This window comes from Streptomyces luteolus (genome assembly GCF_029968015.1).
GTDB lineage: Bacteria > Actinomycetota > Actinomycetes > Streptomycetales > Streptomycetaceae > Streptomyces > Streptomyces luteolus.
The window spans coordinates 1-55,181 of record NZ_JASCIS010000013.1; the positions used below are offsets into that span (position 1 = coordinate 1).

53 protein-coding genes and 1 pseudogene (1 of these 54 running past the window's edge) are annotated in these 55,181 nt (G+C 71.3%); 21 read left to right on the forward strand and 33 right to left on the reverse strand.

The features are described 5' to 3' along the window. A pseudogene (locus QIT00_RS14740) lies at nucleotides 1–564 on the reverse strand (RNA-guided endonuclease TnpB family protein); the annotation flags it as partial. Nucleotides 565–746: 182 nt separating this feature from the next. On the opposite strand from QIT00_RS14740, the gene QIT00_RS14745 reads away from it, so the two are divergent. Further along, on the forward strand, nucleotides 747–1,085 hold the full coding sequence (locus tag QIT00_RS14745) for a hypothetical protein (RefSeq protein ID WP_282535694.1): 339 nt from the start codon (nucleotides 747–749) through the stop codon (nucleotides 1,083–1,085). Nucleotides 1,086–1,092: 7 nt separating this feature from the next. On the opposite strand, the gene QIT00_RS14750 is transcribed toward QIT00_RS14745, so the two are convergent. Then, on the reverse strand, nucleotides 1,093–1,671 hold the full coding sequence (locus QIT00_RS14750) for a hypothetical protein (protein ID WP_282535695.1): 579 nt from the start codon (nucleotides 1,669–1,671) through the stop codon (nucleotides 1,093–1,095). A gap of 50 nt (nucleotides 1,672–1,721) precedes the next feature. Further along, nucleotides 1,722–3,050 carry an APC family permease gene (locus QIT00_RS14755; RefSeq protein WP_282535696.1) on the reverse strand — a complete coding sequence of 443 codons (1,329 nt, stop codon included), beginning with the start codon at nucleotides 3,048–3,050 and terminating at the stop codon, nucleotides 1,722–1,724. Between the two features lie 110 nt (nucleotides 3,051–3,160). Here QIT00_RS14755 and QIT00_RS14760 point away from each other — a divergent pair, with 110 nt between their 5' ends. Further along, the gene (locus QIT00_RS14760; RefSeq protein WP_282535697.1) at nucleotides 3,161–3,625 is read left to right on the forward strand and encodes an Lrp/AsnC family transcriptional regulator; all 465 of its coding nucleotides are present in this window, start codon (nucleotides 3,161–3,163) and stop codon (nucleotides 3,623–3,625) included. A gap of 29 nt (nucleotides 3,626–3,654) precedes the next feature. On the opposite strand, the gene QIT00_RS14765 is transcribed toward QIT00_RS14760, so the two are convergent. The 4 genes from QIT00_RS14765 to QIT00_RS14780 form a co-directional block, all read right to left on the reverse strand. Next, a complete protein-coding gene (locus QIT00_RS14765) occupies nucleotides 3,655–3,996 on the reverse strand; it encodes a hypothetical protein (RefSeq protein ID WP_282535698.1) in 342 nt (113 codons plus the stop codon). Between the two features lie 299 nt (nucleotides 3,997–4,295). Further along, nucleotides 4,296–4,433 carry a hypothetical protein gene (locus QIT00_RS14770; RefSeq protein ID WP_282535699.1) on the reverse strand — a complete coding sequence of 46 codons (138 nt, stop codon included), beginning with the start codon at nucleotides 4,431–4,433 and terminating at the stop codon, nucleotides 4,296–4,298. Nucleotides 4,434–4,523: 90 nt separating this feature from the next. Further along, complete coding sequence (locus tag QIT00_RS14775; protein WP_282535871.1) at nucleotides 4,524–5,723, reverse strand: methyltransferase domain-containing protein; 1,200 nt, start codon at nucleotides 5,721–5,723, stop codon at nucleotides 4,524–4,526. Beyond that, on the reverse strand, nucleotides 5,723–5,860 hold the full coding sequence (locus QIT00_RS14780) for a hypothetical protein (protein WP_282516554.1): 138 nt from the start codon (nucleotides 5,858–5,860) through the stop codon (nucleotides 5,723–5,725). The genes QIT00_RS14775 and QIT00_RS14780 overlap by 1 nt, the downstream gene beginning before the upstream one ends. 147 nt (nucleotides 5,861–6,007) lie before the next feature. On the opposite strand from QIT00_RS14780, the gene QIT00_RS14785 reads away from it, so the two are divergent. Further along, nucleotides 6,008–7,183: a helix-turn-helix domain-containing protein gene (locus QIT00_RS14785; RefSeq protein WP_282535700.1), complete on the forward strand. Its 1,176-nt coding sequence runs from the start codon at nucleotides 6,008–6,010 to the stop codon at nucleotides 7,181–7,183. Between the two features lie 50 nt (nucleotides 7,184–7,233). Here QIT00_RS14785 and QIT00_RS14790 read toward each other — a convergent pair whose 3' ends face one another. Next, complete coding sequence (locus QIT00_RS14790; RefSeq protein ID WP_282535701.1) at nucleotides 7,234–7,959, reverse strand: nucleotidyltransferase domain-containing protein; 726 nt, start codon at nucleotides 7,957–7,959, stop codon at nucleotides 7,234–7,236. Between the two features lie 316 nt (nucleotides 7,960–8,275). Beyond that, complete coding sequence (locus tag QIT00_RS14795; RefSeq protein WP_282535872.1) at nucleotides 8,276–8,851, reverse strand: XRE family transcriptional regulator; 576 nt, start codon at nucleotides 8,849–8,851, stop codon at nucleotides 8,276–8,278. A gap of 308 nt (nucleotides 8,852–9,159) precedes the next feature. On the opposite strand from QIT00_RS14795, the gene QIT00_RS14800 reads away from it, so the two are divergent. Together QIT00_RS14800 and QIT00_RS14805 are read left to right on the forward strand one after the other, a co-directional pair. Then, nucleotides 9,160–9,408 (forward strand): hypothetical protein, encoded by a 249-nt coding sequence (locus QIT00_RS14800; RefSeq protein WP_282535702.1) that lies wholly within the window; start codon nucleotides 9,160–9,162, stop codon nucleotides 9,406–9,408. Between the two features lie 110 nt (nucleotides 9,409–9,518). Continuing rightward, nucleotides 9,519–9,659: a hypothetical protein gene (locus QIT00_RS14805; protein ID WP_282535703.1), complete on the forward strand. Its 141-nt coding sequence runs from the start codon at nucleotides 9,519–9,521 to the stop codon at nucleotides 9,657–9,659. Here the strand turns inward: QIT00_RS14805 and QIT00_RS14810 are convergent. From QIT00_RS14810 to QIT00_RS14850, 9 genes are all read right to left on the reverse strand, one after another. After that, complete coding sequence (locus QIT00_RS14810; RefSeq protein ID WP_282535704.1) at nucleotides 9,656–10,468, reverse strand: FkbM family methyltransferase; 813 nt, start codon at nucleotides 10,466–10,468, stop codon at nucleotides 9,656–9,658. The two genes, QIT00_RS14805 and QIT00_RS14810, sit on opposite strands and share 4 nt — an antisense overlap. Then, nucleotides 10,465–10,788: a Trm112 family protein gene (locus QIT00_RS14815; RefSeq protein ID WP_282535705.1), complete on the reverse strand. Its 324-nt coding sequence runs from the start codon at nucleotides 10,786–10,788 to the stop codon at nucleotides 10,465–10,467. Before QIT00_RS14815 ends, QIT00_RS14810 begins: the two co-directional genes overlap by 4 nt. Further along, nucleotides 10,788–11,711, reverse strand: a complete 924-nt coding sequence (locus QIT00_RS14820; RefSeq protein WP_282535706.1) for a hypothetical protein — start codon at nucleotides 11,709–11,711, stop codon at nucleotides 10,788–10,790. The genes QIT00_RS14815 and QIT00_RS14820 overlap by 1 nt, the downstream gene beginning before the upstream one ends. A gap of 1 nt (nucleotide 11,712) precedes the next feature. After that, entirely contained in the window at nucleotides 11,713–12,441 is a 729-nt protein-coding gene (locus QIT00_RS14825) for a class I SAM-dependent methyltransferase (protein WP_282535707.1), read from the reverse strand. Further along, on the reverse strand, nucleotides 12,438–13,748 hold the full coding sequence (locus QIT00_RS14830; RefSeq protein ID WP_282535708.1) for a condensation protein: 1,311 nt from the start codon (nucleotides 13,746–13,748) through the stop codon (nucleotides 12,438–12,440). The genes QIT00_RS14825 and QIT00_RS14830 overlap by 4 nt, the downstream gene beginning before the upstream one ends. Next, a complete protein-coding gene (locus QIT00_RS14835; RefSeq protein WP_282535709.1) occupies nucleotides 13,745–18,160 on the reverse strand; it encodes an alpha-(1->3)-arabinofuranosyltransferase domain-containing protein in 4,416 nt (1,471 codons plus the stop codon). The genes QIT00_RS14830 and QIT00_RS14835 overlap by 4 nt, the downstream gene beginning before the upstream one ends. Continuing rightward, nucleotides 18,157–18,879: a class I SAM-dependent methyltransferase gene (locus QIT00_RS14840; protein WP_282535710.1), complete on the reverse strand. Its 723-nt coding sequence runs from the start codon at nucleotides 18,877–18,879 to the stop codon at nucleotides 18,157–18,159. The genes QIT00_RS14835 and QIT00_RS14840 overlap by 4 nt, the downstream gene beginning before the upstream one ends. 86 nt (nucleotides 18,880–18,965) lie before the next feature. Beyond that, a complete protein-coding gene (locus QIT00_RS14845) occupies nucleotides 18,966–20,138 on the reverse strand; it encodes a glycosyltransferase family 4 protein (protein ID WP_282535711.1) in 1,173 nt (390 codons plus the stop codon). A 374-nt stretch (nucleotides 20,139–20,512) separates the two neighbouring features. After that, the gene (locus QIT00_RS14850; protein WP_282535712.1) at nucleotides 20,513–21,472 is read right to left on the reverse strand and encodes a DUF3068 domain-containing protein; all 960 of its coding nucleotides are present in this window, start codon (nucleotides 21,470–21,472) and stop codon (nucleotides 20,513–20,515) included. 295 nt (nucleotides 21,473–21,767) lie between these two features. Between QIT00_RS14850 and QIT00_RS14855 the strand changes: the two genes are divergently transcribed. The 3 genes from QIT00_RS14855 (at nucleotide 21,768) to QIT00_RS14865 (ending at nucleotide 23,939) form a co-directional block, all read left to right on the forward strand. Then, nucleotides 21,768–21,920, forward strand: coding sequence for a hypothetical protein (locus tag QIT00_RS14855; RefSeq protein ID WP_282535713.1), 153 nt, complete (start codon nucleotides 21,768–21,770; stop codon nucleotides 21,918–21,920). A gap of 5 nt (nucleotides 21,921–21,925) precedes the next feature. Further along, entirely contained in the window at nucleotides 21,926–23,185 is a 1,260-nt protein-coding gene (locus QIT00_RS14860; RefSeq protein ID WP_282535714.1) for a helix-turn-helix domain-containing protein, read from the forward strand. Nucleotides 23,186–23,273: 88 nt separating this feature from the next. Then, on the forward strand, nucleotides 23,274–23,939 hold the full coding sequence (locus QIT00_RS14865) for an SCO2400 family protein (RefSeq protein ID WP_282535715.1): 666 nt from the start codon (nucleotides 23,274–23,276) through the stop codon (nucleotides 23,937–23,939). A gap of 70 nt (nucleotides 23,940–24,009) precedes the next feature. Here QIT00_RS14865 and QIT00_RS14870 read toward each other — a convergent pair whose 3' ends face one another. Next, nucleotides 24,010–24,447: a MarR family winged helix-turn-helix transcriptional regulator gene (locus QIT00_RS14870; RefSeq protein WP_282535716.1), complete on the reverse strand. Its 438-nt coding sequence runs from the start codon at nucleotides 24,445–24,447 to the stop codon at nucleotides 24,010–24,012. Between the two features lie 129 nt (nucleotides 24,448–24,576). On the opposite strand from QIT00_RS14870, the gene QIT00_RS14875 reads away from it, so the two are divergent. Together QIT00_RS14875 and QIT00_RS14880 are read left to right on the forward strand one after the other, a co-directional pair. Continuing rightward, nucleotides 24,577–25,596: an NADP-dependent oxidoreductase gene (locus QIT00_RS14875; RefSeq protein WP_282535717.1), complete on the forward strand. Its 1,020-nt coding sequence runs from the start codon at nucleotides 24,577–24,579 to the stop codon at nucleotides 25,594–25,596. Between the two features lie 71 nt (nucleotides 25,597–25,667). Beyond that, the gene (locus tag QIT00_RS14880; RefSeq protein ID WP_282535718.1) at nucleotides 25,668–26,093 is read left to right on the forward strand and encodes an organic hydroperoxide resistance protein; all 426 of its coding nucleotides are present in this window, start codon (nucleotides 25,668–25,670) and stop codon (nucleotides 26,091–26,093) included. 86 nt (nucleotides 26,094–26,179) lie between these two features. Here the strand turns inward: QIT00_RS14880 and QIT00_RS14885 are convergent, their stop codons facing one another. Continuing rightward, nucleotides 26,180–28,537: a M14 family zinc carboxypeptidase gene (locus QIT00_RS14885; protein ID WP_282535719.1), complete on the reverse strand. Its 2,358-nt coding sequence runs from the start codon at nucleotides 28,535–28,537 to the stop codon at nucleotides 26,180–26,182. A gap of 157 nt (nucleotides 28,538–28,694) precedes the next feature. Between QIT00_RS14885 and QIT00_RS14890 the strand changes: the two genes are divergently transcribed. Beyond that, on the forward strand, nucleotides 28,695–29,618 hold the full coding sequence (locus QIT00_RS14890) for an EI24 domain-containing protein (RefSeq protein ID WP_282535873.1): 924 nt from the start codon (nucleotides 28,695–28,697) through the stop codon (nucleotides 29,616–29,618). A gap of 22 nt (nucleotides 29,619–29,640) precedes the next feature. Here QIT00_RS14890 and QIT00_RS14895 read toward each other — a convergent pair whose 3' ends face one another. Beyond that, entirely contained in the window at nucleotides 29,641–30,942 is a 1,302-nt protein-coding gene (locus QIT00_RS14895; RefSeq protein ID WP_282535720.1) for a pyroglutamyl peptidase, read from the reverse strand. 60 nt (nucleotides 30,943–31,002) lie between these two features. Continuing rightward, nucleotides 31,003–31,581 (reverse strand): TetR/AcrR family transcriptional regulator, encoded by a 579-nt coding sequence (locus QIT00_RS14900; protein WP_282535721.1) that lies wholly within the window; start codon nucleotides 31,579–31,581, stop codon nucleotides 31,003–31,005. A gap of 198 nt (nucleotides 31,582–31,779) precedes the next feature. On the opposite strand from QIT00_RS14900, the gene QIT00_RS14905 reads away from it, so the two are divergent. After that, complete coding sequence (locus QIT00_RS14905; RefSeq protein WP_282535722.1) at nucleotides 31,780–34,257, forward strand: glycoside hydrolase family 3 protein; 2,478 nt, start codon at nucleotides 31,780–31,782, stop codon at nucleotides 34,255–34,257. A 95-nt stretch (nucleotides 34,258–34,352) separates the two neighbouring features. Here QIT00_RS14905 and QIT00_RS14910 read toward each other — a convergent pair whose 3' ends face one another. Next, nucleotides 34,353–35,267 carry an SGNH/GDSL hydrolase family protein gene (locus QIT00_RS14910; protein ID WP_408909779.1) on the reverse strand — a complete coding sequence of 305 codons (915 nt, stop codon included), beginning with the start codon at nucleotides 35,265–35,267 and terminating at the stop codon, nucleotides 34,353–34,355. 322 nt (nucleotides 35,268–35,589) lie between these two features. Between QIT00_RS14910 and QIT00_RS14915 the strand changes: the two genes are divergently transcribed. Next, nucleotides 35,590–36,084: a DUF3145 domain-containing protein gene (locus tag QIT00_RS14915; protein ID WP_282535724.1), complete on the forward strand. Its 495-nt coding sequence runs from the start codon at nucleotides 35,590–35,592 to the stop codon at nucleotides 36,082–36,084. 116 nt (nucleotides 36,085–36,200) lie between these two features. Here the strand turns inward: QIT00_RS14915 and fabF are convergent, their stop codons facing one another. From fabF to QIT00_RS14940, 5 genes are all read right to left on the reverse strand, one after another. Continuing rightward, entirely contained in the window at nucleotides 36,201–37,466 is a 1,266-nt protein-coding gene (fabF, locus tag QIT00_RS14920) for a beta-ketoacyl-ACP synthase II (protein WP_282535725.1), read from the reverse strand. A 71-nt stretch (nucleotides 37,467–37,537) separates the two neighbouring features. Beyond that, nucleotides 37,538–37,786, reverse strand: a complete 249-nt coding sequence (locus QIT00_RS14925) for an acyl carrier protein (protein ID WP_282535726.1) — start codon at nucleotides 37,784–37,786, stop codon at nucleotides 37,538–37,540. Between the two features lie 91 nt (nucleotides 37,787–37,877). Continuing rightward, nucleotides 37,878–38,909 carry a ketoacyl-ACP synthase III gene (locus QIT00_RS14930; protein ID WP_282535727.1) on the reverse strand — a complete coding sequence of 344 codons (1,032 nt, stop codon included), beginning with the start codon at nucleotides 38,907–38,909 and terminating at the stop codon, nucleotides 37,878–37,880. A gap of 17 nt (nucleotides 38,910–38,926) precedes the next feature. Then, nucleotides 38,927–39,859 carry an ACP S-malonyltransferase gene (locus tag QIT00_RS14935; RefSeq protein ID WP_282535728.1) on the reverse strand — a complete coding sequence of 311 codons (933 nt, stop codon included), beginning with the start codon at nucleotides 39,857–39,859 and terminating at the stop codon, nucleotides 38,927–38,929. Between the two features lie 89 nt (nucleotides 39,860–39,948). Then, nucleotides 39,949–41,148 (reverse strand): PucR family transcriptional regulator, encoded by a 1,200-nt coding sequence (locus QIT00_RS14940; RefSeq protein WP_282535729.1) that lies wholly within the window; start codon nucleotides 41,146–41,148, stop codon nucleotides 39,949–39,951. A gap of 151 nt (nucleotides 41,149–41,299) precedes the next feature. On the opposite strand from QIT00_RS14940, the gene QIT00_RS14945 reads away from it, so the two are divergent. After that, a complete protein-coding gene (locus QIT00_RS14945; RefSeq protein ID WP_282535730.1) occupies nucleotides 41,300–41,977 on the forward strand; it encodes a pirin family protein in 678 nt (225 codons plus the stop codon). An 8-nt stretch (nucleotides 41,978–41,985) separates the two neighbouring features. On the opposite strand, the gene QIT00_RS14950 is transcribed toward QIT00_RS14945, so the two are convergent. The 5 genes from QIT00_RS14950 to mtnA all read right to left on the reverse strand — a co-directional run bounded on the left by QIT00_RS14950 (nucleotide 41,986) and on the right by mtnA (nucleotide 46,447). Continuing rightward, nucleotides 41,986–42,804: a serine hydrolase domain-containing protein gene (locus QIT00_RS14950; RefSeq protein WP_282535731.1), complete on the reverse strand. Its 819-nt coding sequence runs from the start codon at nucleotides 42,802–42,804 to the stop codon at nucleotides 41,986–41,988. Nucleotides 42,805–42,889: 85 nt separating this feature from the next. After that, entirely contained in the window at nucleotides 42,890–43,600 is a 711-nt protein-coding gene (gene mtnC, locus QIT00_RS14955) for an acireductone synthase (RefSeq protein WP_282535732.1), read from the reverse strand. Next, the gene (locus QIT00_RS14960) at nucleotides 43,597–44,175 is read right to left on the reverse strand and encodes a 1,2-dihydroxy-3-keto-5-methylthiopentene dioxygenase (protein WP_282535733.1); all 579 of its coding nucleotides are present in this window, start codon (nucleotides 44,173–44,175) and stop codon (nucleotides 43,597–43,599) included. Before QIT00_RS14960 ends, mtnC begins: the two co-directional genes overlap by 4 nt. Beyond that, nucleotides 44,172–44,852: a methylthioribulose 1-phosphate dehydratase gene (gene mtnB, locus QIT00_RS14965; protein WP_282535734.1), complete on the reverse strand. Its 681-nt coding sequence runs from the start codon at nucleotides 44,850–44,852 to the stop codon at nucleotides 44,172–44,174. Before mtnB ends, QIT00_RS14960 begins: the two co-directional genes overlap by 4 nt. Then, nucleotides 44,852–46,447, reverse strand: a complete 1,596-nt coding sequence (gene mtnA, locus QIT00_RS14970; RefSeq protein WP_282535735.1) for an S-methyl-5-thioribose-1-phosphate isomerase — start codon at nucleotides 46,445–46,447, stop codon at nucleotides 44,852–44,854. Before mtnA ends, mtnB begins: the two co-directional genes overlap by 1 nt. Nucleotides 46,448–46,927: 480 nt before the next feature. Between mtnA and QIT00_RS14975 the strand changes: the two genes are divergently transcribed. From QIT00_RS14975 to QIT00_RS15005, 7 genes are all read left to right on the forward strand, one after another. Then, entirely contained in the window at nucleotides 46,928–47,944 is a 1,017-nt protein-coding gene (locus QIT00_RS14975; protein WP_282535736.1) for a C-terminal binding protein, read from the forward strand. A gap of 66 nt (nucleotides 47,945–48,010) precedes the next feature. Further along, nucleotides 48,011–49,186, forward strand: a complete 1,176-nt coding sequence (locus tag QIT00_RS14980; protein ID WP_282535737.1) for a KamA family radical SAM protein — start codon at nucleotides 48,011–48,013, stop codon at nucleotides 49,184–49,186. Continuing rightward, nucleotides 49,183–50,388 (forward strand): alanine racemase, encoded by a 1,206-nt coding sequence (gene alr / locus QIT00_RS14985; protein ID WP_282535738.1) that lies wholly within the window; start codon nucleotides 49,183–49,185, stop codon nucleotides 50,386–50,388. The genes QIT00_RS14980 and alr overlap by 4 nt, the downstream gene beginning before the upstream one ends. A gap of 454 nt (nucleotides 50,389–50,842) precedes the next feature. Next, complete coding sequence (locus QIT00_RS14990; protein WP_282535739.1) at nucleotides 50,843–51,955, forward strand: iron-containing redox enzyme family protein; 1,113 nt, start codon at nucleotides 50,843–50,845, stop codon at nucleotides 51,953–51,955. A 35-nt stretch (nucleotides 51,956–51,990) separates the two neighbouring features. Continuing rightward, complete coding sequence (locus QIT00_RS14995; protein WP_282535740.1) at nucleotides 51,991–53,040, forward strand: aminotransferase class I/II-fold pyridoxal phosphate-dependent enzyme; 1,050 nt, start codon at nucleotides 51,991–51,993, stop codon at nucleotides 53,038–53,040. Nucleotides 53,041–53,089: 49 nt separating this feature from the next. Then, on the forward strand, nucleotides 53,090–54,325 hold the full coding sequence (metK, locus tag QIT00_RS15000; protein ID WP_282535741.1) for a methionine adenosyltransferase: 1,236 nt from the start codon (nucleotides 53,090–53,092) through the stop codon (nucleotides 54,323–54,325). Nucleotides 54,326–54,519: 194 nt separating this feature from the next. Next, a protein-coding gene (locus QIT00_RS15005) for a glutamate-cysteine ligase family protein (RefSeq protein WP_282535742.1) crosses the window boundary here: on the forward strand, nucleotides 54,520–55,181 show its 5' portion. The gene runs 709 nt beyond the window's last position; only the first 662 of its 1,371 coding nucleotides appear in the window; its start codon is at nucleotides 54,520–54,522; the stop codon falls past the right edge of the window.

Sequence of the window (55,181 nt, forward strand, 5' to 3'; positions counted from 1 at the left end):
AGCCGTGGTCACGAACGAGGCATACCAGTGCCCGACGCTGTCCCGGTACACGCGCACGCTGGACGGCGGCCCGGGCAGCTCCCGCGACCACACCGGCCGCACCACGATCCCGCCCGCCAGATGCAAGCGACCGTCCTTCAGCCGGAAGCCGCGCTTCGTGTAGTTCAGCGTCGGCTCCGCTTCGTGCTTCTTCTTGAAACGGGGCATCCCGGCCCGCTGCCGCACCGGCAACCGGCCGTCGATGTCCTTCAACGCTTTGGCGCGGGACTTGCCGAAGTCACGGATGAGCTGCTGCTGAGGAACCGACGCACCCTCACGCAGCCACGGCATGCTCCTGCGGGCCTCGGTCAGCATCCGGTCCAGCCGGGCCGGACCACACGCCAGCCTCTCACCGCTCGCCCTCGCAGCCTGGTACACGGCCTTCGACTTCGCCACGCACTCATTCCAGACCCAACGGCACCGGTCCCACTCGGCCTCCAGCGCACGCCGCGCCGAACGCGACAGGCGCAGACGATACGTATACCGAGCACACCCGGCACCATCCGCCTTCGCCCCCACCGTCATACACATCAACCTACCTGGAAGGGCCGACAGTTGGGCCCCATCGGCCCTTGCCGTGCTCCTCCTCACGGGCGCCGACGGTGGACGCCGAATCGCCCTGGCGGCGATTCAACTCTCCCTGCCCTGCTCCGCAGGTGTCCGATTCCTCCCCGCCCCAAAGGACGGGGCATCCTCGGAGTAATCCGGTGAAGCACGGCGGCGGCACCGGCAAGGTCGCCCACTGGGCCTCGCTCGCCGGCCCCAACCACGGCACGAGCACCGCCTGGGCCTGCGCCGCCTGGTCGCAGGCCTGCCGCGACATGACGCCGGGCAGCTACGTCCAGGACGGCCTCGCGGAGGGCGACGAGACACCCGGCGACGTCGAGTACGCCACCTGGTGGTCGGAGTGCGACGAGGTGATCAACCCCCGCGACAGCGTCCTCCTCGACGGCGCCACCAACAACCCGGCGGGCTGCCTGGCCCACAACGACCTGCTGGGTGACGAGGGGGTGTCTCAGGGCGTACGGGACTTCGTCGCCTCGTAACACCTCGCTAGGTCCGGGCCACCCGCTGCAACAACCCCCACGTGAACTCGGCCACCAGCGGCGGCCGTTCACCGTCCTCCTCCTCCGGTACGGAGAGGCGCAGACCCCAGCGGGTCGGTGCCGAGCCCTCCAGCGGGCGGGCCGGAGGGAAGGCGCGGGCCGCCTCGTCGACCGTGCAGGACCAGGGGGTGAGGTCGGCCAGGGTGCGCAGCGGCGGTGCGGGGGTGCCGGGGGCGCGGATCAGCCACTCGTTCCACACCGCGCCCGTCGGGGCGAGCAGCACCTCGAACCGCAGCTCGGGCCAGAGCGGCACCGGCCAGAGCAGCGCCTCGCACTCCAGGTCGCCGATGGTGCGGTGCAGCTTCTCCGGCGTACCGAGCACCGACCGGTACCGGGACGCGCCGGACCGGCCACCGCGCGGCGAGCGCACCATCGCCTGCCACCGCCGGTTGGCCTCCCGCATCCCGGCCGCGGACGCCCCGAGCTCCCGCCGCGCGTCCTCGACAAGACCGGGGTTGTGGTCGGCCATGCGGCGGAGCAGGACGAGCTGGAAGTCGAGGGGGCCGAAGGGGGCGGACTCGGGCATGCCCCCATCGTCGCCGACGACGCCCCATGCAGGTGTGGAGACTGCCCAGGTCATACGGCGACGTCGTCCTGTTGGTGGTCGGGAACTGACGCCCGGTGGCTTACGGCTGGAGAGGTTCCTCTGGTGGCTCCGGCGGGACGGAAGAGGAAGGCGGCTGCTGCCAGAGCGGCAGGCAGGAGGAGGTACGCGCCACAGAAGACGAGCACTGCTGCGACCATGCAGCAGCTCGCGGCCGCGGCGGTCCGCAGGGCCGGCTGGTCGCGCAGTAGCACGGTCGCAGAGGCCAACCCCGCGAGGGTGACCGAGGCGAGGCAGGCCGACGTGGCTTGCAGCAACGTCTCCAGGTCGACGAGTCCGCCGGCCGCGGCCCCTGTGGTCGCTGCTGCGGCGAGGGTGACCGTGGTCAGGCTACGCCGGGGGGCGCCGCTCTCCGCGGCGACCCTCTCCGCGAAGACGCGGGGCAGAGCGCGCTCACGAGCCAGGGTCCCGCCCAACCGGGCGGCCCCCGCGAGATAGGCGTTGACCGCGCCGAAGGTCAGCAGCAGTGCGGCGGCCGCCGCGACGGGGCGGGCTGTCGCCCCGATCCCCTGCTCCAGGAGCAGGGTGAGGGGCGCGGTGGTGGTTCCGGCCCGGGTGCCGAGGACACCGATGGTGACGAGGGCGAGGCCCAGATAGAGAACGGTCACGATGCCCCAGGCCAGCAGCGTGGCCCGCGGCAGATCGCGCGCGGGGGCGGAGAACTCCGCCGAGAGGTGGCTGACCGCCTCCCAACCTGCGAAGGCGAAGAAGAGAATGCTCGCCGCGGTTCCGACGGCGGACCAGCCGTGCGGCAGGAACGGGCTGAAGTGCGCGAGCTGAACCTGGGGGCCCGTCACGGCGACCGTGGCGGCGAGGAGTACGGAGAGCAGTCCCACCATGAGCAGTTGCAGCCGCCCCGACAGGCGTATGCCGGTGAGGTTGGCCCCGTGGGCAGCGACCAGGATCAGCAGCGCCACCACCGGAGCGGCGTGCGTCCCCCATCCCATCGCCGTGGCCGTGTACGCACCGCCGATGAGCGCTGCCGCGGACACCCCCAGAGGGACGGCCCAGTAGAACCACCAGCCCACCGTTCTGCCGAGCCAGGGGCCGAAGGTCCTTCGGGTGAAGGCAGTTCGGACGAAGGCCGAGACGCCGCCGCCGTCCGGATGCCGGGCGCCCAGTGCCGCGAACACCAGGGCGACCGGCAGACTCACCATGACCAGGGCCAGCCAGGCGAGCACCGACCCCGGCCCCGCTGCTGCCGCAGCCGTCGACGTCAGGGTCAACGCCCCTGGCCCCAGGACCGCGCCGACGCACAGCGCCGCGCCTGTCCCCGCTTGCAGACCACTCTGATGCACCATCTTGCTCCCTCTGACGATGAGTTCGGCTGAGTGAGCTGATCCTGGAACGTCCGGGAGCCCAAGAGGGAAGAGGCTGAAGAGAGTTCGGTGGTGGAGGGAGAATGGCGAGCATGGACGAACTTGATTCGCAGATAGTGGAGCATCTTCAGCGCGAAGCACGGATCACCAACCGAGACCTCGCTCACAGGCTCGGCATCGCTCCCTCGACCTGCCTGGAGCGCACCCGCGCCCTGCGTAACCGCGGGGTGATCACGGGCTTCCATGCCGCCGTCGACCTGCGCTCCATGGGACGTCCCGTGCAGGCGTTGCTCTCCATCCAGGTCCGCCCGCTGAGCAGGGATGTCATCGAGGGCTTCAAGACCTATGTGAGCGCCCTGCCCGAGGTGCTTTCGGTGTTCGTCGTCGCCGGCAGCGACGACTTCCTGGTGCATGTCGCCGTCCCTGACGTCGACCAGCTGCACACCTTCCTGATGGACCGTTTCAGCCAGCGCCGGGAGATCGTCAACTTCCGCAGCTCGGTGATCTACCAGCATGTCGCGAACCAGGTCATCAGCCCGCTCGACGGCGTGGAGTGAGCGGCACTGCCAGCAGCCGGTTCTCCACTTCAGTGGTTAGTGCCTCCCCTCAGATGCGGTGCCGTTCCGCCCCGATCCACGTGGACGTTGGTGATCCCGGGGAGCGCGTCGAGGTTCCGCGCGATCACGGTCGGGTCGTGGTCCCGACAGCCCAAGTTCTCGGCGGCGCGCAGGAAGAGCATGGCGTCGTGCCCGTCGGGAAAGAGGGTGTGGTCCACGCTCTCGACCGTCGCGATGAGGTACATCGGTGCGTCGGCCGAGTCGAAGTGGATGCTGGTACCCGGTGCCGGGCTCCAGGGATGTGTCCACTCCCATTCGAAGGAGAGGTCAGGGCTGGTCCGGCCACGGTCGAGGAGAAGGAATACCGACACGATCACAGGGACTCCGTGGGTCGTCGGGCGGCAGCCGTACGCAGGTGCGGCGCCCTTGAGGTGGGTGTGCGGACGGCCGAGAGCGGGGCCATGCGCAGCCCGGCATGGCGCAGGCCGAAAGACCAGCCGAAACGCCATGCCGGGAACCGAGTCAGCAGTGGTTCAGAAGGGCGCGGTGGCGGCGCTGAATGAAGCCGAGAGGAGCGTCACCACAACGGATGCCCAGATGATGAATGCGAGGACGGCGCCGATCAGGGTTCCGTCGTGCGTGGCCTTCCACCCCCGCAGTCGTCGCCTGCTCACCGGCGTCCGTTGCCGATCTTCACCGTGTCCTCGTTGATCTTCTTGACCTTGTCGCGTAGGTCGCTCGGATCACCCTTCGGACTCTTCTTGACGAGGGGTACAGGTGGAATGCCAAGCTGGCCGAGATCGCTCATGAGAACTCCGTTGTCTGAGTTGATCTCTTGGACCTGGCCCGCCTGCGTCGTTCTTTGCCGGGACCGCGCAGGCGGGGCAGGGCGTGCTTGCTAGTCGGCGTGCGCCGCTCGAACCGGCACAGGATTTTCCGGGCTGTCGAGCCAAACCCGCTGATTGGGCGTGTACTTGGAGCCGCCCCGGGTGGTGAGCCCGAAGCGTTCGAAGCCGGGGCGACCTTGCTTCTCCCACCACAGCCACGACACTTCGAGCTCGTCCCACAGGCTTCGGGGCCCTTGCTGCACCACCCCGTACGAGCCCCGCCCGTCCGAGTAGTCGGCCGTCGCCCAGCTGGTGATGCCGGTGTCGAAGAGCCACAACCGGTAGCTGCGCCCTTCGAGTTGCTGCACACGGCAGAAGAGGTCGGGGACCTGGACTCCGATCGCGAACATATGGATCCAGTCGCCCACGCCGTCAGGCGAAACGGATGTCGAGGAGCGGCGTCCGCCCCCGGGCCAGTCCGCCATGTCCACGTACTTGTTCGTGGCGGGGAGGGTCCTTCTCTGGTCACGCATCGACATGAAGGCAGACGAGCGGACGAAGCTTCCGCTGCCGACGCCGCGCTCGTCGATCGTGAGCCTGACGACAGCCTCCCCGCCGTAGACCGGGCCCCACGGAGCGACGATCACGCCGCTCGGGCGGCACTGGGCAATCCACTGGGAGGGGATGTATCGGGCCGAGCACGTGGCGATCACCCTGTCGAACGCGCTCTGCCCGGGGTACCCCTCCGCACCGTCACCCGTACGGATACGTGGCGCGTACCCCGCGCAGCGAAGGCGTTCCTCTGCCTCTCTCGCAAGTCCGCCATCGATCTCAACGCTGAACACCTGCTTGTCGCCAAGGCGATGACACAGCAGGGCCGTGTTCCAACCGTTGCCGGTCCCGATCTCCAGGACCCTGTTGCCGGGTTGAGTATCCAGGGCGCCCAGCATCGAGAAGACCATCGTGGGCATGCTGCTTGAGGAGGAAGCGATACGCCCCGGCGTCGACCCGTCGTACGTACCGTCGTCCCACTGTGTCGTGATCGGCACGTCGGAGTGGACGACGTCCCACCACAGTTCGGGCTCCTCGGATCGCAGAACACGCCGACCCTGGTGGTTTCCTCCCGCTCGGCCCGGCCAGATGGCGTCGGGGACGAACGCGTCCCTGGGAACCGCTTGGTAGGCCGCTAACCAATCGGACGACAGCGCCCCCGACCGCAACAAGTGTCTGCCGACTGCTTCAGGGGAGCCGGAGGGTGTGTTCTGGTTCATCACTTGCCGTCCGCGGGGCCCTGACCGTCGTTGGTGTTGCCCCCTTCGTCCGAACCTCCGCCCCCGTGCTTGTTGCCGGAGTCGCTGTCATCCTGAGGGTTGCCGCCCGTTGCCCTGAGCGCCCACCAAGTCTCCATAGTCGTACCTCCTGGTCGTCGTGGAGTTGCTGCCAGTAACCAGGAAACTGCTCAGAAGCAAGATCAGTTGGCACAAGAGTTGCACAACCACTATGAGTCAAGCGGGAGTTGGTGTTGTCCGTCCACTCGAACTGGAACAGTGCCTTCATGGAGAACACGCCTGCCGCTGGTGAGAACATCGCCGTGTTGCGCAAGGTCCGGGGCGTGGGCCAAGCGAAGCTCGCGCGGGAAGCGAAGATCTCGATCTCATACCTGACGAAGATCGAGACAGGGCTGCGTCCGGCAACACCACCTGTGGTTGCCGCCATTGCCAAGGCGCTTCATGTCACGACCGCGCGCATCTACGGCCAGCCGTTTCTCGGCCCGTCCGAACAGGCCGACCTGCTCAACGACCTTCGCGGAGCGGTCCGCCGCCACACGCTTCCCAAAGAAGACACCCCGCCGAGCGGCGAGTTGGCCGCCAGCTTGAACAAGGCGGCCCAGCTTCGCGCTGACACCCGCTACCTCGAACTCCTCCGGATACTTCCCTCGCTCCTGGGGCAAGCGACGGCGACAGCCCTGGACGCAGGCGGGGACGCCGTTGCGTGGAGCCAGGTCGCGGACGTGTACGGATGCGCGTACGCCGTCGCCCATCGCCTGGGGCAGCCCGACCTCGCCGACATGATCGTGTCCCGCCAGGCATGGGCGGCCCAGCAGACGTGGAACCCCACGGCGGAGGCAGCGACCGCCTGGAACGAGGCCGGGACGTTCCAGTCTGCCGGGCAGTACGACGACGGTCTCGCGATCATCGAACGAGCGATCTCGAAGTACGAGTCGGCCGGCGGCAACGGTCCGGAGTATGTGGTCGCGCTCGGCTCCCTGCACCTGCGAGGCGTTGTCCTGGCCTCGCGCCACAGGGACAAGGGCGCAACGATGGACCACTTGCGCCGTGCTCGGACCCTCTCGGGGCAGATCGACGGTGACGTGCTCCAGCACAACCTCACCTTCGGCGCGGGAAACACGGCCCTCTACGAACTGGCCGCCCACATTGAACTCGACCAGCCGAACAAGGCCACCGAGATGTCGGATCCCTTGATGCAGGAGCCGCCGTCGGGGTTGAAGCCCAACAGGGTCGGGCGGCTGTTCATCGACGTAGCCCGGGCTCGGCTGGCGATGAAAGACCTGGGCGGTGCAGAGGAGGCTTTGAAGAAGGCATTCGCCGTCTCGCCGCAGATGGCGGAGATCCACCCGATGAGCCGAGAGGTGCTGTGCGTGCTGTTCGTTATGCACCAGCGTGGCAGGCCGGATCTCATGGCCATGGCCAGGCGGACAGGGCTTGTCTGACTGGACCCTCGACTGGTCCCCAACGCCCTTCGTCGGACGAGAAACGGACCTCAAGCGTGCCAACGTTGGGTGTACCCCTCCCGCAGCGGTCCGCCGAGAACGTCGAGTACCTGCTGAGCGGCGGCCGTCAACAAAGCGGGGTCCGCCTGCTCGGCCATGGCCCGGTGACCGTCCAGCAGAGCCTTTCCGTGTACCGGGTCAGCGGCCAGCAACCGGCGGGGCAGCCACTTTCCGATGCCTGTCCAGGCGCCATGGTGGGAGAGGAGGAGGTCTGCGGCCTTGCGCAAAGTGAAGTCTGCCAGGGCGAGTTGTTCGTATCGGTCGGCCGGTGAGGCGTCGGCCAGGTCGTCCATGAAGCAGGTGAGGACGTAGCGATCGCGGTCCCGCTCCGCGGGGGTGAGCGGCGGAGGACCGGCCGCCAGCACCGCTTGTGCCTGGTCACGGGTACGGGAGACATGGCCGTGGGTATCGGCCAAGGTCAAGCCCTGGTCGTAGATGAACAGGATCGTGCCCCGGCGCAGGGCCCGGTCCCTCTCGAAGTGTGCAGGTACGTCCGCGAGGGTGTGCAGGAAGAGCTCGACCAGGCGGCCGTCGTGGCGTACGACCTCGCGGCGGCTGGTGTCCCAGTCGGGGAGGAGGATCGCCACGTCCAAGTCGCTGGTCGGGGTGGCGCGGCCTTGGGCGGCCGAGCCTCCGAGGACTGAGCCCAGCGCGTGCGGGAAACGGTCCTTGAGCAGGTCCCGAGCTTGGGCTACCGGAGTTGCTCGATCGTTCATGGGCGGCATCGTGCCAGTCGTGACGACTGCTCGCGGAAGGAACGGACCCGGTAGCCAATGGGCATGCTGTCCATCGTCGCGTACGGTCGGCTCCCGAGGGCCTTGACCAGGACTGTGCTTCCCGGACAGGTGAAGGAACCGTGTGCCCGTAGGCTGCTCCCGAAGTGGTTCGGGCTTACGGACTCGTGGTGTCCAACATGCTTAGTGGCGAACTGATGGGGGACTCAGCACTTCGAAGCCCAACGGGGCTTGGTCGTTGTGTCAGGCCCGTGCGCCGACGAGCGCTCGCTGACGTAGTCCCGCTGGTGCCCGCGGCCTAGACCGGTCGGCCACGGCTCCACAGTTCTTCGGAGGATTCCGCAAAGCGGTCGAACATGCCGCCTGCTTCAGCCCTGCGCAGGTGCAGCAGTGGGGAGTCGTGGCCCACCAGGCGCGCCAGATGGGGCGTCACCAGGGCGTCATTGTCGAAGCGGAACGTCGAAAGCGAAACGTGATTGACGGCGTCTTCAGGGGCGCTGAACCGCACCTCGACGTTATCCAGTGGGCCGAGTCGTGCCAGTTCGTCCAGCGTCATACGGATACGGGTGGAGACGGTCAGCGCCACGGCTTCGATGGCTTCCCGGTCTCGCGTGGTCTGAGACTCCGGGTCGCCGAGCAGAACGCGGATACGGCAGCCGCCTGCGGCTTTCTCGCGAAGTGTGTCGTTGAAGTGCGGCTGTTGAGTCCAGAAGAAGTAGTTCGTGTAGCCCGCAAGGAAAGTATCCGATTTGGCGCCGGCTACCAGCTCGCCCCACAGCGTAGAGGGGGCTGCCGACCGATACGGGTACGTCCGGATGATCTCCCGATCCGCTCCCGTCTTGATGCGGTCGGTCACCGCTTGAGGCCACAACATCTCTTCGTCCACTCCCAGTGCCCTTGCGGCGTCTATGCGGCTCTGGCGGTGCGGCTGGGACTCATCGTCCAGCCAACGTTTCACCGTTTTCGGGGAAACCCCGATTCTCAGAGCTAGGCGCTGAGGAGTCATCCGGGCTTCCGTCATAGCCGACTCTAGTCGCTCATTCAAGACAGCCCCCGTGGACACTTTGGACATCGTCAGCTTAGCGGGTGTCCATCCCAACTGTCCGTAGATAGCGGGCACTTGTGGCCCTTTTGCCGGGCCAGCATTCCTCAACATGGACAGCGAGCGAGAGGGGCAGCGCGATGCGCCACCAACTGAACGACGTGGTCATGGACGTGGAGCGCTGCCTGGTCGGGCAGGTCAAGGGCTACGAAAGCGAGGGAGGCGAAGTGATGTTGGAGCGCCCGAGCGGAGCCCGCTGGTTCCAACTGGCCGTGCGCGTGCGGACGGCAAGCCCTGCGGAGGCCGCGACGCTGAGCGTTCGCACTTCGCTGCAGACCGTCAGCAAGCGAGGCGCCGCCGAAAGCCTGCGTGGAAAGACGGCACGTTAGCCGGGGCGGTGCTGGGCGTCATTGTCTGGGCGTCCGTTGTCGCTGTCCTGGTCGCTGCTCTGGCAGACCCCAAGAAACCCTGAGCGCTTGACTGAATTCAGGTGCTGAAGGTGACCGAGAACCCACCCAGGGCGGTGACTCCTTGCCCGGAACACTCCGCCCGTGCGGAGCGGTGGCAGGCTCACCGAGCCATCGCCACCGCGCTGGCCGCCGAGGGCGGCACCGCCTGGCCGGGGAGTGCCGACGACTAGCGGGACCGTGCCCCCAACTCGCGTACCGCCCCCGGCCGTAGCCCGCCCGCCAGGAACAGCACCGAGTTCACATACCGCGGCCCCCGGAACGGCAGCACCCGCCGAAGCAGGCCCCGTCGTACGACGTGGGCCGTGTTCGCCTGGTGGGTGGTGAGGTCGAAGGTGTCCAGGGGGACCCAGGAGCGGGTCGGCAGGACCCAGCCTCGGTAGCCGTGGGCGGCGAGGAGGTCGACCACCGGGGCCGTGGGCTGAATGCGGGCCTCCAGCTCGACCAGCAGGGCCGGGTGGTCGCGGTCGAGGAGTTCGGCGGCGCCGCGCAGGACGGGGAGTTCGTTGCCGTCCACGTCGATCTTCACGAAGTCGACGCGGCCCGTCTCGCGCAGGCCGAGGCCGTCCAGGGGCAGGCACGGCACGTCCAGGGCGCGGGCGTGGATGTCCCGGCGGACCAGGGAGGACACGCCCCGGTCGCCGCGTGCGGCCCGGTCGTCGTGCGGGAGCCAGAGGTGGGCCGTGCCCGAGTGGTCCGTTGCCGCCGCCTGGACCACCCGCACGTTGTCGGGCGTCGCCGCGTCCAGGGCGCGGGCAAGATGCGGTACCGGCTCCACGGCGATCACCCGGCGGGCGCGCCCGGCGAGCCGACGCGACCAGGGGCCGTACCAGCCGCCGACGTCGAGGACCGTGTCGCAGTCGGCGGGGCAGAAGTCGGCGAGCCGGGCCAGCTCGGGCTCGAAGCGCGGGTACACGGCGGCCGCGAGGGCGCCGACGAGGCGGGCCGGGAGGAGCGGGCCGATGCGGGCGGCGACCGTCATGACGAATCGCCCCCCTCCCCGTCGCCCGCGACCGGCACCGCCGCGGCTTCCTCCGCGATCCGCTTCAGGAGCCGCTCGTGCTCCTCGTCCGTGACCTGTTCGCCGGAGGAGGGCAGCAGTTGCGGGATGCCGTCGATCAGCGGGTAGCGGCGGCGCAGCCGCGGGTTGTAGAGGACCTCGTCGGCTACGGGGGACTCCTCCGGTACGAGGGACTCCTCCGGTACGAGGGTCTCCTCCGCTGCGAGCAGGTGCAGCAGGTGCAGCGGGCCCTTGTCGAGGGGGCAGGCGAGGATCTTCAGCAGCGGGTCGTCGGGGGTCATCAGGGTGTCAACTCCTTGGTGGAGGAGGGGTTCTGGGGAGGGTCGGGCTGGGCGTCGTGGCGGGGCAGGGCGAGCAGGACCGTGACCGCGAGCAGCGTGCCCACGAGCCGCAGCGCGAGCCGCACCGGGTCGTCGGGCAGCGTCTCGCCGAACGCGAGCGTCCCGAGCACCGCCGTGAACAGGCACGTCACCGTCGTGCACACCGGCACGATCAGCGAGGCCCGCGAACGCTGCAGCGCGGCCTGCGACATCACCAGGCCGAACGGGAACGTGATCAGGAGCAGATACGGATACGGGGACGTCAGCAGCGCGTGCACGGCAGCGCCGAGGTCCGTGGTCGTCAGATGGCTGGAGACCCCCTTGATGGCGAGCGAACTCACGCCGTAGAGCAGGCCCACCGCCACCCCGTACTCGGCGCCGTTGGTCGGCAGCCGGTGCAGCCGCCGGGCGCGCCGCTCGGCCGCCGCGTACAGCCACACGCCGAGCGCGAGGGACGGCACGCAGACCAGGAGCACCAGGGAGGCCGGGGCGTGCAGGCTGACGCGGTCGGCGCCCTCCTTCAGGGAGAGGACGACCATCAGCAGGGCCACCAGGATCGCGCCCAGCGCGTACTTCTCCCGGCCGGAGGTCTGTTCGCCGAGCAGGAGGGAGGAGAACAGGACGAGCAGGACCAGGCCCGAGACGAACAGGCCCTGCGCGGCCGCGATGGGCAGGGTCCGGTAGACCGCCAACTGGGCGGCGAAGCCCGCGAGCAGGGCGAGCGCGCCGCCGATCCACAGCGGGCTGCCGAGGACGTGCCGGAGCAGCGCCAGCGGCCGCCGCGTGGACAGCGACGGCAGCCTGCCGAGGGCCCGCTTCTCCAGGACGAAACCGAGGCTGGAGAGCGCGTTCGCGAGCAGGGCCGAGGCGACACCCCACCACATGTCAGGTCCTGACGGCGTGGACGAGCAGGATCGACGCGACGCCCGGCCGGGCGCAGGCGAGCCGGTCGAGCGCCCGCAGCGGCCGCGGCACCCCGTGGAACGGCGCGCCCGCCATCCGTACGACCCGGAAGCCCGAGGCGGTGAGGAACTCCCGCAGGGCACGTGCCGTGTAGAGCCGGAGGTGGCCGACCACCTCGGTGCCGGGTCTGCCGTGGATGCCGCGCAGGCTCACCTCGGAGAACACCGGCTGCACCCCGGCGAGCAGCAGCGCGCGGTTGTACCAGGCGGCCAGGTTCGGCGTGGACAGCATCAGGTGCCCGCCCGGCCTCAGCACCCGGCGCAGCTCGTCCATCGCGCTGTCCGGGTCGACGAGATGCTCGACGACCTCGCTGAACAGCACCGCGTCCGCGCTGCCCGACGCCAACGGGAGCCCGCCGTCGGTGAGTTCGCCGCGTACGACGTCCGTCATGTGGGTGCGGGCGCGGCGCAGCGCGTCCTGGGACCAGTCCACGCCGATCACCCGGTGCCCGGCGAGCAGCGGGGCCGCCGTGCGGGCCGCGGTGCCGTCGCCGCAGCCCACGTCCAGGACCACGGCGGGGGCGGCGCGGGCCGGGCCGAGCGCGTCGGCGAGCATCCGGGCCTGGCGCAGGCTGCGGGCGTCCCCGGAGGCGACCGGCACGGCCGGGTCCTCGTAGAAGTCGCGGAGCCCGGCGGGCAGGGTGCCGGTCACGGGCCGACCCCCTCGTCTGTCTCGGTGGCGTGCAGGTACCGCTCGAACAGGTCCCGCAGCCGCGCCCCGTCCGCCGGGCCGAGCAGCGTCCGCGACCAGCGCAGGGCGAGGTGCAGGCGTCCGGCGGTGGACGCGGTCGTCACGGTCAGGCCGCGCGGCAGCCGGGCCGGGGCGGAGAACCACACGGCCTCCGCCCGGCCCGCGTCCCCGAAGTCCAGGGCGTACGGGACGCGGCCGATGTTGCTGAGCAGCGTCGTCGACGTCCACGGCCCGGCCGCCCGGCGCAGCCCCCGCGTCAGCGCGGCCCGTACGCCCACGGGCAGCACGGGCGCGGTGAGCAGCGCCGCGCCGTGGCCGAGCTGCGGACGGTCCAGGGCTTTGAGGGCGCGGGTGCGGAGGGATGTCGTGCGCAGCAGGTCCCGGATGCGGTCCTCGCCCAACTCGGCTGCCGCGAAGGGGACTTCGACCAGTCGGGTGCCGTTGCCGATGGGCATCGACGCGTCCCTCGGGCGGTCGTCCACGGGCATCGTGATCCGCATCGGCCGGGGCGCCCGGCCACGCTCCCGGTTCCAGTGCGCGATCATCAGCGCCGTCGCCACCATCAGCTGGTCGTTGACGGTGTACGGGGCGTCCTTCGGCCGCTTCGGCACGGGCAGTTCGGCGACGAGCATGCCGTTGCCGGGCCGGGGCTCGGGGCTGCGGCCGGGTGCGACGTGGGCCGGCCGCGCGAGCCCGCCCGGCATGTCTACGGGCGGCACGGCCTCGTCCGCGCGCACCGGTGGAGCGGCTGGCGCGTTGTCCCGGCCGCCGTACAGCTCGGCGGCCGTGGCGAGCACCCGCAGGCAGGCCGGGCCGTCGAGCGCGGTGTGGTTGATGACCAGGAACAGCACGCAGCCGTCCGGCCGTTCGGGGTCCCGTACGACTTCGAGGCGGACCGGGGGCGAGGCGTCCAGGGGCGGCGCCTCGGCCAGGGCGCGGCGCCGGGCCCGCTCCAGAGCGTCCGGCCCTGGCTCCGGGACGGAGACCACCGGCAGGTCCGGCCCGGCGGTCAACTCCCAGGTGTAGCGCCGCCGGTACCAGGGCCCGGGCGCCTCCCGCATCAGAATCCGCGGATGGCGCCCGAGCGCCTCGGTGAACGCCCGGGTCAGCCGCTCCGGGTCGACGCGCCCCGGCAGGTGCACCTCGATGTGGACGGTCTCCGGCTCCTCGTCCTGCAGGCAGTGCCGGGCGATCTCGTCCACCACGGGGAACGGCAGCCGCCGCATCTCCGCGTGCCGGTGCGGTACGGGACGGTCGAGCGCGGTCATCGTCCCTCCCCGGACTCGGGTGCGGGCTCGGGAGGCGTGGCCCGCAGACGTGGCTTGCGGGGCACGATCCGGGCGGCCGTGGGCGGGTCGGCCTGTGCGGAGGCGGGGCCGCGGGCGGAGAGCGTGGGCCCTGCCGTGGGCGTGCCCATCGCCGGTGTGGCCGGGTCGGGGCGGTGCCGTTGGGGCAGGGGCGGCGGCGCGGGCATGGACGTCGTGTCCGGTGGCTCCGAGGGCGTCTCCCGTCCGTCGCTCCGATGCCGCCCGCCCCGCTCCCGTACGGACACGAGTGCCGCGAACAGGCCGGTCAGAGCGAGGAGTTGGGCCGTCGGCGAGAAGGCGCCCACGCCCGCCACCGGGGCCGAACCCGTGTCGAGCGCGGCCGTGACGCCCGCCGCCGCCATCGCCAGGAACGAGATCGGCACGAGCAGCGCGTGCCGCCACCACGCGACCAGGGCGAGCACCGGCACGAGGACCGCGAACGGCCCGGCGATCGCCACGCCCACCAGGGTCAGCACGACCGTGCCGAGCAGCAGCCCCGGCGCGGGCGGCGCGGGCGCGTCGCCCTCGTCGCCCCCGGCGGCCCGGCGCCGGAACAGCACGAGCCCGACGAGCAGCAGCACCCCGAAGGCGCCGCCGATCAGGCCCGCCCGGTAGCTGCCCGCGGGCTCGTACTCCAGCTCCACGGAACCCCCGGCGCCCTCCGGCACCAGCCAGCCCTGCTGCCAGCCGTCGAGCCTGACCGAGGTCAGCTCCTCGCCGTTCAGGGTGGCCTTCCAGCCCTCGTTGACGTTCTCGTACGTCGTCAGATACGAGGCCTGGCCCGCGCCGACCGTCAGGGACCTGCGGTCGCCCGACCAGTCGCCGACCGACACGTCGCGGCTCGTCTCGGCGGGCGCGGCGACCGTGCCGTGGGTGAGCGTCACATCGGTGATCGCGAGCGGACCGGCGTCCCCGGCCTGCACGCGATGCGTGCCGCTCTCCAGGTCGACGCTGCCGTCCTTCTCGTCGTCCGCGCAGAGTGCGACCTCGATCGGCCGGCGCTCGGTGAGGTCGCGGACCGTGCCCTTCGCGCTCGTCGCGTGGAACGTGCCGTCGACGGAGAGCACCGGGCCCTCGCCGCAGCCGAGTTCGAAGCGGCGGTCCGGGTCGGGCTGCTTCGTGCGGTACTCCTCCAGGGCGGGGAGGTACACCTCGGTGAGGCCGACCGGCAGCTGCAGCTTCTCGTCGGCGACCGGGTTGTAGAGGGTCAGCGGGGCCGTCTCCGTGACCGTGATGTCGAGCCGGTCGGTGGTGATCGGCTCGAAGCGGGCCTGCCCGTTCTCGTCGACCGCGGCGACCGTCGCCCCGTCCGGGGAGCTGATCTCCACCTTCGTGGGCCGCGACGACAGGCCGCCCGCCGCCGCGAGGACGAGTCTGTCGACCGGCTGCTTGTCCGGCCAGCGCAGGTGGATCACCGCGTTCTTCCCGCTGCCGCCCGCGATCCAGGCCGTCGTCAGATCGCCGTCGGTGAGGTTGCGCGGCGAGATGTTCGCGCCCATCCGCGCGGTCGAGCCTGCGCTCGCCTTCAGCTGTTTCTGCTGCCGCTCCCGGTCCTTGGGGGACGCCACCTTGTAGAGCAGCTCGTCGAGTTCGCGCCCCGGGACCGCGACGGCGCTCGCCTTCACCTCGTACGCGCCGGGCGTGCCCGTGGTGAAGCGGCGGTGCAGCCCAGGCTCGGTGCCGGACGGGTTGAGACCGCCCGGGTCGGCGGCGCGGTGCAGCGAGAAGCGGGTGGCCTCCGCGTCGGAGTCCTGGGCGTCGGCGGGCAGGCTGAGCATCCGTGTGACCTGCACGTCCGGCACCGTGATCTCGGCGAAGCCCGCCCCGGACAGGCCGGGCCGCGAGCCCTGGGTGTCCAGGATGGTGACCTTCAGCCAACGGCTGTCCCCCGCAGGGGCGTTGATCCGCTGCCGCTGGCCGTCCGGCTGCAACTGGCTGACGCGGCTGCCCTGTTCGGTCTCCACTCGCACCTTCGTGGGCGCGGGCCGTACCCCGTTCTGCGGCAGCGGTGTCACGGAGATCCGCTCCGGCACGTCGGTGGCCTCGTCGAAGCCGATGCGCAGCCACTCGCCGTTCGGCGAACCGGCGCTGCCCTCGGCCCAGCCGGTGTCCGCCGAGCCGTCGAAGGCGTTCACCGGGTCGTACTGCGGCAGGTGGAACAGCCAGTTTCCGGACGAGGACGCGGTCACCGACTTCGCGCCGCGCAGCGCGGCCGTCGTCTGATGCTCCACGCCTTCGGTCGGCAGGATCTGCTTCGGCTCCTCGCCGGGGTCCTGAAGGCTCCCGCTGTGGTTCCGCTCCTCGGGCGTGTACGTGTACGACGTGTTGGCGTTGACGAGGCCGAACCGCGTGTCGGCGCGGCGCAGCCCGTCCCCGACCGCCTGCAGCGGGGCCTTGCCGAGGCCCGGGTGGTGGTCGCCGGTGAGCACCGCGGGCCGGTTCCGCATCGCCGGGTCGGCGGAGAGCGGCAGCAGCGACTCGGGGCCGCCGCTGACGACGGCGGTGTCCGCGACGGCCTTCAGACCGGCCCGCCCGGGCTCCTTCACGTCGTCGGCGGGGCGGTAGATCTCCACGGCGCGGGAGCGCGGGTAGAGGCCCTCGACCTGGATCGGGGTGTCGTCCGCGATCCGCCCGCCGGTGGTCTGCGGGCCGAATCCGGTCACGCGCTCGTACCCGGACGCCTCCAGGGTCCGCTTCACCGTGGCCGTCGGCACGTACCCGATCTGGTCCGGGTCCAGGTCGTTGCGGACCACCACGTGGTGCAGGCCCGCACGCCCCAAGTAGTCCTGCAGCCCCGGGACTTGGCCGCCGGTCTGCAGGGCCTGCTCGACGGCGTCCATCGCGCGGCGGTTGCCGGGCGCGCCGAACGGCACGTAGTCGCGCTGCGCCCAGCGGGACTCGGCGAGCACGTCGAGGGGCTGGTCGATGGGCGAGCCCCAGGTGTAGATGCCGTGCGCGGTGGCGGGCACGACGAGGGCGCGCGAGTCGGGGGCGTGCTTCTTCAGCCAGCTCGCCGTGGACTTCCAGTGGCCCGGCAGCTCCTTGAACGCGCCCGGCTGGAGGATCGAGCCGTTCACGTACGGAAGGACAAGGCCGGGAAGCACCAGGACCGCGGCGATCAGCGGGGCGAAGCGGCGGGCGCGCACCGGACGGGCGCCGCGGGCCTCGGCGGCGACACCCACGAGGTGCGCGAGGCCGAGGGCGAGGGCGAGCGCGAGACCCGTCTGGAACTTGTAGATGTTGCGGAACGGCACGAACACCCCGTCGAGCAGGGACTGCACCGCCCCGTGGAAGGGCGCCCCGAACGCGCCGCCGTACCCGGCGAGGGTGATCAGCGCGACGCTCGCGACGGTCATCACCAGCCAGCGCCGCTCGGGCAGATCGCGGCGGGCGAGCCCGGCGAGGCCGAGCGCCGCGGCGAACGCCGAGCCGAGGACGGCGAGCCAGGCCGTGGCGACGGTCCACCCGGCGGGCAGCCAGGCCTCACCGAAGTGCAGATACGCCACCCAGTTGCCGGCGCCGCGCAGCGTCTCCGTCGCGGACATCGTGTCGGTGGTGGTCTGCGCGGACTCCACGTACGCCAGGAAGTTCTCGCCGTACACGCCGAGCAGCAGCAGCGGAACCACCCACCAGGCCGTGGCGAGCAGCACGCCCGGCACCCACCAGGCGATCAGCTTCCGCTTGCGCGCGCCGCCGGGCCGGGACAGCAGATACAGGCCGACCGGCAGCAGCGAGGCGAGCACCGAAGCCGCGTTGACGCCGCCCATGAACGGGATGACGAGCGCCGACCTGAGCGCCGCGACCCGCGCGCTCACCGCCTGGTTCGTCAACGGCAGCAGCACCCACGGCAGTACGGCACCCGGCAGCGCCGCCGCCGAGGTCGAGCCCACGACCACGGTGTACGTCGGCCACAGCGCGAACGCCGCCGCCGCGAGCAGCCGGGACCTGGACGAGCCGACACCGAGGCGCTCGGCCAGGCGGAGCGCGCCCCAGAACGCGGTGGCGACGATCAGCGACATCCACAGCCGCTCCGCCAGCCACACCGGGAGCTGCACGAGGTCCGCGAGCCCGTAGAACGGCAGCGACGGGAACGCGTAGCCGACGTACTGGTTGAAGATCCCGCCGAACCCGCCCTGGTCCTGCCAGAGTTCGCCGAGGTCGCCGAGGAACCGCCACGGGTCCGTGGCCACGCCCAGCTTCGTCTCGAACGTCATCAGCCCCGGAGCGGCTGCGACGAAGAGGACGAACGCCACGGCCCAGAAGCCGGCCAGCCACCACCGTGACCGTGGCCCCGAGGGCGGCCCCGGCGGGGCACCCGGAGTGGGACGGGGCGCCTGGGGAGGCAGCTGTGGAGCCTGGACCGTGCTGGTCATGGACACCGCCGGAGAAGGAGAAGAAGGTTCCAGGTGGCGAACTCGCGGAGCACCGGCACCTTGGGCACCGTCTCCGCGAGGAACGGCCAGTACCGGGACCTGGCCGACAGGACACTCACGTCGTCACGGGCCCGCACCTGCCTGAGGGTGGGCCCCACGTGGATGGCGAAGAGGTTCTCGCCGAGGGTGTGCTTGGCCCGCCTGCCGGTGCGCCGGCGGTAGCGGGCCACGGCGCGGTCGGCGCCCAGATAGTGCCAGGGCGCCCACTCGTGACCGCCCCAGGGCGAGTACCAGTTGGTGAACGACACATAGATGAGCCCGCCGGGGCGGGTGACGCGCACCATCTCGCTGAGGAACGTCACCGGGTCGTCGACGTGCTCCAGGACGTTCGAGGAGAACGCGACATCCGCGACCCCGTCCGCGAGCGGCAGCAGATACCCGTCCGCGCGCACGGTCCCGGTGGCGGGCTCCTCGCCCAGCTCCCCGGAGTCCGGCTCGAAGAGGTACGCCTGCGCCCCGCGCCGCCGGAACTCCTCGGTGAAGTACCCGGCCCCGCCCCCGACATCGACGACGGTACGCCCGGCGAGCGGTCCGTACGCCGCCTCGACCTGGTCGGCGGCGTCGCGGGCGAGGAGGGTGTAGCAGTGGGCGGGGTCCTGCTGTTCGCGCAGGAAGGCGCGGAAGAGGGTGAGGGATCTTCGGAACGAGGGGTCCTTCAACTTGTCCGTGGTGGCCGCCGCTGGGGCTCCGCCCCCGGCCCCCCGGTCCTCAAGCGCCGGACGGGCTGATTTTGGCACCTGGTTCCTCACCGTCGCCCTGCCTCGACGGACTCGACGGCCACCTCACGGAACCGGCGCACCGTATTCGCCCACCGATAGTCCGCCGCCCGGCTCGCCGCCGCCTTGCCCATCGCCGTACGCCGCTCCGCGGACAGCGTCAGGGAGCACCAAGCGGCGGCGAATGACGATTCCCCCCGCGCCAGCACCCCCGTCACCCCGTCCTCGACGGAGTCGCGCAGGCCCGGTACGTCGAAGCCGATCGCCGGGGTGCCGCGGGTGGCGGCCTCCGTGACGACCAGGCCCCAGCCCTCCACCGCGGACGGGTGGAGCAGCAGCCAGGACGCGCAGAGCAGCCGGTGCTTCTCGGCCTCCGAGACGTGGCCCGCGAACTCCACGGAGGGGCCCGCGAGTTGTTCGAGCCGACCGCGCTCAGGACCGTCGCCGACGATCACCAGGCGGCCGCCGGTCACGGGCCGGACCCGCTCCCAGAGCCGCAGCAGCAGATCGATGCGCTTGTACTCGACGAGCCGTCCCATCGCGAGGAACAGCGGTTCCTCGGAGCGCGGTTCGAGCGGCCCCGGGTCGTCGACGCCGTTGTGCACGACGCGTATCCGGTCGCCGGGCACGCCGATGTCGCGCAGCGCGTCGGCCGTGGACGGGGAGACGGCCACCAGGAGGTTGCCGCGCTGCGCCCCGGCGAGCGCCCAGTGCTCCAGGCGCTTGCCGAGCCGGGCGGCGGGGCCGGGATAGCGCATGCCCCAGAGCTCGGTGTGGACGTGGTTGACGAGGCAGAGCGTGGGCCCGCGATGCCACAGCGGTGCCAGGTACGGCATGCCGTTGCAGACCTCGACGAGCAGATCGCAGTCGCCCACCTGGCGGGTGAACGCGGACCGCGCCCTCAGGTAGTGCCCGAGGTCGCCGCCCGCCGAGACCACGCGGTAGTCGCGGTACGCGGCCGGGCCGCCGCAGAGCAGCGTCACCTGGTGGCCGCTGCGGGTCAGTCCCCCGGCGAGCTGGTCGACGAGGAGTTCGGAGCCGCCCGCGGCCGGGTTGCCGAGGTCGCGGCGGGACAGGAACACGATCCGGCGCGGGTGCGGGGGACGGGCGCCGGACGGTGCGGGGGCGAGGGCCTGAGCGTCCACGGGTTCAGCCTGGAGGGCGGCCGGGGCGCGCAGCGTGGGAGGTACGTGCTGGGGCATCCGTGCTCCAACTCGTCTCGGGGTGCGGAACTGATGTGGGGGGGGAGCGGACCGCACGGGGCGGGGTGGTGCGCGGTGCGTACGAAGGTGCGGGACGGACATGCGGGGATGTGCGGGGACGGACGTGCGGGGATGTGCGGGACGGACGTGCGGGACCGTGCGTGGACGGGCGTGCGGGGATGTGCGGGTGCCGTGCGTTCGGGGTGGTGCGGATCGCCTGGTCGTCTCTGTGGTGTCGCTGTGTGCGTTCGGTGTGATGAGTGGGTGGGGGTCGCCAGTTTTCGCCCCGGCGTTCGATGCGGCTACTCACCGAGGTGACAATTTCGCCCTCGGTTCCCGCCGCCGACACATCACTTCGTGCGGTAATCCAGCGGTCACTGCGACGGCCCGGCCACGCCCTCCGGCCGCACCCGCCCCCGTACGACCAGGAACGTGCCGACGGCCGCGAGGACCAGGCCGAGGCCGGCGGCGCCGAGCGGGGCGGTCTCGCCGACCAGCTTCAGGCGGCTGCTGTCGTTGTCCGCGAGGGCCACCTGGGTCTTCTGCGTGGCCTCGGTGAACGCGATCTTCCGGCTGTCCAGAAGCACCACCGCGTCCTTCTCCCCGCCCGGCTTGCGCAGCGTCTTGCGGGGCCCGATCTGCGCGTACACGATCCGCCCCGTGCGCCGGTCCACGACCAGCTCCACGCCGTGGTTCGCGTACCACTCCTCGGCGAGGACCTGGCTCGCCTTCGACCCGACGAGCCGCCCCGGCACCTGCCGCGTCCCGGTCTTCGTGGCCTTCACGGTGCCGGTGAAGCGCAGCCCCTCGTAGCCCTGGACCTTCTTCATACCGCTGAACTTCAACGGCACGGTCGCGCCGAGGGTGTTGTCCCACCAGCGGTACGTGCGCTCCTGCACGTCGAACGGGAACTTCAGGTAGGCCTCGCCCTCGAAGTAGGGCTTCTCGTCGCAGCAGTGCACGGGGCGGTTGGTCTTCCGGTCGGTGACCCAGCGCTCGGTGGTCCACTGCAGCGAGTCGTGCGGGTCGGCCGCGGGCAGCGACTTGTCCGGGTCGACCGAGGTGGACACGTCCCACACGGCGTGCTCGTCGCTGCTGTCGGCGACGTCGCCGCGCACCTGCCGGGTCACCGTCAGATCGGCGCCCTTGACGGTCTTGACCTTGTCGGTGTCGAAGTAGGCGCCCTTGCCCTCGAAGACCGTGACCGTGTCGATGTCGAGGGGGCTGACCTTGGCCCGTGGCTCCACGTACCAGGCCAGCATCGGGGCGAGCACGAGCAGAAAGACGCCGACCCCGAGGAGGACCAGCGAGAGAGGCGAGGCGGTACGGCGCATCCGGGCACTCCAGGGCGGGTGAGAGACCGCTCGACCGGCGTACGGGCACGGCGGGAGCGGCAACGGCTGAAGGAGGCGCGAGCGGCTCACGGCAGAGGTGAGCGGCTCACGAGAGCAAGGAGTCAGAGCGCAGGCGGCGATCCCGTGGTACTGGCCGGGACCGTAGGCCCACTCTTGACTCACTGTCAATGGACCCTGGACACTGGGCAGCCGCCGGAGGGGACCGGCGACGGGGGTGGCCGCGGGCTGGTGCCCGGGGTCCGGGTGGTGTCGCCGACAGAGAGGCTCACCTGCCATGCACCGACTTCTCGCCGCAGCACTCACCGCGCTCTGCGCCTCCGCGCTCGCCGTCGGCGCCGCCCTCGGCATCGTCGCGATCCTGGGCGCCACACCGGAGCAGCCCAACACACCCCTGATCAGCTACGAGCAGGCGCAGCAGGAACGTTGACCACGATGAGCGCACGCTCCGCCTGGCGGACGGTGCCCCGGCTGAAGATGGCCCGGTTCGCCGACCTCGCCATGGACGAGGTGCCGCGCCTGGCCGACGACATCCTGCGCGAGATCCGCCGCGAGTACCCCCAGCTGCCCGTCGTCCTCAACGACTCCGGCGAACCGATGGCGCTCGTCGGCATCCGCCGCGCCCTGGAGGTCTTCGTCCAGCAGATCGCGCACACCGAGGACCGGCCCCGCTACCACCCGGAGGTCTTCCAGGAGTTCGGCCGCGGCGAGGGGCTGCACGGCCGCAGCCTGGACTCGCTGCAGGCCATCTACCGGCTCGGCGTCCGCCTCGCCTGGCGCCGCCTCGCCGAGATCGGCCAGCTCGTGGAGATCCCGCCCCCGGCCATGTACGAACTCGCCGAAGCGGGCTTCGAGTATCTGGACGGCCTCGTCGACCAGTCCGTACGCGGCTACGCCGAAGCCGCGGCCCGACAGGCGGGGGAGCGGCTGCGACTGCAGCGGAAGCTGATGGAGCTGCTCCTTGTCGAGCACCGCGCCGACCCGGCCGAGGCGATCGCCGAGCGTGCCGCCCGCGTCGGCTGGACGCCGCCCGAGCGCGTGGCCGTCGGCGTCCTGCTCCGCCCCGCCCGCGAGGCCGTCGCCCCCGCCGTCGGCCAGGACGTCCTGCTCGACATGGAGTCCGAGCAGCCCCGCATGGTCGTCCCCGAACCGGACGCCGCGGGCAGGCCCGAACTGCTGCGCCGGGCCATGACCGGCTGGGCCGGGGCGATCGGGCCGCCCGTGCCGCTCGTCGACGCCGCGAAGTCGCTGCGCTGGGCGGAGGCCGCGGTCCGGCTGATGGAGCGCGGACTGCTGCCCGGCGGCGAGGTGCTGTTCTGCATCGAGCACACCGAGGCCCTGGTCCTGCTCAAGGCCGAGGAGCTGATCAACGACCTGGCCCGCCGCACCCTCGCCCCGCTCGCCCACTGCGGCCCGGCACACGGCCGGCGCCTGGCCGAGACCCTGCTCGCCTGGCTGGAGACCCGCGGCGGCGCCCCCGAGGTCGCCGCCCGCCTCGGCGTCCACCCGCAGACGGTCCGCTACCGGCTGCGGCAGATCAGGGAATTCTGGGGCGACGAGATCGACGACCCGGACCGCCGCTTCGAACTGGAACTGGTCCTTCGGGCGCAACGCCTCAGAGGCGGCATCCCGAGCCCTCCGACGGACCGGGCCCAGGGGACGTCTCCCCGATCTCTGCGGGGAGACGCCCCCTAGCCTCTGACCAGCCACGGCAGGACTTGGCACACAACCTTCACACCGCCTGCCTCATCCGTTACGGGAGCACCTCTAGCCTCCCGAACTCATGGACTACTGCCACCCCTGCCGCCGCCATCTCAACGGCGCCCTCGCCTGCCCCGGCTGCGGCACGCCCGCCGAGGCCTGCCGCAGGTACGCCGAGGAGCTGGTGGCCGCCGAGGCGGCGGGCGGCATCGCGCCGCACCGCGGGGACGAGCCGGACGAGCCGCGCCGCTCCCGCCGGGCCGCCGGCCGAGCCCGGCGCCGGGACGCCGAGCGGCGCCGCCGCCGTACCCGCGCCCTCGTCGTCGGCGCCGGGTTCCTGCTGGTCGCGGGCGGTCTGGGCGCGGCCCAGCTGAGCGGCGACGCCGAGCCCGAGGACCGCGCGGCCCCCGCCCGGTCGGACGCCCCGGAGGGCACGGACGCGGTCCAGCCCACACAGACCGCGGCGGAGACCGGCCGGACCGACCGCGGCGACCGCGCGTCGTCGGGCGCCACCTCCGCGACGCCCGGCACGCCGGAGGCGGACGCGACGACGAAGGCCCCGAAGAAGTCCGGGAAGCCGGACAAGGCCACCAAGTCCCCGACCGAACAGCCGAGTTCACGCCCACCGAGCACGCACCGCCCACCGATCGAACGCCCCACGCCATCCCCGGAGACACGGTCGGCGGACCCGGAACCGGAACCCACGCCCACGGAGACCTGCGACCGTTTCCTGTGGTGGTGCGCATAAGTGGTGCGCATACCAGCCTGTCCGGCGTTTGAGGACCAGCGGGTCTGGGGCGGCAGCCCCAGGAATGGGCTCAGCTGTCCAACATCAGCTTCAACAGATCCCGCAAGGAAACCCGCTGCTCCCGCGACAGCGTCCCCAGCGGCTCGCGCGCGAAGTCGTCCAGGCCGTCGCGGAGTTCGCGCGCCGTGCGCTTGCCGTCCTCCGTCGGCGCGGCCAGCTTCACGCGCCGGTCGGCCGGGTCGGGGCGGCGCTCGACCAGGCCCCGGGACTCCAGGCGGTCCACGATGCCCGTGATGTTGGACGGCTCGCACTTCAGCTTCTGCGCGATCCGCCGCATCGGCATCGGTTCGAGGGAGAGCAGCCCGAGCACCCGGGCCTGGGCTCCGGTCAGGGCGTGCTTGCTCGCGGCCCGCTCGTACTCGTCGTGGTAGCGGTTCACCACGGAGCCGATCAGCTCGACGACCTCCAGGGTCAGCGGGTCGGTGCGGGGCGTGCGGGATGCGGCCATGCACACCAGCGTACCCATTTACTTGACAACATGAAATATCCAGGCGCATGGTTGTTTCACGTTCTGAAGTAGTTTTACGCAACCCAGGGAGCGATCCCGAGGGTTGCTCAGTCTCAGGAGGCCGCACCCATGTCGTCACTGCCTTCCACCAGCCGCGCCTGGCACCTGGTCGCCCGCCCGCACGGCTGGCCCGCGGACGCCGACTTCGAACTCCGTGAGGTGCCCCTCGCCGCGCCCGCCGAGGGCCACATCCTGGTGAAGAACCTGCACTACTCGGTCGACCCGTACATGCGCGGCCGGATGAACGACGTGAAGTCGTACGTCCCGCCCTTCCAGCTGGACCAGCCCCTGGACGGCGGCGCGGTCGGCGAGGTCGTCGCCTCGAACGACCCGGGCTTCGCGGTCGGCGACCACGTCCTGCACGGCCTGGGCTGGCGCGACTACGCCGACGTACCGGCGAAGCACGCCAAGAAGGTCGACGGCTCGATCGCCCCGCTCTCCGCCTACCTCGGCGTCCTCGGCATGCCGGGCCTCACCGCGTACGCGGGCCTCCTGGAGGTCGCCTCCTTCAAGGAGGGCGACGCGGTGTTCGTGTCCGGTGCCGCCGGTGCCGTGGGCAGCCAGGTCGGCCAGATCGCCCGTATCAAGGGCGCGTCCCGGGTCATCGGCTCGGCCGGATCCGACGACAAGGTCAAGCTCCTCACCGAGGAGTACGGCTTCGACGCGGCCTTCAACTACAAGAAGGGCCCGGTCGCCGAGCAGCTGAAGGAGGCCGCCCCCGAGGGCATCGACGTCTACTTCGACAACGTCGGCGGCGACCACCTGGAGGCCGCCATCAGCCGCCTCAACCTGCACGGCCGCGTCACCGTCTGCGGCATGATCGCCGGCTACAACGACACCGAGCCGACGCCCGGCCCCCGCAACATGGTCATGATCATCGGCAAGCGGCTGCGGCTCCAGGGCATGATCGTCACCGACCACCAGGCCCTTCAGCCCAAGTTCGTCCAGGACGTCGCCTCCTGGATCGCCTCCGGTGAGCTGAAGTACCGCGAGACGTTCGTCGACGGCATCGAGAACGGCGTGGACGCCTTCCTCGGCGTCCTGCGCGGCGACAACACCGGAAAGATGGTCGTCAACCCGACCCGTTAAGGTTCGAGCAGTGACCGTTTCCGGGTCGTGGGCGCGAGCCCGGGCGGCGCAACCATGGAGGAAAGCAGCTAATGGCCATCCAGCAGTCCGACGTCAAGTACACCGCCGTTGCCACCGCGGAAGGCGGCCGTGACGGTCGCGTCGCCGCCACCGACGGCAAGCTCGACGTCGTCGTCAACCCGCCCAAGGAGATGGGCGGCTCCGGCGACGGCACCAACCCCGAGCAGCTCTTCGCCGCCGGTTACGCGGCGTGCTTCCAGGGTGCGCTCGGCGTCGTCGCCCGGAACGAGAAGGTCGACATCACGGGCTCGCTCGTGACCGCCGAGGTCGGCATCGGCTCCAACGACGAGGGCTTCGGCATCATCGTCGCGATCAAGGGCTCCATCCCGACCGTGGACGAGGCCACCGCCAAGTCCCTGCTCGAGAAGGCCCACCAGGTGTGCCCGTACTCCAAGGCCACCCGCGGCAACATCGAGGTCAGCCTCTCCGTCGCCTGATGACCCCCGCACGACCCGAGGGCCGCACTCCGTCCGTGGAGTGCGGCCCTCGGCGCGTAACCCGGGGTCAGGCGCGTATCCCGGGGTCAGCCGATGAGTGCCCGCCCGACCTGCGGGAACAGGCCCTTCGGGTGCGCCCGGAACAGCGGCTCCGTGCCGAACAGCACGACCTGAGCGCCGCCCGCACGCCCGCTGACCACGGACGCCTTGCCCGCCGCGTCCCGCGGACCGCCCGTGCCGTCGTCCGTCGCCCGCCAGTGCCCGGCGACCAGCGGATTCCCGCTCGCGTACGACTGCTCGACGCGGACCCCCGAGCCGAGGCCCGTGAACCACACCGGCGAGTACACGAAGCTGTGCGCCGGGGCGCCCTCGGTGAGCGAGCCCTCGTTCCGCACCCGCACCACGCCGTTGGCCGACTCGTTGCCCTCGACCGCCGTCACGTCGAGCAGCTCCGCCGACGCGTTGAACGCGGCACCCTCCGCGCCCCGTGCCACGACCCGGCCGCCGTCCGCGAGGAAGCCGTCGAGGGACTTCCTGGCGGCCGCGTCCAGCTTGTGGTGGGCGAGCCCGGAGGAGACGAAGAGTACGTCGGTGCCCTTCCAGTCGAAGCCGTCGTTGAGGACCGCCGTCGACACCGGCGTCACGTCGAACCGCATCTCCCGCAGCGCGAACAGCTCACCCGGTGTGACGGCCGCCGCGACCTTCGTCCGGTGCCGCGCGTTGGCCGCAGCGATCGCCTCGGCCGAGTCGAGGCCCCGCCCCGGATCAGCGGCCGCCGCGCTCCGTACCGCCGTGCGCCGCACGTCCAGGTCCGTGCCCTCCGGCACCGCCCGTACGTCCGCGCCCCACAGCAGGCCGAGGCTCCAGCCGGAGATGTCGTACATCGTCGACACCTTGTCGCTGATGTCCCGGCCGTCGGCGAGCAGCACGTTCGCCATGCCGCGCTTCGACTGGTGCAGGTCCACCACGTACGAACCGGCCGGGTGGGAACGGCCCGCGAGCCGGAACGCGTGGCTCGCGCGCTCCACCCGCACGTCGTTGGCGAGCAGATGGTTCACGAGCCGGGCCGCGGCCGGGCCCCTCGCCGGGATGACGTACGCCCGCGGGAACGCGGTGGTGTAGACGTCCTCCGAGCCGATCCCCGGCACGCCCGGCACGGTCTCCTCGGAGACCTCCACCTGCTGCTCGCCCGCGTCTGCCCGCCGGAACGTCTCGATCTGGTCGGCGATCAGCGAACTCCGCTTGTCGCGCGCGTAGTCTAGGGTCGCGCGCATCGCCGCGCCCGCGATGTCCACGTTGATCGCGGAGCGGCGGCGCAACTCGGCCTTCGGCAGCTCCTCGTACTCCTCGTTGTTCACGGCCATCGGGAACTCGATGGTGTGCGAGGCGACCGCGCCGTGGAACGGCATGTACTGCGGAGTGAAGATCGGCGGCCAGTCGTCCCAGCCCTCCTCCTGGTCCCGGAACGGGATCACGGCGGGCTTCACGCCGTCCTTCTCCTCGGTGTAGCCGAGGCCGTTGACGGCCTTCTCCATGCCGAGGGCGTTGGCGTACGTGTTCTTCAGGAACAAGTCGTACTCGTAGTTCTCGCCGTGCGGGGGAGTGGTCGGCTCGATCAGGGTGCCGTTGACGTACCCGTGCAGGTCGATCATCACGGCGGGCTGCTTGTCGATGGCGATCTGCCGGATCGCGCGCGTCTCCGGCTGGGACGCGGTGACGAAGTCGCGGTTCAGGTCGAAGCCGTTGCCGTTGGCGCGGGTTCCGGCGATCCGGCCGTCCGGGTTGGCCGTGACGTTGAAGTACAGCCGTGAGCGGTCGAGCAGCTCCTCGGTCTTCTCGCTCTTGGACGTGGCGAGTTCCTCGATGAGTCCGAGGGCGGCGTCGGTGCCCTCCCACTCGTTGCCGTGGATGTTGTTGTTGATGAAGACGGGCGTCTTGTAACGGGCCTTGATCCGCGGGTCCTTCGCGGCCCGCGCGGGCGCGCGCTCGATCAGCTCCCGCATCCGCTCCTGCTCCCGCGCCGTACGCGCCGACTCGGGCGAGGTCACGGTCACCAGATACAGCGGGTGCCCCTTCGCGGACCGCCCCGCGATCTCCACACTGACCCGGTCGCCCAGCTCCTGCAGCTCGTTGAGGGCCGGAGCGATCGCGTGGTACGGGGTCAGGCCCAGCTTGACCGACTTGTCGCCGGGGTTCTCCGGCTGGGCGGGAAGGACCTGCTCGCGCGGGTAGCCGCCGGTGGCCGCCGACAGCGCCGACGGTGTGTCCCGCAGGGCCCGTTCGGCCGCGGCGGCCGGGGACGTGGCGGCGCGGCCGTCCCCGCCCGCCCCGCTGTCCCGCACCGGGCTCGGCCCACCGGCGTCGGCGCTCGCGCCCAGCGGTGCGAGCAGGGCCGCGCTGGTCGCGGCGGCCAGGGTGATGGCTACGGGTCTGGGTATGCGCACACGTACCTCCGGAAGATCGATACGGGAGGTCTACGGTCTACCGGACCAACTCCTCACCAACAAGAGGAACTTGACCGTCGTGACAGCACCGTTGCCCCTCGCCGACCGGGCACCGACCGGGCGCCGACACGCTCCGGCTAGGGTGTCGCCCATGGCCATGCGTGATCTGGGAACCGGTTTTGGATATCTCGCGAAGGGTCAGCGCTGGGTCGCGGGCCACGGGCGCTGGCTCGGCTTCGGCCTGATCCCGGGCCTGATCACCCTCCTCCTGTACGCGGCCGCCCTGACTGGCCTCGCCCTCGGCGCCGACGACCTGATCGCCTGGGCGACGCCGTTCGCCGACGACTGGTCGTCGCCCTGGATCGGCCTCTTCCGCGGCTTCCTCACGGTGCTGCTCTTCGTCCTCGGCCTGTTCCTCGCGGTGATCACGTTCACCGCGGTGACGCTCCTGGTCGGCCAGCCCTTCTACGAGTCGCTGTCCGAGCAGGTCGACAAGTCCGAGTCGCCCGACGGCAGCGCGCCCGAGTCGGGCCTGCCGCTGATGCGCGAGCTGTGGATCTCGGCCCGCGACAGCCTGCGCATCCTGGTCCGCGCCGTGGTGTGGGCCGTCCTGCTGTTCTTCCTCGGCTTCATCCCGGTGCTCGGCCAGACTGTCGTCCCGGCGATCGGCTTCTGCGTGACGGGCTTCTTCCTCGCCCAGGAACTCACCTCGGTCGCCCTGCAGCGCCGCCGCGTCGAAGTCCGCGAACAGCTCGCGCTGCTGCGCGCCAACCGCATGATGACCTGGGGCTTCGGCGTGCCGCTCGCGCTGTCGTTCCTGATCCCGTTCGTGGCGGTCTTCCTGATGCCGGGCGCGGTCGCGGGCGCCACGCTGATGGTGCGCGACCTGCGCGGCGAGAACGAACTCCCGCCGCGGCAGCCGAACCCGCAGGGCGTCCAGGGCCAGGCCCCCGGCCCGTACGGTCAGCCGCACAAGCCGGGGCAGCCGCCTCAGGCCCAGCACCCGCAGCAGCCTCAGCACCCGCAGCCGCCCCACCCGCAGCACCCTCAGCCCCTGCGGAACAACCCGTACGCGAAGTAGCGCCGGCCCGGCCGCGCGGGGCTCAGCCCTCGGACGCCACCACGCCCACGATCGCCCGCACCTGCGCCACGATCGCGAGCCGGTCGCGTACGAACTCCGGGTCCGTGACCGTGCCGTCCGCCGGGTCCGTGTTGCCCGCGCCGAACTGCAGCACCGGCGTGTGCACATGGCCGCCCGGCAGCTCGTCGCGCAGGCCGAGCCGGTCGCGCAGCAGCGTCGCGCGGTACGCGATCTCGTTCGAGAGGTAGTCACCGCCACCGCCCGCGCGGGCCGTCGACCCCTCCGTCGGTCCGTCCGGCCGCTCCACCGGCTCGCTCGCCCCGGCCGGGATCTCCGTCACCTCGGTGTTGTCGTACACGGGGAACGGCCCGGTGTCCGCGGCCACGATCCGCTCGCACGGCAGGGTCGTACGGGTCCACTGCGGCTGCGTGTCCGGGTCGGTGACCGGCACCGTCTCCGTGCGCGACACGTCCAGGTTGTCCGGGAAGCCGCCCCGCCAGGCCCCGTTGTACCGCTCCACGTCGAAACGGCCCACCCGGCCCTGGCTCACCGTCGTGAACGCGTCCACGCGCGCCAGGTGCGGGCGCAGGGCGCGCTCCACCGCGCCGTCCGCGAAGTCCTGCCAGCGCACGGGGAACACGGCCACCTCCACCCGCGCCCGCCGACCGTCCGCCGTCCGCACATACGTACCGTCGAGCGCGAGCGCCGCCGCGCCCGAGGGGTTGCTGATGCGCACGTCCCGGTCCAGCGTGAACGGGTCGAAGCCGGTGAGCAGCACCCGCTTCTCGCCCTTGGCGCGTGCGGGGTAGCGGATGTCGTCCTGGCCGCGCGAGGTCCGTTCGAGGGCCCCGAGCAGCGCGGTGCGGCGAGAGTCGGACAGCTCGAACTCGGTGTCCAGGGCGCGCAGTTCTCGCGTCATGCCGAGCCGCGCCCAGTAGAGCGGCCTGTCGTCGTCCCGGCTCAACTCCCCGTCCGCCACGGGCGCCCGCCCCTGCACCCGGTCGACGGCCCGCTCCCACAGCCGCGTTCCATGGCGCACGACGACCCTCCGGGCCTCGGCGTACGAGTCCGCCTCGCGCAGGGCGCGCGCGAAGTCCGGTGCCGCGTCGGCGAATCCGCTGCGGCGCAGGATCTCCTGCGGGGCCGCGCGGTCGAGGCGCTGCTCCTCGACCGTACCGGTCTGCGCTGTGCCGGTCTGCGCTGTGCCGGTCTGCGCTGTGGCGGTCTCCGCCGTGGGGGTCTGCGGCGCGGGGGCGGCGCCGAGGGTGAGGGGCGAGCAGAGCGTGAGTATCGCGGCACCGAGCCGCACGCGTGCCAGTGTCACAGGGGTCCTTCCGTGAGCCGCCGTCGCCGGTGACGGACGGTGCCCGGAAGTATGGCCCAACTAGCCCTTGGACGAAGGTGGTTCGGGGCCTTCGAGCAGCGTCAGGAAGTGCCCGAACGCCGCCCCCATGTCCACCGCGTCCGGGTCCAGGAGCCACTGGAACTGCAGGCCGTCCATCACCGCGACCAGGAGCGGCGCCGCCTGTGCGGGGGTCAGGCCGCTCGGCAGGCACGCGCCGTACTCGGCGCGCAGCACCGTCTCCATCGACGGGCGCACCGCCGCGTACCGCTCCGTGAAGTAGGCGCGCGCCGGGTGGCCCTCCGTGACGCTCTCGCCGAGCAGCGCCGAGAAGGTCTGCACGATGCCCGGCCGCATCGCGTTGTACTCGACCAGGGACTGCAGGAGTTCGAGGCGCCAGGAGCGCGCGGGCACCGCGTCCCACTGGTCGCGCTCCGCGAGGACGGCGACGAGCAGCGCCTCCTTGGTGGAGAAGTAGTGCAGCAGCCCCTGCTGGGTGAGGCCGACGCGCTCCGCGACCGCGCCGAGCGTCGCACCCCGGTAACCGCGCTCCGCGATCACCTCCAGGGCGGCCCGCACGATCTCCGCGCGCCGCTCCTCGCTCCTGGCTCTCGCCGCCATGCCGCCCCACCTCTCGCCGGCCCCGTGCGCCTGCCTGCCGGATCTGCCTGCCAGCTGGATCTGCCTGCCTGCCGGATCTGTCTGCCAGTTGGACGGTACGCCATGGAAGATAACGCTCAGGTAACGAAACCTACTGAATTACAGGTTCCGGGTGCAGGATGAGACCAACACGTTCGTGGACGAGGAGGAGGTACGGCGATGGCGCAGGGTGCTCCCGGGACGCCCGTTCCGCAGGCCGAGCAGGAGCGGGAGGCGGCCGTCGAGGCGGCGCTCGCCCGGCTCGACCTCGACTCCAAGGCCCGGCTGCTCGCCGGTCAGGACATGTGGACGCTGCCCGCGCTCCCGGAGATCGGCCTGGCCTCCCTGGTGTTGTCGGACGGCCCGGTCGGCGTGCGCGGGGTGCGCTGGACCGCCGCCGACCCTTCCGGCGCGCTGCCCTCGCCGACCGCGCTCGCCGCCGCCTGGGACCCGGAGCTCGCCCGCCGTGCCGGGCACGTCCTGGCTCAGGAGGCCCGCCGCAAGGGTGTGCACGTCCTGCTCGCGCCGACGGTCAACCTGCACCGCTCCCCGCGCGGCGGCCGCCACTTCGAGGCGTACTCCGAGGATCCGTACCTGACGGGCGAGATCGGCACGGGATATGTGCGCGGCGTACAGGAGGGCGGCGTCGGTACGACGGTCAAGCACTTCGTGGCCAACGACGCCGAGACGGACCGCTTCACCGTCAACAACACCGTCGCCCCGCGCCCGCTGCGCGAGCTCTACCTCGCCCCCTTCGAGGCGATCGTCAAGAACGCCCGCCCCTGGGGCATCATGACCGCCTACAACCAGGTCAACGGCACCACGATGACCGAACACGGCCCGCTCGTGAACGGCGTCCTGCGCGCCGAGTGGGGCTTCGACGGCGCCAACGTCTCCGACTGGATGGCAGCCCGCTCCACCCGCGCCGCCATCGAGGGCGGCCTGGACCTCGCGATGCCCGGCCCGCGCACCGTGTACGGCCCGGCGCTGGCCGCCGCCGTCCGCGCGGGCGAGGTCGCGGAGTCCACCGTCGACGGCGCCGTCCGCAACGTCCTGCGGCTCGCCGCCCGCGTCGGCGCCCTCGCCGGGGCCCCGCCCGTCGTCACCGAACCGCCCGCCGCCGTCGACGGCCAGGCCCTGGCCCGGGAGATCGCCCGGCGCGCCTTCGTCCTCGTACGCAACGAGCCACGCGCCGGGAAGGCCGCCCTTCCCCTGCCCGCCGGCCACACCGTCGCCCTGATCGGCGCCGCCGCGCGTGACGCCCGGGCGCTCGGCGGCGGCTCCGCCACCGTCTTCCCCGAGCGCGTGGTCCCGCCCCTCGACGGCCTCCGTGCGGCCCTCCCCGAAGGCGCGCTCACGTACGCCGTCGGCGCCGATCCGAACAGCCAACTCACCGCCGCGGGGCCGGGGTTCAGCCTGCGCGCCGTCTGCCGCGACGCCGCCGGTGACGAGCTGGCCACACTCGACGTACCCGGCGGGCGGATCCAGTGGTTCGGCGCCGACCTCCCCGAGGGCGTCGACATGGCCGACGTGCACAGCGTGGAACTCACCGGCACGTTCACCCCGCGCGTCACCGGCACCCACACCTTCGGCACCCGCGGGTTCGGCCGCTTCCGCCTCACCGTCGACGGCGAGCGGCACTCCGACGAGACCCGGCTGCTCGGCCCCGACGCCGACCCCTTCGAAGCGTTCTTCGGCACACCGGCCGAGGCAGCCCGCATCGACCTCGCGGCGGGCCGGGACGTGCCGGTCAGCCTCTACCACGAGGTCCACCGGACCCCCGGCGCCCCGATCGAGACCATCGGATTGACCCTCGCGCACCGCGAACCCCAGCGCGACGAGGACGAGTTGATCGCCGAGGCCGTCGCCGCCGCCCGCGCCGCCGACACCGCCGTCGTCGTGGTCGCCACCACCGAACTCGTCGAGTCCGAGGGCTTCGACCGCGGCGATCTGCGCCTGCCGGGCCGCCAGGACGACCTCGTCCGCGCGGTCGCCGCGGCCAACCCCCGCACGGTGGTGGTCGTCAACTCCGGCTCCCCGGTGGAGCTCCCGTGGCGGGACGAGGTCGCCGCGATCCTCCTCGGCTGGTTCCCCGGCCAGGAGGGCGGCGCTGCCCTCGCCGACGTCCTGACCGGCGCGGCGGAACCCGGCGGCCGCCTCCCCACCACCTGGGGCGCCCTCGCAGACGCCCCGGTCACCGAAGTCACCCCCACCAACGGCGAACTCCCGTACACCGAGGGCCTGTTCATCGGCTACCGAGCCTGGGAGCGGACCGGCGCAACCCCCTCGTACCCCTTCGGCCACGGCCTCGGCTACACCGACTGGGAGTACGAATCCCTCAAGGCGAGCCCCGACTCCGCCACGGTCCGCCTGCGCAACACCGGCACGCGCCCCGGCCGCGAGGTCGTCCAGCTCTATCTCGCGCCTGTCGACGACCCGGTCGAACGTCCGGCGCGGTGGCTGGCCGGGTTCGCGGGAGTGGAGGCCGACCCGGGCGAAAGCGTCGAGGTCACGGTCCAACTCCCGTGCCGGGCCTACGAGATATGGGACGAGGAGCAGGGGAGCTGGGCCCTGGTGGAGGGCGAGTACGAGATCCAGGCGTCACGCTCACTCACGGACACGCGGCTGCGGGGCGTTATCAGCCTGTCCGGCGTTTGAGGACGAGGCCGGAGGCCGAAGAGGGAGCGGGGTCCGGGGGCGCAGCCCCTGGGAGGCCGAGCCCAGGACGACGGCAGCCGTCGAGCGGACGGCAACTACTCCGCCGTAACCCGCCGGAAGGCGATCTCCGCCAACCGCGCCTGCCCGTCCTTCCCCGGATGGAAGAAGTCCCAGCGGCTCAACTGCCCCGTACCGAAGCGGTAGTCGAAGACCGCGCCGTCGTCGTACCGGCACCGCTCGTCCTTCGCGCAGACCTCCGCCAGCGCCTCGTTGTACGCCACGACCCGGTCGTACGCCGAGTCCCGGCGCTGCGTCGACCGCGAGTCGACGGCGTCGGGCTCGCCCAGCATCGTCGGGCAGATGCCCAGGCTCCACACCTTCTTGGCCATCGCGCTGCCCCGCCCCTGCGACCACAGCCGCTTCAGATCGGGCACGCTCGCCACGTACACCTGCGCCTTCGGCCGCTCCGCGCGCAACGTACGAAGCGCCTCCGCGAAGTCCGCGCGGAACTCCGCGACGGGCGTCATCGCGTCCACCGAGGCCCGGCACACATCGTTCGCGCCCACCAGCACCGTCACCAGGTCCGGGGACTCGGCGGCCGCCTGCTCCATCTGCGCGGGCAGGTCGGCCATCCTGGCGCCGCTGTTCGCGAAGTTCCAACTGCGCTTGGCCGCCGCCTCCTTGCCGAGCAGCCGCACCGCGAGGGAACGCACCTCGGGGTCGGTGCCGGTCGCCCACGACGACTCCGGGCAGTCCGAGAGCACCGAACAGGCGTCGAAGGCCCGCGTGATGGAATCGCCCACCGCGGCAAGGGACTTCGGCGAGGTGTCCCAGGCGGGCTCGGGACTCGGGGACGCCTTCGGGCTCGCCTTCGCGGCCTCGGGAGCGGACCCGGCGCCCCCGGAGCCGGAGCAGCCGGCGAGCCCCAGGGACACGCACACACCAAGCGCCGCCGCGACAGCGGACGCGGCCCCGCGACGAAGGGGGCGGTTGAAACCGAACTCCCGCATCTTCACGTCCTCGTACACGTCCCCGTACACCGCCCCGTACACCTCCCCGTTCCCGTCCCCTCTACGACAGCTGTGGCGCCCTGCCGGGTGAATGCTGAACGTTTCCCAGCGCTGGGACCGACGGTACGTCACACTCGGGCCGCTGCCGCACGGTAGTTTTGCCACAGTCGAACCCAGAGGCAAGCCACTGTCTCGGTTCCGGTAAATTACATCACGTCAGATCTGTCCGAATTGGTCATCATTGGCTCTGTTCGGTCAGCATTGCTCGGCACGGGCGCGAGGCCGCTGGGGAAGGCGAACCTCGACCCACACTGGAGGTCCGGTGACGACACGTGGAGTTCTGTACGTGCACTCCGCTCCGCGCGCGCTGTGCCCGCACGTCGAATGGGCAGTCGCGGGCGTACTCGGCGGGCGGGTGAACCTCGACTGGATCCGGCAGCCCGCCGCCCCCGGTACGTGGAGATCCGAGTTCTCCTGGCAGGCCGAGCCCGGCACGGCCGCCAAGCTGGCCTCCGCGCTGCGCGGTTGGCAGCTGCTGCGCTTCGAGGTCACCGCCGAACCCAGCGCGAGCACGGAGGGCGAGCGGTACAGCGCCACCCCCGACCTCGGCATCTTCCACGCCGTCACCGGCATCCACGGCGACATCCTGATCCCCGAGGACCGGCTGCGCGCCGCCCTCGCCCGCTCGCAGCGCGGCGAGAGCGACCTGGAGTCCGAACTCTCCGGCCTCCTCGGCAAGCCCTGGGACGACGAGTTGGAGCCGTTCCGGTACGCGGGCGAGGGCGCGCCGGTGCGGTGGCTGCACCAGGTCGTCTGACCAAAATCAGCCCCTCCGGCGTTTGAGGAGCTGGGGTCCGGGGGCGGAGCCCCCGTGGCGGACACACAAGAAGGCCCCGCCCGGACAACCGGGCGAGGCCTTCTGCGTACCGAAACTCAGACCGTACGGAACGCCAGCACGACGTTGTGACCGCCGAAGCCGAACGAATCGTTCAGGGCGGCGATCGTGCCCTCGGGAAGAGCCCGCGACTCGCCGCGGACGATGTCCGCCTCCGCCTCCGGGTCGAGGTTCTCGATGTTGATCGTCGGCGGGGCGACACGATTCTTCAGCGCGAGGACCGTGGCCACGGTCTCCACGCCGCCCGCACCACCGAGCAGGTGACCGGTCATCGACTTCGTGGCCGAGACGGCCACGTGGTCCAGGTCGTCGCCGAGGACCTTGCGCAGCGCGCGCAGTTCGCCGATGTCGCCCTGCGGGGTCGACGTGGCGTGCGCGTTGGCGTGCACGATCTCGGCGGGCTTCAGGCCCGTGGAGTCGAGCAGGTTCTGCACCGCCTGCGCGATACCCGTGCCGGACGGCTCGGGCTGCGTGATGTGGTGGGCGTCGGCGGAGATGCCCTGGCCGACGGCCTCGACGTAGATCTTCGCGCCGCGGGCCTTTGCGTGCTCCTCGGACTCCAGGACGACGACGCCGGAGCCCTCGCCGAGCACGAAGCCGTTGCGGTCGACGTCGTAGGGACGCGAGGCGCCCTGCGGGTCGTCGTTGTTCTTGGACATCGCCATCATGTTGCCGAACGCCACCATGGGCAGCGGGTGGATGGCGGCCTCGGTGCCACCGGCGATGACGATGTCGGCGCGGCCGGTACGGATCATCTCGATCGCGTAGCCGATGGCCTCGGCGCCGGACGCGCACGCGGAGACCGGGGTGTGCACACCGGCGCGGGCGTTCAGCTCGATACCGACGTTGGCCGCCGGGGAGTTGGGCATCAGCATCGGCACGGTGTGCGGGGAGACGCGGCGTACGCCCTTCTCCTTGAGCACGTCGTACTGGTCGAGCAGCGTCGTGACGCCGCCGATACCGGAGGCGATGACCGCGCCGAGGCGGCTCGGGTCGACGCCGGACTCCTCTTCACCGGCGGCGCCGGTGAGGCCCGCGTCCTGCCAGGCCTCGCGGGCGGCGATCAGCGCGAACTGCGCCGAGCGGTCCAGCTTGCGGGCCTGCGGGCGCGGGATGATCTCGGTCGGTTCCACGGCGATCTGGCCGGCGATCCGGACCGGAAGCTCTGCGGCCCACTCCTGCTCGAGCAGGGAGATGCCGGAACGGCCCGCGAGCAGGCCCTCCCAGGTAGAAGCCGCATCGCCACCCAGCGGTGTGGTTGCGCCGATACCGGTGACGACCACGGTGCGATTGGTCGAGTTCACAGGGATTCTTTCTCCACGTAATAGGGATACAACGGCGCCACCGCCGGGTGGCGTTACCGACTGGCAGAGGGTCAGCTCTGGTGGTCGGCGATGTACTTCGCGGCGTCGCCGACCGTCTTGAGGTTCTTGACGTCGTCGTCCGGGATCTTCACGTCGAAGCGCTCTTCGGCGGCGACGACGACCTCGACCATGGACAGCGAGTCGACGTCCAGGTCATCCGTGAAGGACTTGTCCAGCTGGACGTCCTCGGTGGGGATGCCGGCGATCTCGTTCACGATCTCCGCGAGACCGGCAACGATCTCTTCCTGAGTGGCGGCCATGTGGCGCTCCTTCGTATGTATCAGATGGTTTGCGGCATCGGCCGGGATCCTTCGCGCAGACGGGAAATCTCCGCGCAGGTCCGTACGGTGCCTAGGGGAGGGTAACGACCGTGGCGGCGTACACGAGACCCGCCCCGAAGCCGATGACCAGCGCGGTGTCGCCGCTCTTCGCTTCGCCGGTCGCCAGGAGCCGCTCCATCGCGAGCGGGATCGAGGCGGCCGAGGTGTTGCCGGTGGTCTCCACGTCACGGGCGACCGTGACGTGCTCCGGCAGTTTCAGAGTCTTCACCATCGAGTCGATGATCCGCATGTTCGCCTGGTGCGGGATGAAGACGTCCAGGTCGTCCGGGCTCAGGCCGGCGGCGTCGAGCGCCTCCTTGGCGACCTTCGCCATCTCGAACACGGCCCAGCGGAACACCGCTTGGCCCTCCTGCGTGATCGCAGGGAACTTGAGGTTGCCCTGGTCGTCCAGGGGCAGCTGCGACACGTCGCCGATGTTGAAGTCGGTCCACGGCACGGTCTGCTTGATCGTCTCGGACTTGTCGCCCTCCGAGCCCCAGACCGTCGGGCCGATCGCCGGCTCGGCGGACGGGCCGACGACGACCGCGCCCGCGCCGTCACCGAACAGGAAGGCCGTCGCCCGGTCGGTCAGGTCGGTCAGGTCGCTGAGCCGCTCCACGCCGATGACCAGGACATGCTCGGCGGAACCCTCGGAGATCAGGCCCTTGGCGAGGGTCAGTCCGTAGCCGAAGCCGGCGCAGCCCGCGGAGATGTCGAACGCGGCGGCCTTCTCGGTGCCGAGCTTGTCGGCGATCTCCGTGGCCACGGCAGGGGTCTGCTTGAAGTGCGAGACGGTCGAGACGATCACGGCGCCGATCTTGTCGGCGGTGATCCCGGCGTCGGCGATCGCCTTGCCGGACGCCTCGATCGACATGGCGGCGACGGTCTCCTCGTCGCTCGCCCAGTGCCGCGTGGCGATGCCGGAGCGGGAGCGGATCCACTCGTCGGAGGAGTCGATCGTCTCGAGGATCACCTCGTTGGGCACGACCCGGGTCGGACGGTAGCCGCCGACACCCAGGATGCGCGCGTACGGGGCGCCCTTGCTTGGCTTGATCTTCGACATGCTCTCGAGGCTCCTACTCAGGCCGTCTGCGAATGTTCGGCGATCAGGGCGCGGGCCGCGTCGAGGTCGTCGGGGGTCTTCAGGGCGAGCGTCTTCACACCCGGCAGAGCGCGCTTGGCCAGGCCCGTGAGGGTGCCGCCGGGGCAGAGCTCGACGAGCGCGGTCACCCCGAGCTCCTTGAAGGTCTCCATGCACAGGTCCCAGCGGACCGGGTTGGCGACCTGCCCGACCAGACGCGCGATCACCTCGGCGCCGGAGTCCACGGCCTGCCCGTCCTTGTTCGAGACGTACCGGACCTTCGGGGCGGCCGGGGACAGCTGCTTCGCGGCCTCGTCCAGGACGGCGACGGCGGGGCCCATGTGCTCGGTGTGGAACGCGCCGGCGACCTGCAGCGGGACCACGCGGCGGGTGCCCTCGGGCTTGTCCTCGGCAAGCGCGGCGAGCTGCTCCATGGTGCCGGCGGCGACGATCTGACCGGCGCCGTTGACGTTCGCCGGGGTCAGGCCGTGCTTCTCCAGGTGCGGCAGGACGGCGTCGGGCTCGCCGCCGAGCAGCGCCGACATGCCGGTCCGCGTGATGGCCGCGGCGTCCGCCATGGCCAGACCGCGCTTGCGGACCAGCTGCAGGGCCGCGGTGTCGTCGAGGACACCCGCGAGCGCGGCGGCGGTGATCTCGCCGACGCTGTGTCCCGCGACGGCGTCCGGCGCGGTCTGGTCGGGGGCCGCGCCGAGCGCCGAGGCCGAGAGCAGCCCGGCGGCGACGAGCAGCGGCTGCGCGACCGCGGTGTCACGGATGGCGTCGGCGTCGGCCTGCGTGCCGTAGTGGGCGAGGTCGAGACCGATGGCGTCGGACCAGGCGGCGAGCCGGTCGGCGGCGCCGGGGAGTTCGAGCCAGGGAGTCAGGAAGCCGGGCGTCTGGGCGCCTTGGCCGGGAGCGACGAGTACGAGCACTCTCACACTCTCTCTTGTGGACGGTGGGCACCGCCCGTGGGGACAGGGACGAAGAACAGTCAGGGGAATTGTGGACCCCCGACAAAAGTCTAGGACTGGGGATCCCCGTCGACCAGACGCCCCAGGATCAGCGCGATCCGCAGGGTGAACGCGGACCTTACATCGGAGGGCGACCAGCCGGTGACGTCAGTCACACGTCGCAGCCGGTAGCGGACGGTGTTGGGGTGAACGAACAACATGCGTGCGGCGCCTTCGAGGCTGCTCGCCTGTTCCAGGTAGACGCTCAGGGTCTCCAGGAGCGCGGAGCCGGCCTCCTCCAGCGGTCTGTAGATCTCCTCCACCAGCTGCTCGCGCGCGGCCGGGTCTCCGGCGATCGCGCGCTCCGGCAGCAGATCGTCCGCGAGAACCGGGCGCGGGGCGTCCTGCCAGGCCGAGCACGCCTTCAGCCCGGCGGCCGCGTTCTGCGCGGACCGGGTGGCGGCGAGCAGGTCGGGGACCACGGGCCCGGCGACGACGGGACCCGCGGCGTACGGGCCGATCAGGGCCTTGGCCACGGCGAGCGGGTTGTCGCTGCCGCCCGCGATCACCACGAGCCGGTCGCCGAGCACCCCGGTCAGGACCTGCAGCTTGGCGTGGCGCGAGGCCCGGCGGATGGCCTCGACGGTCAGTTCGCTGTCCCCGTCGGGTGCGGTGCCGAGCACGACGCACACATGTTCCGGGGAGTTCCAGCCGAGCGCGGCGGCCCGGGAGACGGCGCCCTCGTCGGCCTCGCCGGAGAGGACCGCGTTCACGACGAGCGATTCGAGCCGGGCGTCCCAGGCGCCGCGCGCCTCGGCGGCCTGCGCGTACACCTGCGCGGTGGCGAAGGCGATCTCCCGCGCGTAGACGAGGAGCGCCTCGCGGAGGACCGATTCGTCGCCGGGGGCCGCGACCTCGTCGATCGCGGACTCCATCACCTCGATCGTCGTACGCACCATCTCGACGGTCTGGCGCAGCGTGATCGCCCGCGTCAGCTCGCGCGGGGCGGTGCCGAAGACGTCGGTGGAGATGGCCTGCGGCGCGTCCGGGTGCCGGAACCACTCGGTGAACGCGGCGATACCGGCCTGCGCGACCAGTCCGATCCAGGACCGGTTCTCCGGCGGCATCGCGCGGTACCACGGCAGCGTCTCGTCCATGCGCGCGATCGCCTGTGCGGCGAGGCTCCCGGAGGACTGCTCAAGTCGCTTGAGGGTCGCGGCATGCGAGTGCGGGGCGGGCGGCTGCGGAGATTCGTCTACGGGTTCGGGCACGGGACAAGACTGCCTTATCGGGGCGGGTCGGCGGAGTGCCGGGGCCAGGTCTTGCCGTCACACCCCCGTCGTCGCCCGGCGGGCGGCGAGAGTGCGTGCATGGCGCCGCAGGGCAGACGGGGGTGTGACGGCACGACCTAGGGTTGGGGGCGTGATGGACGTACGGCGCGCCGACGAGCGCTACCCCGGGGGCGACCCGCAGGCCGGCATCGAGTCGTGGCACGCGTTCTCCTTCGGACCGCACTACGACCCCGGCAACCTGCGCTTCGGCGCGATCATCGCCTGCAACGAGGAGCGGCTCGCGCCCGGCGCGGGCTTCGACGAGCACCCGCACAGCCACACCGAGATCGTCACGTGGGTGGTCGAGGGCGAGCTGACGCACCGGGACACGGCGGGCCACGAGTCCGTGGTCCGCCCCGGCGACGTGCAGCGGCTCAGCGCGGGCGGCGGCGTCCGGCACGTGGAGCGCAACGCGGGCCCGGACCCGCTGGTCTTCGTCCAGATGTGGCTGGCCCCGCTGCGGCCCGGCGGCGAACCGTCGTACGAGGTGGTCCACGGCATAGCCGACTCCACGCCGTACGAGGTCGCCGAGGCGGGCGCGATGCTGCACGTACGGCGCCTCGCGGCGGGGGAGCGGACGGCGGTCCCAGACGCGGAGCACGCGTACGTCCACGTCACCCGGGGTGAAGTCGCCCTCGGGGACGCCGAGTTGGGGCCGGGGGACGCGGTGCGGCTGACGGGGGAGTCGGGCCTGGAGATGGTGGGGCGGTCGGGGGCGGAGGTGCTGGTGTGGGAGTTGCCCGCGCCGTGGACTCCGCCCGCGCCCTGAACCCTGAGCTACCGCTGCTTCAGCTCGGCGAGTACCGCGTCCGTGAGCGGGGGCCAGGCGTCGATCGCCCACTGGCCGAAGGCGCGGTCGGCGAGGGCGACGCAGGCGGCACTCGCCTGGGGGTCGATCCACAGGAACGTGCCGGACTGGCCGAAGTGGCCGAACGTCCGCGGCGAGGACGAACTGCCCGTCCAGTGCGGGGACTTGGAGTCGCGGATCTCGAAGCCGAGGCCCCAGTCGTTGGGCTTCTGGTGGCCGTACCCGGGCAGGATGCCGGAGAGCCCGGGGTGCACCACGGACATCGCCTCCACGACCGTACGGGGGTCGAGCAGCCGCGGCGCCTGCACCTCGGCGGCGAACCGCACCAGGTCGTCCACCGTGGACACGCCGTCCTTGGCGGGCGAGCCGTCGAGCGTCGTGGCGGTCATGCCGAGCGGTTCGAGCACGGCCTGCCGGGCGTACTCGGCGAACGGCATGTCGGCGGCCTTCGCGATGTGGTCGCCGAGCACCTCGAAGCCGGCGTTGGAGTAGAGGCGCCGGGTGCCCGCGGGCGCCGTCACCCGGTGCTCGTCGAAGGCCAGACCGCTGGTGTGCGCGAGCAGATGCCGCACCGTGGACCCCTCGGGCCCGGCGGGCTCGTCCAGCTCGACGGCCCCTTCCTCGTACGCGACGAGCGCCGCGTACGCCGCGATCGGCTTCGTCACGGAGGCCAGCGGGAAGCGGTGCGATGTGGGGCCGTACGTGCCGGCGACGGTCCCGTCCGCGCGGACGACGGCCGCTGCCGCGGTGGTGACCGGCCAGTTCTCGATCTGGGCGAGGCTCTGCATGTGCATGAGCGTACGGGGTGCTTCTTGGGCCGACGGACCCGCACCCTGGACGTGCGGCCCCCTCGACCGGCCTCCGGTCCTGCCCTCAAGTGCCTTTCATCAGCTGGTCCAGGTCCTGTTCGTCCAGGGAACCGATCGTCGGGTGCCCGGGTACGGGGCGGGGGCGTGGATCGTCGGCCCGTCGTACGGCGACGGTGAGCCACCCGGCATCGGCGGCGGCATCCAGCTCCGCGCCGGAGTCGCTGAGGAACAGCGTCGCGTCCGCCGGTGTACCGATCGCCGCCCCGATGCGTCGGTAGGAGGCCGCGGACTGCTTGCTCCCCGCGTTGTCGAGGTCGAAGTAGCCGTGCAGGAGCGGGGTGAGGTCGCCGTACGCGGTGTGAGCGAACCAGTTCACCTGGGACGCGACGGATCCGGAGGAGTAGACGTGGAGCACCGCGCCCGACGCGTGCCAGCGGCGCAGCACCTGTGGGATCTCGGCGTAGACGTGTCCGGTGAGGGAGCCGTCGGCGTAGCCCGCCTCCCAGATCCAGCCCTGGATCTTCTTCAGCGCAGGTGCTTTGACGTCCCTGTCGGTCCACTCCGTGAGCGTGGCGACGGCCACGGCCTCGTTCAGCGATCCGGCTCCCAGGAAGACCCGGATCTCCTCGATGAGCGCGACCGCCCGTTCGGTGCCGCGGTGGTCCGCGAACCATCGGGGCAGCCGCTGTCGTGCGTACGGGAAGAGCACGTCGTGGACATGTGCGGCGGAACCGACGGTGCCCTCGATGTCGAGGACGACCGCCGTGCCGTTCATCGGCTCCCTGCCAGGAGGGCGTCGAGCCGGGGGAAGTGCCGGGCGATCGGGTTCTCGGTGAAGTGGCCCACCCAGCCGTCCTCTTCCTTGAAGAAGCGGAGGGCGGCGAACTCCGGACGCGCGCCCATGTCGAACCAGTGCCGTGTGCCGGCGGGCACGGACAGCAGGTCTCCGGCTTCACACACGACGGCGTACACCGTGCTCCCGGAGTGGAGGTAGAAGCATCCGGTGCCGTGGGCGAAGAACCGCACCTCGTCCTCGGTGTGGCGGTGCTCCTCCAGGAAGGCGGAGCGCGCCTTCGCCGCGCGTGCCTCCCACTCGGGCCCGGGTGCCGGGTGCAACTGCACCACGTCCACCAGGACATGACCGTCACGCTCGCACAGGGCGTCCGCCTCGGACCGGTAGGCGGTCAGCAGATCCTCCGGCGTGGTCTCGGCGGTCACCTCGGTGCGCAGGTCCCAGTGGCCGTACTCGACGCCGAGCGCTTGCAGTTCGGTGCCGATACGGGCGGCGTCACGGGTCCTCAGCTCCACTTGTTCCGGGCTGTCCTGCGGCATCACCTGGAGCAGGGTCATCGGGTCACGTTCTCCTTCGGGTCGGTGCCGCCGTGCCGGGCGCCGAGGACGATCAGCCCGCAGATGGCTTCCAGGCACTCCAGCCGGTTGCGTGCCTGAGCCAGGTTCCCGCCCCAGGTCGTGATGCCGTGGTCGGCGATGAGCAGGCCGGGGGGAGCGTCGGGGTGTGCGCTCAGATAGGCGGCCGCCTCGTCGGCGATCGTCCGTACGTCGGGCCAGTTGCGGAAGACCGGGAGCTCGGTTCCGGAGGGGTCGTCGAGGCCGAGTCCCTTGAGCAGTTCGAACCGCTCCAGCGGGAGTACGGCCGTCCCGGCGCTCTCGCCGGTGCGGGACGCCATCACCGTGGCGTACGGCGCGTGTACGTGGATGACCGCGCGGGCGGCGGTGACCCGGTACACCGCGGCATGGATCGCCGTCTCCGCCGACGCTTTCAGTTTTCCGGCCGTCAGGAGTTCGCCGGTCGTGGCGTGCACGGTGACCATGTCGGCGGCCGTGAGGCTCCCCTTGTCGCGACCGCTGGCCGTGATCAGCGCCGTTCTTCCGTCGTCGGAAGGCAGGCGTACGGAGAGGTTCCCGGAGGTACCGGGCATCCAGCCGCGTGCGTAGAGGGCTCGGGAGAACTCCGCGACGGACGTACCGGCGGCGGTGAACTCGTTGCGCATGCCGTCGGTCTTCATCACATCTTCACCTCGCACAGGGACAGCAGGTCGTAGCGTTTGAGCCGCTCGCCATCTCGCAGGCCGGGGAGTGACACGAGTACCGCCATCCCGGCGACCTCGGCCTGCGCGGACTCGACCAGTCCGGCCGCCGCGAGCAGCGTGCCTCCGGTGGCGAGGACGTCGTCCACGCACAGCACCCGGTCGCCCGGAGGGATCGCACCCTGCCGGAGCTCCAGGCGGTCCGTCCCGTACTCCAGCGCGTACTCGACGGTGTGCACCACGCCGGGAAGCTTGCCGGGCTTGCGTACGAGGGTGAGCGGCACCCCGGAGCGTGCCGCCAGGACGGCGCCCAGGAGGAAGCCGCGGGACTCCACGGCGACAACCCTGTCGAACGTGCCGCGGAAGTGCTCGCGCACAAGCCCGGCCGTCTGGTGGAGCAGGCCGGGCTCCGCGTAGAGCGCGGACAGGTCCTGGTAGGTGGTTCCGGGCCTCGGATGGTCGGGAAACGCCTCCAGGAGCCCGGCGATCCGGGCCCGGAGGGTTGCGGCACGCTGGTCGTGGTGAACGTGGCTCGGCCGGACCACCCGGCGCTCGCTGACGATCGCGGTGATCAGTTCGCTCGGGGTCACGTCGAACGCGGGGTTGAACACACGGGCGTGCGCGGGCGCCACCACCGAGCCCCCGATACCGGTGACCTCCGCGGCGTCGCGCTCCTCGACCACGATCCCGCCGCCGTCGGCCAGATCGTGGTCCCAGGTCGACTCCGGCGCGACGACGACGAAGGGGACACCGTGCCGGGCGGCGGCCACGGCGAGTCCGTACGTGCCGATCTTGTTGGCGGTGTCCCCGTTGGCGGCGATCCGGTCCGCGCCGACCAGTACGCAGTCGACCATGCCCTGTGCCATCGCGGCGGCAGCCGCGGAGTCCACGCATATCCGGTAGGGCACTCCGGCCTCCGCGAGTTCCCAGGCGGTGAGACGGGAGCCCTGGAGCAGCGGGCGGGTCTCGTCGACCAGAACTTCCCTCACCCGCCCGCGGCGGGCGAGTTCGAGGATGCCGCCGAGAGCCGTACCCACGGCGGCGGTGGCGAGGCGGCCCGTATTGCAGTGGGTGAGGAGCCGCAGCGGGCGATCCGGTACGAGCGACTCGACCAGTTCCGCGGTACGCGACGCGGCGGCGGAATTGACCGCCACATCCTCGGAGACCATCCGCACTGCCTCTGCCAGCACCGCCCGAGGACCGTACGGCAGCTGCGCGAGGGCCCGCCGGACACCCCAGGCGAGATTGACGGCCGTGGGTCTGGCGGCGGCCAGGCGCTCGGCGTCGGCCCGTACCGCGTCCTCATCGACCGCGTCTGTGTGCGCGTGCCGGTGTACGCGGGTGGAGAGAGCGACACCGAGGGCACCGGCGAGCCCGAGGGCGGGAGCACCGCGGATCGCCAGGGCCCGCACGGCGTGGATGAGTGCGTCGATGTCCTCCAACCGCAGCAGCTCGTACGTTTCCGGAAGGGCGCGCTGGTCCACGGCCATGACGGCGTCGTCCTCCCAGTACAGGGATAAGCCGGGACTGTCACCCGGACCCGCACCCTGGAGCTCGTCGATCGATGCGCCCATGCGCATCCTCACCTTCTCTTCCTTCGCCCGGCGCCCCTCCGGCTCTGCGGGAGGGGGCGCGCCAACGGTCAACTGGCGGGTGTACACGGAGAGTTGGGCGTACCCGGCCTTCCCCTCTCGTCGGCGCCGGAAACGCTTGCTGGCGTACAGGACCGTTCTGCGCGACGCGCATGACAGCTGACGGTCGGTCGGTCAAGGGGTGTCCACTGGCCGTGATCCCGTAAGTACTTTGAGTAATCGCCCGGTCGGGGGGAACCTCGCAGGTCGTCGGCCCGCGGGCGGCTCCGGCTTCCTTGCGGGGCGGTGCGGTGCGTGACTGGCCACATAGGCGCTGACCTGCGTGTACGCCCATGCGGAGAAACCCTCCGCACGTCCGAAAGAAGCCTGTCCTACCCCTCGGTCTGTCAGTTCACTTGGTGATCGCGCCCAGATCACTTGGTGATCACACCCAGATGGGCCCACCTACAGGGAGGCGAAAGATTGGCGACACACACGGGCAGGACCGTTCACAAGAAGCCCCCGGACGTGCCCAGTTCGGTCGTCGTACTCGACGCACCGGGAGCGGGGTACGCCGAGGGGGCGGAACGGGAACGGCAGATCATCGGTCCGCTCGGCGACGTCCGTCCGCTGATCGTGCCGGCCGAGCAGCGGGGCCGCCTCCATGAGGTGGAGGCCGACTACGTGATCCTCTGGCACCGGGTCTCGCTGGATGCGGAGTTCTTCGAGAGGTCCGCCTCCTGCCGGGCCGTTGTCTGCGCCAGCGTCGGCTACGACCATGTCGACATCGAGGCCGCGCGGGCCCGGGGTATCCCCGTCTACCACGTTCCGCACTATGGAACCGAAGAGGTCGCCGACCACACGCTGGCACTCTTCCTCGCCCTTGAACGCCGACTCGGCGAACTCAGGGATCACGTACGCGACCACGGATGGGACTGGCGCGCGATCGGCGAGCCACGGCGGCTCAGCGAGATGGTCTGGGGGGTGGTGGGCCTCGGCCGCATCGGCCTCGCCGTGGCACGGCGAGCGCAGGCGTTCGGATTCCGGGTCGTCTTCCACGACCCGTACAACCACCCCGGCATCGAGAAGGCGCTCGGCCTGGAACGGAGCCATCAACTCGACCAGTTGCTGGGGGAGTCCGATGTCGTCAGCCTCCACGTGCCGCTCACCCAGGAGACCCGCCACCTCCTTGACGCCGGTCGGCTGCACCGGATGAAGCGGGGCGCTGTCCTGGTGAACACCGCGCGTGGCGCACTGATCGATGTCTCCGCACTCAGGGCCGCGCTGGCCGAGGAGAGACCCGCACGTGTCGGTCTCGACGTGGTCGAGGGCGAACCCGACGTACCCATGTGGCTCCGGATCCACTCAAAGGCGCTGGTCAGCCCCCATGCGGCGTTCTACTCCGTCCGCTCCCTGAGCGAACTGCGCACCCGAGCCGCCGAAGCGGTGCGCCAGATGATCAACGGTGAGCCGGTCACCTCGGCAGTCGAGGTCGTCTGAGAGCCGCCCAGCCGCCCCAGCCGCCCCAGCCGCCCCCACCCGTCGCCCCACTTCGAGGAGAGCCGGATGACCATCGAGGCAGCCCCCGCCGTCGCTCAAGAGCAATGGACCGACTGGAAATGGCAGCAGCGCAACGCGATCCGCACCGCGCGCCAGTTCAAGGAGCGCTTCCCGCTGTGCGACCAGGAGCTGCTGGACCGGATCACCAGTCACAACCGTTCCAAGCGGTTTCAGGTGACGCCGTACTACCTGAGCCTGATCGGCACCGACCCGGACACCGGAGGCCCGCAGCTCCAGGACCCGTTATGGAAGCAGGTCGCCCCCGTAGGTCCTGAGCAGGCCGAGGCCCCGTACGCCTACGACGGGAAGACCGAGAACTGGGAACTCCCGCATGAGATGGTCACCGCCATCGCCCAGCACAAGTACGAGAACCGCGTGATCGTGCGCTACGCGAACGTCTGCCACGCCTACTGCCAGTTCTGTTACGAGGCGCTCCGCACGCTCGACAAGGACTCGACGAAGGCGACCTTCGACCGGAACCACTGGCGTGCGACGCTGGACTACCTGCGCGTGCACCCGCAGGTGGAAGAGGTCATCCTGAGCGGCGGGGAGCCGTTCATGCACAGCAACGATCAGATCGACCAGGTGCTGCGCGAAGCCCGGGCCGCCCGTCCCGACCTGATTCTGCGCATCCACACGCGGGCCCTGACCTTCAACCCCTACCGGATCGACGAGGCTCTCGCCGACGTTCTCGCCCGCCACGGCGTCGTATCGATCGGCCTGCACGTCACCCACCCCAGGGAACTGACCCCGGAGTTCGACACAGCGGTCCGGTGCCTCCAGAAGGCCGTCCCGATCATCTTCGCCAACGTCCCCCTCCTCGGAGGTGTCAACGACACCCCGGAGACCATGCGCGAGCTGTCCATGGGCCTGTACCGGCGGGGCGTGCACGCGGGCTACCTCTACCACTTCATGCCGCACAGCCCGGAGTCCGAGTGCTTCCGTACGCCAGTGCAGCGCGGAGTGGAGATCGTGCGCTCCCTGAAACGCCACATCTCCAACCCCGCCGTTCCCGAGTACGTACTGCCGCACGCCACCGGCAAGTACACGGTTCCGCTCGTCGATTTCGACTCCGCCGCCGGCTACCCCCGGCACGTTCTCGACGACAACGGCCTGCGGGTCCTTGAGCTCGTCAACTGGCAGGGCGAACGGGTCCATTACCCCGATCTGGACCTCGCATGACCCCGGCCGCCGTCGAGCAACTCGCCTCCCTGGCCGCCGCCCGGCTGGAGAAGACGCTCTCCGCCGACGCCATGCGCCACAACCTGGCGACGATGCGTGAGGCGGCAGCGGGGAGGCGGATCATGGCCGTCGTCAAGGGCGACGCGTACGGACTCGGCGCGCCCGCGGTCGCCGGTGTTCTGGTCGCCGCGGGTGCGGACGCACTGGCCGTGGACACCGTCGCGGAGGGGGCCGAACTGCGGGAGCGCGGCATCGAGGCCCCGATCCTGGTGATGGATGTGGACGTCACCGATACCGCGACAGCCTGCGCCCGGCACCGGCTCATGCCCGCCGTCGCGACCGTGGAACAGGTGAGGCGTCACGCGACGGTGGCGCGGCGTCAGGGGGCGCCGGTCACCGTGTGGCTGCGCGCCAACATCGGGTTCAACCGGTTCGGGCCGCGTGAGGAGCGGGAGTTCGCCGCGGTCCTCGGCGCGCTGAGCGAGACCCGCGCAGCCGTCCGCCCGGCCGGGATGTTCGCCCACCTGTCCAGTTCGGACCAGGACAGGAAGGAGACCATCGAGCAGGTCGGGACATTCCGGTCCCGGCTGACCCTGGCGCGCGCGGCACTCGGTCCGCAACTTCAGGCATCGCTCGCCGCCACCCACGGGCTGCTGCATCCCGAGGCGTTGCGCGGCACCGGCTGGGTGCGGCCCGGCATCGGCCTCTACGGCCTGCTCCGGTCCGGCAGCGTGGAGGAGGCCGGGGCGGCAGACACCAAAATGAGCCGGCTCCGGCCCGCGATCACGGTACGTGCCAGGGTGCTGGATCTCCTCTCCGTCACCCGGCCGGAGGGGATCGGTTACGTCCGGTCTGCCGTCGTCCCTCCCGGACGGCGCCTTGCCTCCGTCGCCATCGGCTTCTCCCGCGGAATCACCGGAACGGCTCCCGCGTTCAGCGGGCTCCTGCGCGGCAGGAGCTGCGCGATGGTCGGCCGCCCCGGCATGGACTGCACCCAGTTCGACGTGACGGATGTGCCGGCCGCCCGCCCAGGTGACTGGATGACCTTCATCGGCCGGGACCCGGACGGCAACGGTCCCCGGCGCACGGCCCAGGACGCAGGGCGCGAGCTGGGTCTGAGCCTGTACGAGCTCCTCGCGACCCTCCGCATGCCGGTACGGCTCGAAGACCAGGCAGCCCCGCTGACCCCGCAGGTCCGCTGACCCGCTGACCCCGCAGGTCCGCTGACCCGCTGACCCGCTGACCCGCTGACCCGCTGACCCCGCAGGTCCGCTGACCCGCTGACCCGCAGACCCGCTGACCTCGCAGACCCGCTGACCCGCTGACCCGCACACCCTGCAGATCCGGTGACCTGCTGACCCGCAGGTCCGCTGACCTCGCAGACCCGCCGCAGACCCGCAGGTCCGCTGACCCGCTGACCCGAAGATCCGCACACCCCGCAGATCCGGTGACCTGCTGACCCGCAGATCCGCTGCCCCGCAGATCCGCTGACCCTGCAGACCCGCAGACCCGCAGATCCGCTGCCCCGCAGATCCGCTGACCCTGCAGACCCGCAGACCCGCAGGTCCGCTGACCCGCTGACCCGCAGACCCGCTGACCCGCAGATCCGCTGCCCCGCAGATCCGCTGACCCCCATCAGTGAGAGTGGAGGAGATCATGTCCGATGACCTTGCCCTGGAACGGATTCCACCCCGCGACGGTGTGCTGCGACCGGCCGCAGACGTCCCCGAGGGCTCCGTGGAAAGCCTTCTCAACGACGCCCTGCGCGGCCCGGTGGAGCCGCTCGACCTGAATTCCGGTCACCGCTCCCTGCTGGCCGCGCTCGACGAGGCGCTGCGCCGCGGCCGGGCCGACGGCGACGCGGTCGCTCTGCTCGACGCGCACCGCAGCGCGTACACCGTCTACGAGGGCCTGCTCGGCCATCCGCTGGGCATCGCCGCACACGAACGCAGCTCATGGCTGAACGCGTTCCGCTGGAAGTACGAGGAAGCGGTCCTGCGCGCCGACACCGGCGCGATCGCCGACCGCCTGCCCGACCGGCGGGACGCCATGCGTCCCGAGTTCGTGCGGGACTGGTTCCTCACCGAGGCCAAGGAACGCACCGCGCTCGACCGCCGAGTCGAAACCCACCTGGCGGAACGGGCCACCGTGGAGCAGCTGGCCCTCTTCATCCAGGCCGACGGGTACCTCAACTACCGCTTCTACGACGCACTCGTGCTGGCCCAACCGCATTTCATGGAGACCGTGAAGCACGAGATCAGCCGGCACCTGTGGGACGAGTGCGGCGAGGGTGAACGGCACCGGGCGCACACGCTCCAGTTCACCCGAAGCCTGCAGACCCTGGGCCTCTCCCTGCCGACGGTTCCGCCCTGGGAGGACTGGCGCCCCTACGCCGGACACAACCTGTACTTCGTCCTTGCCTGCAACCGGCGCAACCACTTCAAGGCGCTCGGCAGTCTGGCCATGCCGGAGCTGTTCGACGTGGACCGGGACGCGGCCGTCGTCAGCGGACTCGAACGGCACGGGTACGGCGCCGAGCGGGACTTCGAGTTCTTCCACAACCACATGGAGGGCGACGCCGAGCACGGACCCGAGTGGCTCGACGGCGTGATCCTGCCCATCGTCGAGGCCGAACCCGAAGCCGGCATCGAGCTGATCACGGGCGGGGCGCTGCGCATGCTCGCGATGCGCCGCTACAACGAGTACCTCGCGGCGCTCCTCGACGTGACCGGAACCGTGTCCGGAACCGTGTCCGAGCAGCCCGCATGAACCCGAGGGGGAACAACCCCTTTCCCTCCCTGGAGATGACGGAACGTGCCCTCGGGCTACGGGCGCGGGAGCGGCTGAGCACCAACGAGAACGAGTTCGGCCCCGCGCCCGAGGTGCTGCGGGCGGTGTCCGACGCCGCGGGCGAGGCGCACCGCTACCCCGACTGCGATCACCGGGTACTGCGCGAGGAGCTGGCATCGCGGCTGCGGACCGAGCCGGACAGCATCCTGGTCGGCTCCGGAGTGGACGGGCTTCTCGGTGCCACGGCCCGCACCTTCCTCGGCCCCGACCGGGCCGCGGTGACCAGCGAGGCGACCTACCCCACGTTCGGCTACTTCGCGCGGGCCCAGGGAGCGGATCTCCGGCTTGTGCCCTACAGGTCGGGGCGGGTCGACCTCGGCGCTCTGGCACGCGCGGCCCACGAGACCCGTGCAGCCGTCGTCTACCTCGCCGACCCCGACAACCCGACCGGCAGCTCTCACGGGGCGGCAGCCGTACTCGATCTGGCGGACGCCCTGCCCGCGCACACGGTGCTGGTGGTCGACGGGGCCTACGCCGAGTACCAGAACGCGTCCTGCCGGCTGACCGCCGGCCAGGTGACGGCCCGTCGGATCCTGTGGCTGAGGACCTTCTCCAAGGCCTACGCGCTGGCCGGGCTGCGGATCGGGTACGCGGTCGGTGCGCCCGAGTTGCTCGGCACGCTGGCCCGCGGCGCCGAGCACTACGTCGTGGGCCGGGTGTCCGAGGCGGCGGCCCTCGCCGCGCTCGATGCGGCGGCACACCTTTCCCACGTCATCGAGGAGACCACCGTCGGGCGGGCGCACTACACGGCGGCCCTGAGCCGGCTCGGCATGACCGTGCTCCCCGGAACAACCAACTTCGTCACCGCCCGACTGCCCGAGGCGGCCACGGCCCGCCACCTCACCGACGCCCTGGCCCGGCACGGGATCTTCGTACGGAGCCTGACCGCCCCCGGCATGACCGACTGCCTGCGCATCAGCATCGGGCCCGCCACCCAGCGCGCGGTGGTCCTGGCCGCCATCGAGCGGGCTCTCGACCACCGCACCGCCGTGACCACCTCGTAGCCGGACATCCGGCACCCGCGTCCTCCGTTCCCTCCCTGAAGGAGCCTCCATGCCTGCGTCCTCCATGCCGGCGTCCTCCACGCCGGCGTCCTCCCCCGAGCTGTCAGCGGTGCAGATCGCCGAGTCGGTGTGCCCCGGCCACCCGGACAAGGTCGCCGACCAGGTGTCGGACAGTGTCCTCGACGCGTTCCTCACCGCCGACCCCTTCGCCCGGGTCAACTGCGAAGTCCTGGTGACCCGGGGCGCCTTGGTCGTCACCGGACAGATCACCTCCACCGCGGACGTGGACGTCGAAGCGACGGTCCGTACGGTTCTGGCGGACGTCGGCTACCACGACTTCTCACGGCACGGCCTGACCGCGGACACCAGCGAGGTACGGCTGCTCCTCGACCGCCAGTCACCGGAGATCGCCCACCGTGTGGACCTCGGCGGCGCCGGTGACTCGGGCATCGTCTACGGCTACGCCACCGACGAGACCCCTGAACGTATGCCGCTCAGCTGCGTCCTCGCCCACGACATCGCGCGCCGTGTCGCCACCACACGCGACGACGACGGCGCCCGGCTCCTTGGCCCGGACGGCAAGGTCCAGGTCCAGCTGACCGGTGGACCGGCGGCCGGCGAAGAAGGGGAGCCACGGGCCGTGGTCGTGGTCTCGGCGCAGCACTCGCGGGAGCTCTCTCTCGGCGATCTGGCGGAGACCGTGACCGGAAAACTCGTCACCCCCGCCCTGCGGGAACGCGGCGTCACACCGGCCCAGGTCTACGTCAACCCGGCGGGCACCTTCGTGGTGGGCGGTCCGTCCGCCGATGCCGGACTGACCGGCCGCAAACTCATGGTGGACTCCTACGGTGGTCTGGTGCGCCACGGAGGCGGCTGCTGTTCGGGCAAGGACGCCACCAAGGTCGACCGGTCCGGCGCCTACGCCGCCCGGTACCTGGCGGCGAACCTGGTCGCGGCCGGGCTGGCCCGCCGGTGCAGGGTCGGACTGGCCTATGCCATCGGGCACCCGACGCCCGTCTGGATCGACGTGGACTTCCTGGGAACGGGAACGGGAACGGGAACGGGAACGGGAACGGGAACGGTGAGCGGCGACAGCGTCGCGCGGGCCCTGCCCGAGCTCGTGGATCTGCGCGTGGAGGCTGTGATCGAACGCCTGGAGCTACGTGCGACGAGGTTCCTGCCGACCGCCACCTATGGGCACTACGGCCGCCCCGACCAGGACTTCAGCTGGGACCGCACCGGGCTGGCCGACGACGTACGAGGCCGTTTCGGAGACGCTTCCTGAAACAGCGCCGCCCGTTCGCGTCATCCCCTCGTCGATCCGTACCGCAGTCGGGTGTATGTACGCGTACGCCCGACTGCTTCGGGTCCCACCGTGGAAAAATGCGCCCCGCGTCGAAGAGCTGGTCGAAGAGCTGGTCGAAGAGCTCACGGACTCGGCGCATCCCCTCGCCCTCCTGAGATCTCAAGGTGTGCCTCATGTCCGTCGCATCCGCATCGCATGTGCTCTCACCGGCCGAACTGCGCAGTGTGTTCGAGCGGGAGAAGCAGGACGAACTGGTCGGCATCGAGATCGAGTCGGCAGCGCTCGACCCCCGCACCGGGGCATCGATCCCCTACGGGGGTGAGGCGGGCATCGGCGCCTTCCTCGGCCATCTGGCATCGGAGCCCGGCGTCGAAGCCGTCCACGACTACGGCACCCTCGTCGGCGTCAAGCTGCCCGACGGAGGACACGTCTCCCTGGAGCACGGCGGCGCGGTGGAGTACTCGTCGGCGCCCGCGCCCTGCGTCGCCGACCTCATGCGGACGACTCGCGCCGCACTGGAATGGCTCGCCACCGCCGCGGACCGGTTCGGGTTCGCCCTGGTACCGGGCGCCCAGTATCCGTGCACGACGTTCGAGGACGTGCAGTGGATGCCGCACTCCCGCACCTCCCTCATGCGCGACCACTTCGAGAGCCTGGGCCAGGAAGGAGAGTGGGGCCCGCGGATCATGTCCATGATCGTCTCGACGCAGGTCTCGTTCGACTTCACCTCACCCGCGGACCTCGCCGACAAGCTCCGCATCCAGGCCGCAGCCTCCACTCCGGCGGCCGCGCTCTTCGTCAACGCACCGCTGCAGGCCGGCAAACCCAGCGGACT

What these genes read in the sequence shown, in the direction of transcription:
- QIT00_RS14800 (WP_282535702.1), top strand. Translation starts at nt 9,160, where the DNA reads ATGCGCCACCAACTGAACGACGTGGTCATGGACGTGGAGCGCTGCCTG.
- QIT00_RS14905 (WP_282535722.1), top strand. Translation starts at nt 31,780, where the DNA reads ATGGCGCAGGGTGCTCCCGGGACGCCCGTTCCGCAGGCCGAGCAGGAG.
- QIT00_RS14850 (WP_282535712.1), bottom strand. Translation starts at nt 21,472, where the DNA reads ATGCGCCGTACCGCCTCGCCTCTCTCGCTGGTCCTCCTCGGGGTCGGC.
- QIT00_RS14930 (WP_282535727.1), bottom strand. Translation starts at nt 38,909, where the DNA reads ATGTCGAAGATCAAGCCAAGCAAGGGCGCCCCGTACGCGCGCATCCTG.
- QIT00_RS14995 (WP_282535740.1), top strand. Translation starts at nt 51,991, where the DNA reads ATGACGGAACGTGCCCTCGGGCTACGGGCGCGGGAGCGGCTGAGCACC.
- QIT00_RS14755 (WP_282535696.1), bottom strand. Translation starts at nt 3,050, where the DNA reads ATGGTGCATCAGAGTGGTCTGCAAGCGGGGACAGGCGCGGCGCTGTGC.
- alr (WP_282535738.1), top strand. Translation starts at nt 49,183, where the DNA reads ATGACCCCGGCCGCCGTCGAGCAACTCGCCTCCCTGGCCGCCGCCCGG.
- QIT00_RS14860 (WP_282535714.1), top strand. Translation starts at nt 21,926, where the DNA reads ATGAGCGCACGCTCCGCCTGGCGGACGGTGCCCCGGCTGAAGATGGCC.
- QIT00_RS14960 (WP_282535733.1), bottom strand. Translation starts at nt 44,175, where the DNA reads ATGACCCTGCTCCAGGTGATGCCGCAGGACAGCCCGGAACAAGTGGAG.
- QIT00_RS14775 (WP_282535871.1), bottom strand. Translation starts at nt 5,723, where the DNA reads ATGAACCAGAACACACCCTCCGGCTCCCCTGAAGCAGTCGGCAGACAC.
- QIT00_RS14810 (WP_282535704.1), bottom strand. Translation starts at nt 10,468, where the DNA reads ATGACGGTCGCCGCCCGCATCGGCCCGCTCCTCCCGGCCCGCCTCGTC.
- QIT00_RS14855 (WP_282535713.1), top strand. Translation starts at nt 21,768, where the DNA reads ATGCACCGACTTCTCGCCGCAGCACTCACCGCGCTCTGCGCCTCCGCG.
- QIT00_RS14835 (WP_282535709.1), bottom strand. Translation starts at nt 18,160, where the DNA reads ATGACCAGCACGGTCCAGGCTCCACAGCTGCCTCCCCAGGCGCCCCGT.
- mtnC (WP_282535732.1), bottom strand. Translation starts at nt 43,600, where the DNA reads ATGAACGGCACGGCGGTCGTCCTCGACATCGAGGGCACCGTCGGTTCC.
- QIT00_RS14780 (WP_282516554.1), bottom strand. Translation starts at nt 5,860, where the DNA reads ATGGAGACTTGGTGGGCGCTCAGGGCAACGGGCGGCAACCCTCAGGAT.
- QIT00_RS14770 (WP_282535699.1), bottom strand. Translation starts at nt 4,433, where the DNA reads ATGAGCGATCTCGGCCAGCTTGGCATTCCACCTGTACCCCTCGTCAAG.
- QIT00_RS14880 (WP_282535718.1), top strand. Translation starts at nt 25,668, where the DNA reads ATGGCCATCCAGCAGTCCGACGTCAAGTACACCGCCGTTGCCACCGCG.
- QIT00_RS14925 (WP_282535726.1), bottom strand. Translation starts at nt 37,786, where the DNA reads ATGGCCGCCACTCAGGAAGAGATCGTTGCCGGTCTCGCGGAGATCGTG.
- QIT00_RS14845 (WP_282535711.1), bottom strand. Translation starts at nt 20,138, where the DNA reads ATGCCCCAGCACGTACCTCCCACGCTGCGCGCCCCGGCCGCCCTCCAG.
- QIT00_RS14910 (WP_408909779.1), bottom strand. Translation starts at nt 35,267, where the DNA reads ATGCGGGAGTTCGGTTTCAACCGCCCCCTTCGTCGCGGGGCCGCGTCC.
- QIT00_RS14820 (WP_282535706.1), bottom strand. Translation starts at nt 11,711, where the DNA reads ATGTGGTGGGGTGTCGCCTCGGCCCTGCTCGCGAACGCGCTCTCCAGC.
- mtnB (WP_282535734.1), bottom strand. Translation starts at nt 44,852, where the DNA reads ATGAAGACCGACGGCATGCGCAACGAGTTCACCGCCGCCGGTACGTCC.
- QIT00_RS14750 (WP_282535695.1), bottom strand. Translation starts at nt 1,671, where the DNA reads ATGCCCGAGTCCGCCCCCTTCGGCCCCCTCGACTTCCAGCTCGTCCTG.
- QIT00_RS14790 (WP_282535701.1), bottom strand. Translation starts at nt 7,959, where the DNA reads ATGAACGATCGAGCAACTCCGGTAGCCCAAGCTCGGGACCTGCTCAAG.
- QIT00_RS14980 (WP_282535737.1), top strand. Translation starts at nt 48,011, where the DNA reads ATGACCATCGAGGCAGCCCCCGCCGTCGCTCAAGAGCAATGGACCGAC.
- QIT00_RS14785 (WP_282535700.1), top strand. Translation starts at nt 6,008, where the DNA reads ATGGAGAACACGCCTGCCGCTGGTGAGAACATCGCCGTGTTGCGCAAG.
- QIT00_RS14990 (WP_282535739.1), top strand. Translation starts at nt 50,843, where the DNA reads ATGTCCGATGACCTTGCCCTGGAACGGATTCCACCCCGCGACGGTGTG.
- QIT00_RS14900 (WP_282535721.1), bottom strand. Translation starts at nt 31,581, where the DNA reads ATGGCGGCGAGAGCCAGGAGCGAGGAGCGGCGCGCGGAGATCGTGCGG.
- metK (WP_282535741.1), top strand. Translation starts at nt 53,090, where the DNA reads ATGCCTGCGTCCTCCATGCCGGCGTCCTCCACGCCGGCGTCCTCCCCC.
- QIT00_RS14865 (WP_282535715.1), top strand. Translation starts at nt 23,274, where the DNA reads ATGGACTACTGCCACCCCTGCCGCCGCCATCTCAACGGCGCCCTCGCC.
- QIT00_RS14830 (WP_282535708.1), bottom strand. Translation starts at nt 13,748, where the DNA reads ATGACCGCGCTCGACCGTCCCGTACCGCACCGGCACGCGGAGATGCGG.
- QIT00_RS14950 (WP_282535731.1), bottom strand. Translation starts at nt 42,804, where the DNA reads ATGCAGAGCCTCGCCCAGATCGAGAACTGGCCGGTCACCACCGCGGCA.
- QIT00_RS14760 (WP_282535697.1), top strand. Translation starts at nt 3,161, where the DNA reads ATGGACGAACTTGATTCGCAGATAGTGGAGCATCTTCAGCGCGAAGCA.
- QIT00_RS14890 (WP_282535873.1), top strand. Translation starts at nt 28,695, where the DNA reads ATGCGTGATCTGGGAACCGGTTTTGGATATCTCGCGAAGGGTCAGCGC.
- mtnA (WP_282535735.1), bottom strand. Translation starts at nt 46,447, where the DNA reads ATGGGCGCATCGATCGACGAGCTCCAGGGTGCGGGTCCGGGTGACAGT.
- QIT00_RS14875 (WP_282535717.1), top strand. Translation starts at nt 24,577, where the DNA reads ATGTCGTCACTGCCTTCCACCAGCCGCGCCTGGCACCTGGTCGCCCGC.
- QIT00_RS14795 (WP_282535872.1), bottom strand. Translation starts at nt 8,851, where the DNA reads ATGTTGTGGCCTCAAGCGGTGACCGACCGCATCAAGACGGGAGCGGAT.
- QIT00_RS14815 (WP_282535705.1), bottom strand. Translation starts at nt 10,788, where the DNA reads ATGACCCCCGACGACCCGCTGCTGAAGATCCTCGCCTGCCCCCTCGAC.
- QIT00_RS14870 (WP_282535716.1), bottom strand. Translation starts at nt 24,447, where the DNA reads ATGGCCGCATCCCGCACGCCCCGCACCGACCCGCTGACCCTGGAGGTC.